A 56,571-nucleotide genomic window follows, 5' to 3' on the forward strand; every position below is an offset into this window, starting at 1 on the left:
CGGATCATTGTGTGGTGGAGCTGGCGGGAGTTGAACCCGCGTCCGAAATTACTACACCGTCGGCACTACATGCTTAGTCAGTTTTTACATTCGCCGGTCAGCTGCGAACAGACACGCCACTGACAGACTAGCCTGATTGGATTTAACGCTTCAACCCCAGGCAGGGCATCCACGCGATCTCTTTTGGGTTTGACCTCTCTTGATCCCCGTCTTAAGAGCGGAAGCTAGGGAGAGAGGGCTCAGAGCAGGTTATTAAGCTGCTAAAGCGTAGTTTTCGTCGTTTGCGACTATTTTTTTGCGGCTTTTTACGAGGCAAACCGCCCCTCGGCATGCTCCTAAGGCTTCACAATCCCGTCGAATCCAGAATCAGCCCCAGAACTTCAAATATTAGCAATTAAACAGCATAAAATCCAGTGCTTAGCGCGCTGAATTCTTCATGATACGGGCTTTGTCTAATTTCCATTCACGATCTTTGATGTCGTCGCGCTTGTCGTGCTCTTTCTTACCGCGTGCCACACCAATCTTCAGTTTGCACCAGGCGTTCTTCCAGTAAAGCGACAGCGCCACGAGGGTGTAACCTTCGCGGTTAACGCGCCCATAGAGGGAGTCGAGTTCGCGTTGCTTCAGCAGGAGCTTACGGTTACGGGTCGGGTCACAGACCACATGGCTGGACGCAACCGCTAAGGGTTGAAAGGTTGAACCGAACAGGAACGCTTCGCCATCGCGCAGCAGAATATAGCTGTCGCTGATGTTGGCTTTACCGGCACGAAGTGATTTAACTTCCCATCCCTGTAACGATAATCCCGCTTCATACTCCTCTTCGATGAAGTATTCGTGGCGGGCGCGTTTGTTCATGGCAACAGTGGCCGAACCGGGTTTGTGTGCTTTTTTCTTTGTCATAATGAGGCGTATTTTACATCACTTAGTCGGTTATCGCATCCCCAGTCCAGCGGGGCAGCAGGAAACGGGATATTCTAGCACACCCTTTACCAGGGACATTTTTGTTTGATCGCTGAAAATGCTATTATTCAGCGGTTTCTTGATGAACAGGAACCATTATGGCTCAGATTAGTCGTTCGGCACTGGTCCCGTTTAGTGCCGGGCAGATGTACAAACTTGTAAATGATGTGGATGCCTATCCGCAATTCCTGCCGGGTTGCACCGGAAGCCGCGTGCTGGATGCGTCAGAGAATCAGATGACGGCGTCTGTGGATGTCTCGAAAGCGGGTATCAGCAAAACCTTTACCACCCGTAACACCCTGACGGATAACCAGAGCATCCATATGCAGCTGGTTGACGGCCCGTTCCGTAAGCTGACCGGCGGATGGAAGTTCGTCTCGCTGGGCGATGATGCCTGCAAAGTCGAATTAAGCCTGGAGTTTGAATTCACCAATATGCTGGTAGAGATGGCCTTTGGACGCATCTTCAAAGAGCTTGCCAACAGCATGGTGCAGGCTTTCACCCAGCGCGCCAAAGAGGTCTACAGTGCCTGATATCGCCGTTGAGGTGGTCTATGCGTTGCCTGAAAAGCAGTATCAGCTCTACGTCAAAGTGGAGCAGGGCAGCACGGTAGAACAGGCCATCGTAAAATCAGGATTACTGGAGCTGCGTCGCGAAATTGACCTCGCCAGCAACAAGGTCGGCGTCTACAGTCGGCCGGTGAAGCTGGATGATGAGGTGAATGAGGGCGATCGTATCGAAGTTTATCGCCCGCTGATTGCCGATCCTAAAGAGCTTCGTCGCCAGCGTGCAGAGCGGGCTGCGGTGAGCAAAAAATAAGTTCTGTCTGGCTTTGCAGATAACGGACATAAAAAAAGGCGCTCGGTGCGCCTTTTTGCTGCCTGTTTTTCAGACTCTCTGCCGCGTGATTAATCGCTGTTCTGAGAGAGATTTGGCTTATTGTCGATGTTGGTCAGCACACCGTTGCCATCAAAGGTCAGCGTCAGCGTCTGCTGTTTGACGCGCTCATGACCGGGTTCCTGACGGAAGATGTAATACCAGACGTTGCTGCCAAACGGGTCTTTCATCATCGGCGTGCCGAGGGTGTAAGCCACCTGCTGCTGTGTCATACCGGTATGGATCTTGGCCACATCGTTGGCAACCAGATAGTTGCCCTGGTTGATATCAGGACGGTAGACCACGCGCTCTAAAGTGGAACATCCGGCGGTCATCATCAACATTACCACTGCCGCGGCAGTCAGCGTTTTACAGCGCATCTATACATTCCTTTTCCGGGGCCAAACGCCTCAACAGGCGATTTTATTGCCATCAAAATCTGAACTCTGCCTGCGGCAGGCTTTATTACTCTGGCGACATAAGTGCCGATGATAATAAACCTTTTCGCTGTTGGAAACCTCTGCAGAGCAAGCATATGACCCCGTCAGGTTAAAAAAGTGCGCTGCTAGGCGGCTAAAAGTTCTTTTGCATTCGCCAGGGTGTTGCGGGTGACCTCGCTGCCGCCCAGCAGTCGTGCCAGTTCCTGCAGGCGCGCCCGCTTGTCCAGCGGCTGCATGTGGGTTTCAGTCATTGCGCCGTCGGTCTCTTTGCTCACAAAGAAGTGCTGATGACCGCAACCGGCCACCTGCGGCAGGTGCGTGACACACATAACCTGCGTCGATTCACCCAGCTGACGCAGCAGTTTACCTACGACGGCGGCGGTCGGGCCGCTGATACCGACATCAACCTCATCAAAAATCATTGCTGGCGTTTCCATTTTCTTCGCGGTGATCACCTGAATCGCCAGCGCGATACGTGACAGCTCACCGCCTGACGCCACTTTACCCAGCGGCTGCAGCGGCTGACCAGGGTTAGTAGTGACCTGGAAGTCGACGCGGCTTGCGCCGTCAGCCGTCAGCTGATCCGGGTTAAAAGTCAGGGCGATTTTAAACTGGCCGTGCGGCATCGAGAGCAGATGCATGCTCTGGGTAATCAGCTGCTGCAGCTCGTCTGCAAAGTGGCTGCGCTGCTGATGAAGCTCTTCGGCGCTCTTAAGAGCCGCCTGATAGTGCTCACCGACCAGCGATTGCAGGCTCTCCTGATCGCTTTCGTGCTGTGACAGCAGCTCCGCTTCATCCAGCAGCTGCCGATGCAGTTCAGGCAGCGCTTCTGGCGTGACGTGATGCTTACGCGCCAGGGCAATCTGGCGTGAAATACGTTTTTCCAGTTCGTACAGGCGATTAGGGTCCAGATCGAGGCTGTCACAGTAGTGACGCAGCTCATCGCTCGCTTCGCTCAGCTGGATAGCTGCCTCTTCCAGCAGGTTATGCACGCCGTTCAGCTTCTCATCCAGCGAGGTCAGCTCAGAAATCAGCTCACGGGCGCTGTAGAGCAGGCTGTTGAGATTGGTGTCATCACTGTCGGAGAGCATCTGCAGCGCCTGCTGGCTGGTTGACAGCAGCTGGCCGCTGTTTGCCAGACGCTTGTATTCTTCGTCGATCTGCTCATATTCACCCGGCTGCGGGGCAAAGTCGTTCAGCTCTTTGAGCTGATACTGCAACAGTTCGCGACGCGCTTCGCGCTCCTGCGCCTGCTGCTGATGCAGCGCCAGGGTACGGCAGCTCTGATGCCAGGTCTGATAGCTGGCACGCATGCGCTGCAGCAGATCATCATGACCGGCATAGGCATCCAGCAGATGTTTCTGGTGATCGGGTTTAAGCAGAAGCTGATGGGCATGCTGACCGTGGATCTGAATCAGCAGCTGACCAAGGTCGCGCAGCTGAGAGAGCGGGACCGCGGTGCCGTTGATAAAGCCGCGCGAACGGCCATCGGCGCTGATCACCCGGCGCAGCAGACACTCGTTGCCATCATCCAGCTGATTATCCAGCAGCCAGCGCTGGGCTGAAGGGGAGGCCTTAAGCTGGAAGCGGGCACACAGGTCAGCCCGGCTGGCTCCCTGACGCACCATGTCGGCGTCAGCACGACCGCCAAGACATAATCCCAGCGCATCAATCGCGATGGACTTACCGGCACCGGTCTCACCCGTGATGGCTGTCATGCCGCGGTGGAAATCAATGTCGAGCTCACGAACGATAGCGAAATTACTGATGGTCAGTTGGGCCAGCATAGGTTCACCTGTACGAATAAACACATATGGTTTTTCATACAGTATAAACTGGTTTTTTATCCAGTAAAGAGGCTGTACCCCTTTTCAGAACAATTTTTTTGACCAGCCCAGCTTAGAGCTCAGCGTGTTGAAATAGCTGTAGTTTTTAGGGTGAATCAGGTTGAGGTGATGATTGCTGCGCCGGATCAGGACATCCTCGCCCTCCTGTATCGGCAGGGCGATCTGACTGTCGCAGCTGATTTCCAGGTCGCTGCGGCGGGACGAAAAGCGCAGGCGGATGGTGCTGCTGCTGTTGATGACCAGCGGCCGCGCCGAGAGCGTATGCGGGAACATCGGCACCAGCACGATCGCTTCCAGCGACGGTGTCAGAATCGGGCCACCCGCAGAGAGCGAGTATGCGGTCGAGCCGGTAGGGGTGGAGATAATCAGTCCGTCAGAGCGCTGCGAAAAGGCGAACACCTCATCGATATAAACCTCAAATTCGATCATGTGTGCGACTTTGCCGGGATGGAGTACCACCTCGTTGATGGCGGTGCCGATGCGCGGCGAACAGGCCGATTTGCACACCTGCGCTTCCAGCAGAAAGCGGCTCTCGACAAAATAGTTGCCCTGCAGCACCTCATCCAGCTGCTGCTGCGCATTGTCGGGGTCGAGGTCGGTAAGGAAGCCGAGGTTACCGCGGTTTATTCCAATCACTTTAATGTCGTAACGGGCCAGCACGCGCGCGGCACCCAGCATGTTGCCATCACCGCCTACTACCACCGCTAAATCGGCCTGCTGACCAATCTCCGCCAGCGTGCCGGTCTGCACATCGTGAAGCGACAGCTCCTGCGCAATCTGTTGCTCGACGATCACTTGATAACCTTTGGCTGTCAGCCAGCGCCAGAGCATCTCATGCGTGGTTAGCGCGGTGGGATGGCGTGGATGACCCACAATACCAATGCAGTTAAAGTGTTTGTTCATCTGGTCGGTGTTCCTTATAAGCCAAAACGGCAAGGCAATGTGACAGGTTCCCTTGAAACCGCTATTTCAATCCCCATAATAAGCCAACCAGCGAAATGAATGTGCAAAACGCGGAGAAATTCATGAGTAGTAAAGAACAGAACACCCCAAACGAGCAAGTCTCAGACGAAATTCAGCAGGATCAGCAGCAACCTCAGGAAGCGGAGACAGCGGCAGAGGTGGATCCGCGTGATGAGCGTATCGCTCAGCTCGAAGCTGAATTAGCGCAGTCGCAGACCGGCGTGCGTGATGCTCAGCTGCGTGCGCAGGCTGAAGTCGAAAACATTCGTCGTCGTGCGGAAATGGACGTTGAGAAGGCGCACAAATTTGCGCTGGAGAAATTTGCCAACGAACTGCTGCCGGTTATCGACAGCCTTGAGCGCGCGCTGGAAGTGGCGAACAAAGAAGATTCACAGCTGGCGCCTATGATCGAAGGGGTTGAACTGACTCTGAAAGGTCTGCTGGGTGCCGTGCGTAAATTCGGTGTTGAAGTGGTCGGCGAAACCGGCGTGCCGTTTAACCCCGAAGTGCATCAGGCGATGTCGATGATGGAGTCTGAAGAGTTCGAGCCTAACCATGTCATGCTGGTGATGCAGCGTGGTTATACGCTGAATGGTCGCCTGCTGCGTCCGGCGATGGTTGCCGTTGCCAAAGCTAAAGGCTGATTCAGCACCGGAATCCCGCTACACGGCCGCGCACTGACGCGGCCGTGTGCATTCTGGCGTCAGTCCGGTAATACCGGCGTCCAGTCCACCGGTTTTTTACCGGCCGCGCTGAGCAGTTCGTTGGTTTTTGAGAAATGGTGGCTGCCAAAAAAGCCGCGATGCGCAGAGAGCGGCGAAGGGTGCGGCGCCTGCAACACATGATGGCGCTGGCGATCGATGATGCTGCCTTTCTTCTGGGCATGCGATCCCCATAGCAGAAAAATGACCCCTTCACGATGCTGATTGATTGCTGCAATCACATTATCGGTAAACGTCTCCCAGCCGAATCGCGCATGAGAGTGCGCTTTGCCCGCTTCGACCGTTAAAACGGTGTTCAGCAGCATCACACCCTGTTTCGCCCAGCTCTCCAGGAAGCCGTGACTGGGTTTCTCAAAGCCCGGAATATCCTGCTGCAACTCTTTATAGATATTTTGCAGGGATGGCGGCACCTGTACGCCTGGCAGCACAGAGAAGGCCAGGCCATGTGCCTGGTGAGGGCCATGATAGGGGTCCTGGCCGAGGATGACGACATTGACGTCGCCCAGTTCCGTCAGGCGAAAGGCATTAAAGACATCTTTCTGCGGCGGATAGACGGTGACCCCCGCAGCGCGTTCATCGGCGACCAGCTTCATCGTCTCGACAAAATAGGGTTTCTGTTTCTCTTCAGCCAGCACGTCGTGCCAGGTCAGCTTTTCAGCCATGTTCAACTCCCTTTCCGTTAGTGCCGTAAGCTTAGCCGTTCCTGCCGCCCAGCTGAAGGTAAAATAAATTTGAAAAATACAAATAAAGTTAAGAAGCAATGCATTTTCAGATCAACGGGTTAGCCTGAATGGCCACGGAGCGCCGGGTGAAGATTGATGCAGGTCAAGGCCGGTCGAAAGGATGGGTGGTATACCGGAGCCTTAAATTTGATTTATTCACCTATTATTCGGGAGATGCAAAGATGATCACAGGAATCCAGATCACTCAATCCAACCATGCCAACCTGCTGAACTCCTTCTGGCTGCTGGACGAAGAGAAAGCTCAGGCGCGTTGCCTCTGTGCCGCCGGGGGTTATGAAGAAGACCAGGTTGTGGCTATCAGCGAGCTGGGCGAATTTGCTTATCGTGAAGTTCCGGTAGAAATCAAACCGCAGGTGCGTGTTGAAGGCGGTCAGCATCTGAACGTCAACGTGCTGCGTCGTGAAACGCTGGAAGATGCGGTGAAGCACCCGGAAAACTACCCGCAATTGACCATCCGCGTGTCGGGTTATGCCGTGCGCTTCAACTCACTGACTCCTGAACAGCAGCGTGACGTGATTGCCCGTACTTTTACCGAAAGTCTTTAAGTGGCCTGAGTGATCGGACGCTGAAAATAAACGCAAAGCGCACACAGCAGATTTTATCATCCTTATCAGCAAGATAGAGAGTCATGTGCAGCGAGCCGGTCAGTGAGGATCGCCAGCAACGCGATCAGGCAGGTAAAATGGTGTGAAAAGGCTGTTAACAGCTGTCAGCTAAAAAAAATCGCCTCATCAGAGGCGATTTTTTTGTTTAAGCGCTGTTTTATTCCGCATTCTCGTTAGCGGCCGCGCTGCCGCTTGCCTTACGGCGTTTGCCGATATTTTTGGCGTCACGATGGCGTTTTTTCACGCGGGGTTTTTCAGTTTCGCTCGCTTTCTTCTCTGCGCGCTTAGCCAGCACCTTTTTCGACGGTTTGCCGGTGGTTTTCGCACTTGGAGCGCGGGTCACCGGACGCAGCTCGTCAATGACGCGCGCTTTAATCGGCTCATTAACGTAGCGGGTGATTTTACCCAGCAGGACATAATCGTGCGCTTCGACCAGCGAGATGGCGATGCCTTTACGACCGGCGCGGCCGGTACGGCCAATACGGTGCAGATAGGTATCGGCGGTGCGCGTCATGTCATAGTTGAAGACGTGGCTGACATCTTCAACGTCGATGCCACGCGCCGCAACGTCGGTGGCAACCAGCACGTTCACCCGTCCTTCACTCAGACGTTTGATCGCTTCGTTACGCTTCGCCTGCACCATTTCGCCTTCCAGATAGCTGGTGCGAATCCCCGCTTCGTGCAGCCAGCTCACCAGCTCATGCAGACGCTCACGCTTACGCACGAACACGATGCTGCGCGTCACTTCCGGCTGCTTCAGCAGATGAATCAGTAGTTTGGTTTTGTGCTCAAGATCGTCAGCGCGGTAGTACCACTGCTGGATCTTTTTGCGCTCGCGACGGCTCGGATCCGCTTCCAGCTCAACCGGATCGTTCAGCAGACGTTCGGCGAAATCGCGGATGTTGTCGCCTTCCAGCGTGGCGGAGAAGAGCAGGGTCTGTTTGCGCCAGCGCGTTTCAGCCGCGATGGTTTCGATATCCTGGGCGAAGCCCATATCCAGCATACGGTCCGCTTCATCCAGCACCAGCGTTTCCACAGCGCGGCAGTCGAAGTTCTCTTCTTTAATATACTGCAGCAGGCGGCCGGTGGTCGCGACCACGATATCCTGGTTTTCGCTGAACACTTCGGCGTGGTTCATGTAGGCCACGCCGCCCGTGATGGTCGCGATATCCAGATGGGTATGTTTCGCCAGTTCACGCGCGTGTTCGGCGACCTGCATCGCCAGTTCGCGAGTCGGGGTCACAATCAGGATGCGTGGCGGGCCAGATTTCTTGCGCGGAAAATCAAGCAGGTGCTGCAGCGCCGGTAACAGATAGGCGGCGGTTTTCCCGGTCCCGGTAGGTGCCGAACCCAGAACGTCGCGGCCCTCCAGCGCGGGCGGAATTGCAGCAGCCTGAATCACTGTTGGACGCGTGAAGCCTTTTTCCTGCAACGCTTGTAGCAGGCTTTCGTCGAGTTCGAGTTCGGAAAATGTGGTTACTGTCATGGTCTACCTCAGTTTGGGGCGCTGATTATAGACAGATCAGACTGAATCTTCATCTGTTAATCCGTTTCCGCTGCGCCTGGGGTTGTCTGCCGCGTGAATTCCCTCTGTTGCCACGTTACACTCATGCGCTGCCGGACGGCAGGAAAAAACGATGGTAGTGAACAATGATGCAGGATAAGCCGCGTGAACGGCCACAGTTAAACAAGAACGGTTTTACCTTTAAACAATTTTTTGTCGCACACGATCGCTGTGCGATGAAAGTAGGAACCGATGCCATTCTGCTCGGGGCCTGGGCACCGGTGGCCGGGGTCAGGCGCATTCTGGATATCGGCAGCGGCAGCGGGCTGATTGCCCTGATGCTGGCGCAGCGTACACCGTCGCAGGTGCTGGTCGATGCGGTTGAATTAGAGCCAGAGGCCGCGCAGCAGGCGCAGGAGAATGTGCAGCAGTCGCCGTGGCCTGAACGAATCCGGGTGCATCAGCACGACATCGCCTCCTGGGCAGAGGAGTCCACAGCACGCTATTCCCTCATCGTCAGCAATCCCCCTTACTTTGCGCCTGGCGTGGCCTGTTCTACGCCAGCGCGGGACAGCGCCCGTGCCACAGCCTCGCTCGACCATCAGACGTTACTGCGCAGCGCGGCGTTACTGATTGAGGAGGAGGGGATGTTCTGCGTGGTGCTGCCTGCCGCCATCGGCCAGGATTTTATCGCGCTGGCAGAGGCGGATGGCTGGCATCTGCGTTCGCGCCTGGATGTGGCGGAGTATGCCCATCGTCCGCCGCACCGGGTTGTGCTGGGCTTTTCGCCGCAGCCTGGCGAAACCCTGCTGGAGCGGCTCGCTATCCGCGCAGCAGACACCCACTATTCGGATGAGTGGTGCAGCCTGACGCGGGCGTTCTATCTCTTTATGTAGCCGGGCGGCGTCAGAATTGTCGGTAGCGCCTCAGGCAGCAGGTTCGGGTAGTCGCGAATGTAGTGCAGGCCGCGACTCTCTTTTCGCTCCAGCGCACAGCGCACCATCAGATCCGCCACCTGAACCAGATTCCGCAGCTCAAGGAGATGATTGGAGAGGCGGAAGTGACGGTAATACTCATCGATCTCCTGCTGAAGCAGGGTGATGCGGCGCAAAGCCCGCTCCAGTCGTCGGGTCGTACGCACAATGCCGACATAATCCCACATGAAGAGCCGCAGCTCATGCCAGTTGTGCTGGATGACGACGCGCTCATCGGCATCATCGACCTGGCTCTCATCCCAGGCGGGCAGGGTGGTCACAGCCTCTATGCCAGGCAGGCTCTGGATCAGCGCTTCGGCGGCTGACCAGCCATAGACCAGGCACTCCAGCAGTGAGTTGGAGGCCATGCGGTTCGCACCGTGCAGGCCGGTGTAGCTCACCTCACCGATGGCATACAGGCCGCTGACGTCACTCTGCCCATGCTGATCCACCATCACGCCGCCACAGGTATAGTGGGCGGCAGGCACGATCGGGATCGGTTCCCGGGTCAGGTCGAAGCCAAAGGTCAGCAGCTTTTCATAGATCATCGGGAAGTGGGCGCGCACAAACTCTTCCGGCTGATGGCTGATATCCAGATACATGCAGTCCACGCCCAGCCGCTTCATCTCATGATCGATGGCACGTGCGACGATATCGCGCGGAGCCAGCTCGGCGCGCTCATCAAAATCGGGCATGAAACGGCTGCCATCGGGACGCACCAGCCAGGCGCCCTCTCCGCGCAGGGCTTCAGTCAGCAGGAAGTTCTGCGCCTGGGGATGAAACAGGCAGGTGGGATGAAACTGATTAAATTCAAGGTTGGCGACCCGGCAGCCCGCACGCCAGGCCATCGCGATCCCGTCACCGGAGGCGACGTCAGGATTCGTGGTGTACTGATACACTTTGGCTGCGCCGCCGGTCGCCAGCACCACCGCCCGCGCCTGACAGGTTTCCACCTGCTCGCGGTTACGGTTCCAGATCCAGGCACCCACCACCCGGCGCGGGCCAGGCAGGCCGATTTTATCGGAGAGAATCAGATCGACCGCGTTGGTGCGTTCCAGAATGCGGATATTGGGGTGGCTGAGCGCCTGGCTTACCAGCGTGGTTTCAACCGCATGACCGGTGGCATCGGCACTGTGCAGAATACGGCGATGGCTGTGTCCGCCTTCGCGCGTCAGGTGATAGCGCATCTCGCCTGAGGCCTGCGGATCGAGATCAAAGGCAACGCCATTGTCGATCAGCCACTGCACGCAGTGCCGGGCATTGCTGGCGATAAACGAGACCGCCTCCCGGTCGCACAGTCCGGCGCCGGCAATCAGCGTATCTTCTATATGCGCTTCAATACTGTCGGTCTCATCGAACACCGCTGCAATGCCGCCCTGAGCATAAAGCGTAGAGCCCTCATTGACCTGCGCTTTGCTGAGCACCGTGACCTGATACTGTTTCGCCAGGCGCAGCGCTAAAGAGAGGCCCGCCGCACCGCTGCCCACAATCAATACATCACACTGATAATCCGGATTCGCATTTGTCATGGTGTTTAATTTACTAAACAAAGATTGCCCTGAGCATAAGCCCTGAGCCGGTCGCTGTGAAGTATTTTAAACAAAAGTTCGCAGATTCACGGTGTGAATTCAGAAAAATCACCGATAATCATTAAGTTATAAACAGTACAATTTGAGCTCTGTTTTCTATACCAAACTTATTGTCGGCGGAGGATTTAATGATGAAAAAGCTGTTGTCATAGGTTACTCTGCCTGCGATTTGCGCTCCTTACACTGAACGAAAACGAACAACCTGTGTAATCAATTCCGGAGCGGCAAATATCAGGTCGGGAAGTGAACTTCGCACCACATCACAACTCTAAGCGCATGCTTGCTCAGAACCAATGAGATGTGCTGGCAGTTACTTTATGCGTAAGAAAAGTTTGGGGAGACATTACCTCGGATGAGCGAGCAGTTAACGGATCAGGTTCTTGTCGAGCGGGTTCAGAAGGGAGATCAAAAAGCTTTCAACTTACTGGTGATTCGTTACCAGCACAAAGTGGCGAGCCTGGTTTCACGCTATGTACCTTCAGGTGATGTGCCTGATGTCGTACAGGAATCATTTATCAAAGCGTATCGCGCACTGGATTCATTCCGTGGCGATAGCGCCTTTTATACCTGGCTGTACCGCATTGCGGTCAATACAGCGAAAAATTACCTGGTTGCTCAGGGGCGTCGTCCGCCATCCAGCGATGTGGATGCGATTGACGCAGAAAATTTCGAAAGTGCGGGTGCATTAAAAGAAATTTCGAACCCTGAGAACTTAATGTTGTCTGACGAATTGAAACAAATTGTCTTTCGTACCATCGAGGCGCTACCCGAGGACTTGCGTATGGCAATCACCCTCAGGGAACTGGACGGCCTGAGCTATGAAGAGATCGCCGTCATTATGGATTGCCCGGTAGGCACTGTTCGATCACGTATCTTTCGTGCGCGAGAGGCTATTGATAACAAAGTTCAACCGCTTATCCAACGTCAGTGATAACGGCTACTGGAAGGGTACATAGGCATGCAGAAAGAAAAACTTTCCGCTTTAATGGATGGTGAGACCTTAGATAACGAGCTGTTTTCAGCCTTATCGAAGGACGCAGAACTGCAGAAAAGCTGGGCAAGCTATCACCTCATCCGCGATACCATGCGCGGTGACGTGAGTGAGCACCTGCATTTCGATATCTCTGCGCGCGTCGCTGCTGCTATCGAAAAAGAACCGCTGCGTTCTGTCACAACGCTGATCCCTGAAGCTCAGCCAGAACCTTCCCGCTGGGAAAAAATGCCGTTCTGGAAAAAAGCGCGTCCGTGGGCAGCACAGCTGACGCAGGTGGGTGTGGCGGCCTGTGTGTCACTGGCCGTCATCGTGGGTGTTCAGCATTACAATCAGCCTGAGGGTAGCGCGACTCAGACCTCTGACTCGCCGGTGTTCAATACGCTGCCGATGATGGGTAAAGCGTCGCCGGTCAGCCTGGGCGTGCCGTCTGATGCGTTTGACACCAACAGCGCTAATCAGCAGGTTCAGGATCAGCGCCGTCGCGTCAATGCGATGCTGCAGGATTATGAACTGCAGCGTCGTCTGCACGCTGATCAGCTGCAATTCGAAACCGATGCCCCTAAACAGGCACAGGTGGATGTTCCCGGAAACCAATCTTTAGGACAGCAGCAGCAGTAATGAAGCCGCATTGGTATGCTGTTAGCCTGCTGGCAGGCAGCCTGTTGTGGTCATCTGTCGCCCCGGCGCAAACTTCGGCGTCCGGGGCGCTATTGCAGCAGATGGAACAGGCAAGCCAGAACCTCAACTACGAATTCGCCTATATCAACGTCTCCCGCATCGGCATCGAATCGCTGCGCTATCGACATGCTGTGATCGATAACCGGATATTCGCTCAGCTGCTGCAGATGGACGGGCCGCGTCGGGAAGTAATCCAGCGCGGTAACGATATCAGTTACTTCGAACCTGGCCTCGATCCCTTTTCGCTTCCCGGCAATCATATCATTGACGCCCTGCCGTCTGTGATTTTTGCTGACTTCAGCAAGCTGGCCAGCGCCTACGATTTTATTACCGTGGGACGCTCGCGCATTGCCGATCAGATGTGTGATGTACTGCGTATCGTTTCACGGGATGGCACCCGCTACAGCTATGTGGTCTGGCTGGATGTCGACACCAAACTGCCGCTGCGCATTGACCTGCTTGACCGTGATGGTGAAACGCTGGAGCAGTTCCGCGTGATCAGTTTTGCGGTGGATGAGGGGGTGCGTAACCTGATGCAGGGGCTGGAGAAAGCCAATCTGCCGCCGTCGCTGTCGGTGCCGAAAGGGGATGCGGTCACGCTCACCTGGCAGCCAGGCTGGATCCCTGCCGGGATGTCACTGGTGTCGCAGAATCGCCGTTCGCTGCCGGCGCTGAACAAAAATATGGAATCGAAGCTCTACAGCGACGGCCTGTTCAGTTTTGCGATCAACGTGACGCCGGCGGATAAAACCAGCCTTACCCAGACATTGCGCACTGGGCGTCGTACGGTTCAGACTGTTGTGCGCAATAATTACGAGATTGCGGTGATTGGCGAGATACCGCCTTCAACCGCTAAACGTATTGCGGACAGCATCGACCTGGGATCACAGAAATGATGAGAGAATGGGCCACCGTGGTGGCATGGCAGGATGGCATCGCCACGCTGCACACTGAAGCAAAAACTTCCTGCAACAGCTGCCAGGCGCGCAAAGGCTGTGGCAGTCATATGCTGAATAAACTCGGCCCGAAAAATGCTCACGTGATGCAGATCGCCAGCAGGGAGCCACTGCAGCCGGGGCAGCGGATCGAATTGGGCATCAGAGAGAGCAGCCTGCTGGGTTCGGCGCTGCTGGTCTACATGACGCCGCTGCTGGGCCTCTTTCTGGTGGCGGGTCTGTTTCAGTCGCTGTTCAGCAGCGATCTGGCGGCAGCCTGCGGTGCGCTGCTGGGCGGCGTTGGCGGCTTTATTATCGCCAAAGGCGTTTCACTGAAATTTGGCGATCGCGAAGCCTTTCAGCCGGTGATCCTCAACATCGCGTTACCTCCCGATGCGCTGCGTGTCGAAAGCGAAGCGTAACGCACGTCCAGGCCGCGCACTCCGCGGCCTTTGTCCGTTCTGCCCTGCGCAGATATCTGTTTCGCTTCCACCTCGTTCCATTCTTTTATGCGCGGCGTTAACAGTGTAATATGCGTCGTCATTAATGAGGCTGACAGGATTGTGGGTAAAGAGCGATCTTCCTGAATGTGTCTGTGCTCAGGTTTTCAACTGAATTTTAAGCGAAGATATCCCTATAAATGAAGCACATAAGAAATTTCTCCATCATCGCTCATATCGACCATGGTAAATCCACGCTCTCTGACCGCCTTATTCAGATCTGCGGTGGCCTCACAGACCGTGAAATGGCTGCGCAGGTTCTTGACTCTATGGATCTGGAGCGTGAGCGTGGCATTACCATCAAAGCACAGAGCGTCACACTCGACTACCATGCGAAAGACGGCGAAACTTACCAGCTCAATTTCATCGACACCCCGGGCCACGTAGACTTCTCCTATGAAGTGTCCCGCTCACTGGCTGCCTGTGAAGGGGCACTGCTGGTGGTGGATGCCGGTCAGGGTGTTGAAGCGCAGACACTGGCGAACTGCTACACCGCGATTGAGATGGATCTGGAAGTAGTGCCGGTTCTGAATAAAATCGACCTGCCGGCTGCCGACCCTGAGCGCGCGGCGCAGGAGATTGAAGATATCGTCGGCATTGATGCCGCCGATGCGGTGCGCTGTTCTGCCAAAACCGGCGTTGGCGTGCCTGACGTGCTGGAACGTTTAGTGCGCGATATTCCGCCGCCGGAAGGCGATCCGGAAGCGCCACTGCAGGCACTGATTATCGACTCCTGGTTTGATAACTACCTGGGCGTGGTTTCACTGGTGCGTGTGAAAAACGGCACCATGCGCAAAGGCGACAAGATTAAAGTCCTGAGCACCGGCCAGACCTACAACGCGGACCGTCTGGGTATCTTTACCCCGAAACAGGTCGACCGTACCGAACTGAACTGCGGTGAAGTGGGCTGGCTGGTCTGCGCCATCAAAGATATCCTCGGCGCGCCGGTGGGCGATACCCTGACCACCGCCCGCAACCCGGCTGACAAAGCGCTGCCTGGCTTCAAAAAAGTGAAGCCGCAGGTTTACGCCGGTCTGTTCCCAATCAGCTCCGATGACTATGAAGCCTTCCGTGATGCGCTCGGCAAGCTCAGCCTGAACGACGCCTCGCTGTTCTATGAGCCAGAAAGCTCAACGGCGCTGGGCTTTGGTTTCCGCTGTGGCTTCCTGGGTCTGCTGCACATGGAGATCATTCAGGAGCGTCTGGAGCGTGAATACGATCTCGACCTGATCACCACCGCGCCGACGGTTGTGTATGAAGTCGTGACCACAAGCGGTGATACGGTCTATGTCGACAGCCCCTCTAAGCTGCCGCCACTGAACAACATTGAAGAGCTGCGTGAACCGATTGCGGAATGTCACATGCTGCTGCCGCAGGAGTATCTGGGCAACGTCATTACGCTCTGTATTGAGAAGCGTGGCGTGCAGACCAACATGGTTTACCACGGCAACCAGGTCGCGCTGACCTACGAAATTCCGATGGCAGAAGTGGTGCTCGACTTCTTCGACCGTCTGAAGTCGACCTCGCGCGGTTATGCCTCGCTGGATTACAACTTTAAGCGTTTCCAGACCTCTGACATGGTGCGCGTTGACGTTCTGATTAACTCTGAGCGTGTGGATGCGCTGGCGCTAATCACGCACCGCGATAACGCCCCTTATCGCGGCCGTGAACTGGTTGAGAAGATGAAAGATCTCATTCCGCGTCAGCAGTTTGATATTGCGATTCAGGCCGCCATTGGTAACCACATCATCGCACGTTCAACGGTTAAACAGCTGCGTAAAAACGTTCTCGCCAAATGTTATGGCGGTGACGTCAGCCGTAAGAAGAAACTGTTGCAGAAGCAGAAAGATGGTAAGAAGCGAATGAAGCAGGTTGGCAACGTTGAGCTGCCACAGGAAGCGTTCCTCGCCATTCTGCATGTCGGTAAGGACAGCAAATAAGGATTTCCAATGGCTAATATGTTCGCCCTGGTTCTGGCGATAGCGACGCTGATTACTGGCATCGTCTGGGTAATTGATCGTTTCAAATGGGCGCCGGAGCGCCGTGCAAAGCAGGCCGCGGCGCAGGCGCAGACCGGCAATGCACTCGACAGCAAAACGCTGGCGAAGGTCTCTTCACAGCCTGGCTGGGTGGAGACCACCGCCTCTGTTTTCCCGGTGCTGGCCGTGGTGTTCATCGTGCGTTCGTTTATCTACGAACCGTTCCAGATCCCGTCTGGCTCGATGATGCCAACCCTGCTGATCGGTGACTTTATCCTGGTGGAGAAGTTTGCCTACGGGATTAAAGACCCGATCACCCAGACCACGCTGATCCCAACCGGTCAGCCGAAGCGCGGCGATATCGCGGTCTTTAAATACCCGAAAGATCCGAGCCTGGATTACATTAAGCGCGTGATCGGCCTGCCGGGCGATAAAGTCATCTATGATCCTTACAGTAAGACGCTGACGGTGAAACCGGCCTGCGATGAGGGCAAAGCCTGTGACTCTGCGCTGCCGGTGACCTACACCAGCGTTGAGCCAAGCAAGTTTATCCAGACCTTCAGCGGCTTTGATGGCAACGAAACCGGTAACGGTTTTTATCAGGTGCCGCAGGGCGATACCCTGCGCGGCGGACTGCGCCTGGGCACCCGCAAAGAGACCATCGGAAACGTAACGCATGACATTCTGCTGGTAAACGAAGCGCAGAGTCAGGCAGGCATGTATTATCAGCAGCCGGGCCAGCCGCAGGCGACCTGGGTGGTGCCGAAAGGGCAATACTTCATGATGGGCGACAACCGTGATAACAGCGCCGACAGCCGCTACTGGGGCTTTGTCCCGGAGCGTAACCTGGTCGGTAAAGCGGTCGCTATCTGGATGAGCTTTGAGAAACAGGAAGGCCAGTGGCCAACCGGCGTACGATTCAGTCGTATCGGCGGTATTCACTGATAAAATTGTCTGATTAACAGGCAAAACGGGTGGCCTCCTTTGGGAGGCCACTGCACACCAAACGGAACGTGCTGGAAAGCCAGCCCCGTTTGGTATGCAGAGTCACAGACGCAACAAAGAACTGGAATCGCATGAACCCCATCCTGATTAATAAGCTTCAGCGCAAACTGGGCTACACTTTTACTCATTCGGAACTGTTACAGCAGGCCCTGACACACCGCAGCGCCAGCAGTAAGCACAACGAACGCCTGGAATTTCTTGGCGATTCTATTCTTAGCTATGTGATTGCGAATGCCCTTTATCATCGCTTCCCGCGGGTTGATGAAGGTGACATGAGCCGCATGCGCGCCACGCTGGTGCGCGGCAATACGCTGGCTGAAATGGCGCGCGAATTTGACCTCGGTGAATGCCTGCGCTTAGGGCCGGGCGAGCTGAAAAGCGGCGGCTTCCGCCGCGAATCGATTCTGGCCGATACGGTCGAAGCGCTGATTGGCGGCATCTTCCTCGACAGCAGTATCGAACGGGTAGAGCAGCTGATCCTCGACTGGTACCGGACGCGCCTTGACGAGATCAGTCCGGGCGATAAACAGAAAGATCCCAAAACCCGCCTGCAGGAGTATCTGCAGGGACGACACCTGCCGCTGCCCAGCTATCTGGTGGTGCAGGTGCGTGGCGAAGCCCACGACCAGGAATTCACCATTCACTGTCAGGTGAGTGGCATGGCCGAGCCGGTTGTCGGCGTCGGCTCCAGCCGTCGTAAAGCTGAGCAGGCTGCCGCTGAGCAGGCGCTGATCAAGCTGGGCCTCGAATAGCACTCCGGCATACCGGCGTCTGTGGACGCCGGATGCGCCAAGACACATTGCACTCTTTCGGCGCCGCAACAGGCGCTGAATAACTCAGGATTCGAATGAGCGAAAACGTTACCTATTGCGGCTTTGTCGCGATTGTTGGCCGACCTAACGTCGGTAAATCCACCTTACTGAACCAGCTGCTGGGGCAGAAGGTGTCGATCACCTCGCGTAAGCCGCAAACCACGCGCCACCGCATCATGGGCATTCACACCGAGGGCGAATATCAGGCGATCTACGTCGATACCCCCGGTCTGCACATGGAAGAGAAGCGCGCGATTAACCGTCTGATGAACCGCGCCGCCAGCAGCTCTATTGGCGACGTGGAGCTGGTGATCTTCGTGGTGGAAGGCACCCGCTGGACGCCAGACGATGAGATGGTATTAGGCAAACTGCGTGACGGCAAAGTGCCGGTCGTCCTGGCGATCAACAAGGTCGATAATATCCAGGACAAGAGCGTGCTGCTGCCGCATCTGCAGTTCCTGAGCCAGCAGATGAACTTCCTCGACATCGTGCCGATCTCTGCGGAAAGCGGCAAAAACGTCGATACCATTGCGGCGATCACCCGCAAGCATCTGCCGCAGGCCGATCATCACTTCCCGGAAGATTACATCACTGACCGCTCACAGCGCTTTATGGCGTCTGAAATCATCCGTGAAAAACTGATGCGCTTCCTGGGGGCTGAACTGCCTTATTCCGTCACGGTGGAGATTGAACGCTTCGTGAGCAACGAGCGGGGCGGTTACGACATTAACGGTCTGATTCTGGTCGAGCGCGAAGGGCAGAAGAAGATGGTGATTGGCAACAAAGGGGCCAAAATCAAAACCATCGGCACCGAAGCGCGCAGGGATATGGAAGAGATGTTCGAAGCGAAAGTGCATCTCGAACTGTGGGTGAAAGTGAAATCCGGCTGGGCAGATGACGAACGTGCTCTGCGCAGCCTGGGTTATACAGACGATCTCTGATCTGATGGAAGGCTGGCAACGCGCTTTTGTGCTGCATAGTCGCCCCTTCAGCGAAACCAGCCTGCTGCTCGACCTGTTCAGTGAAAATGAAGGGCGGGTGCGGGTTCTGGCCAAGGGCGCACGTTCCCGGCGCTCACAGCTGAAGGGCGCGTTACAGCCTTTTACCCCCCTGCTGGTTCGCTGGAGCGGGCGGGGTGAAGTCAAAACCCTGCGCAACGCCGAAGCGGTGTCGCTGGCACTGCCGCTCAGCGGCATCACCCTCTACTGCGGTCTCTATGTGAATGAGCTGGTCTCTCGCGTGCTGCAGCAGGAATCGCCTTTCCAGGAACTCTTCTTCGACTACCTTCACTGTCTGCAGGCGCTAGCCTCAACGCACGGCAAGCCCGAACCGGCCCTGCGCCGTTTTGAGCTGGCGCTGCTTGGTCACCTGGGCTATGGCGTCGATTTCCTGCACTGCGCAGGCAGCGGCGAGCCGATCACGGATAACATGACCTACAGCTACCGCGAAGAGCGTGGCTTTATCGCCAGCCTGGTGCTCAATCAGCGCAGCTTTACCGGCCGGGAACTGCGTGCCCTCTATGAACGCGACTTTCCCGATGCGGAGAGCCTGCGCGCCGCGAAGCGTTTTACCCGCATTGCCCTGAAGCCCTATCTGGGCGGTAAACCGCTGAAGAGTCAGGAGCTGTTCCGTCAGTTTATCCCGAAGAAGAAGCCCGAACAGACAGATGAATAGCGCTGGTCGTACCGCCTGCTGAGATGGGCGCGGTACACTCAACACCCCGATGGAAAAGAAGTGAGGATAGTCATGGCTGAGTTGCTGTTAGGCGTCAATATCGATCACATTGCCACGGTGCGAAACGCCCGTGGGACAAATTATCCCGATCCGGTGCAGGCGGCGTTTATTGCTGAGCAGGCGGGCGCAGATGGCATCACGGTGCATCTGCGGGAAGATCGCCGCCACATCACTGACCGCGACGTGCGTATTCTGCGCGACACCATCCAGACCCGTATGAATCTGGAGATGGCGGTGACCGATGAGATGATCGGTATCGCCTGCGATATTCAGCCCCATTTCTGCTGCCTGGTGCCGGAAAAGCGTCAGGAAGTCACCACTGAAGGCGGCCTGGATGTGGCAGGGCAGCAGGAGAAGATCACTGCGGCGGTACGACTGCTGAGTGATGCGGGCATTCTGGTGTCGCTGTTTATTGATGCCGACCACCGCCAGATCGAAGCTGCCGTTGCCAGCGGTGCGCCCTATATCGAAATTCACACCGGTGCCTACGCCGAAGCACCGGAAGGGCTGGCGCGCGAGGCGGAACTGGCCCGCATCCGCCACGCCGTGACCTTTGCTGCCAGCTTGGGGCTGAAGGTGAATGCCGGTCACGGCCTGACCTACCACAACGTCCTGCCCATTGCGGCACTGCCGGAGATGCATGAGCTGAATATTGGCCATGCGATTATCGGTCGTGCGGTGATGAGTGGCCTGCCGGAAGCGGTCAGAGAGATGAAACAGCTGCTGCGTGAAGTCCGTCGCTGATGGCTATTCTGGGACTGGGCACGGACATCGTTGAGATTGAACGCATTGCCGGGGTGATTGAGCGCTCCGGCGATCGTCTGGCGCGTCGGGTGCTGAGTGAAGCCGAATGGCAGCAGTATCAGGCCCATCAGCAGCCGGTGCGTTTTCTCGCCAAGCGATTTGCGGTGAAAGAGGCGGCGGCCAAGGCCTTTGGCACCGGCATTCGCGGCGGCCTGGCGTTTAATCAGTTTGAAGTTTACAACGATGCGCTGGGAAAACCAGGATTACGCTTCTTCCAGCACGCGGCGGAAGTGGCACAGCAGCTGGGCGTCAGCCGGGTACACGTGACGCTGGCAGATGAACGTCACTACGCCTGCGCCACGGTGATTATCGAAAACTAGCCGTGCAGCAGCACAAACTTCTCCCACAGCGCATCGCGTGATTCGGTGTGCTGTGGGTTAACGATGATGGTGTTATCGATAGGGCAGACCTGCTGACAGGTTGGCGCCTCGTAGTGGCCGACACATTCGGTGCAGCGGCTGACATCTATCTCATAGATCGCCTCGCCCAGTGAGATCGCCTGATTCGGGCACTCCGGTTCGCACATATCGCAGTTAATGCATCTGGACGTAATCAATAACGCCATGTTTCCCACCTGATAACAACAGAAAAAGCGCGGGTATTATACGCGCTCCTGCTGATCAGACCAGCTTTTTCACCAGCGCCTCGCTGTGGCGAATGTGGCTGGAGGCGCGCTCCGGATCGTTCTGCACCAGCGCCATAAACAGCAGATCGGTCAGGGCCAGCTGGGCCGTCGTCGAGGAGATCGCCGCGCTGCGGGTACTCTGCTCTTCCGCCACCGTATAGAGGCAGTAACTGGCGCTCTGCTGCAGCGTATTCGGGGTAAAGCCGGTAAAGGCGACCACATCCGCACCCACCTCAGCGGCCTCCTGCGCGGCCAGATTGATCTCGCGCCGTTCACCGGTATAGGAGATGGCGAGCAGCACATCGCCCGGCCCCATTGCCTGGACGCTGGCCAGCAGGGCGTGCATATCCTGCTCCGCCACGGCATTGATCCCGATCTTCATCAGCTTCCAGGAGAAGTCTTTTGCCACCAGACCTGACGCCCCAATCCCCACCAGCAGAATACGCCGGGCATTCTTCAGCAGCTGCAGCACATCATTGAGCTTCTCTTCGCTGTTGATATCCAGCGTGGCCCGGATCGCCGACAGCTTTTCGGTCAGCAGTTTTTCACCCACCATTTTGAGCGGGTCGTCGCTGAGAATATGGTTATGCACCGTGATGGCATCCTTGTCCGCCAGTGACTCGCTCAGCGCCAGCTTCAGCGCCGGAAATCCTTTGTATCCCAGCTTCTGCGCAAACTTCACCACGCTCGACTGGCTGACGCCGGACTCCTCCGCCAGCTTCTGCGAGCTGAGATGACGCGCCCTGTCAGGTTGCGACAGTAAAAAATCGGCCAGCCGACGCTCGTTCAGTGCCAGACGTGGATAAAGCTGGCGAATGCGCAGCAGTGAACTCATGCCCAATCCTCATCATTCAGGGGATAATCGGAGAAGAATAAACTATTCATCAGGCATTGTAGTCATCGGAATTAAAAATGACACTCATCGCCGTTACGCCTGATGATGGCTACACTACTCTTTATGATTCCGGAACCAGACCCGAAGGAGAGTTGTTTGACCAGGGGAACACAACGTCGCATCGTATTTTTCGACCTGGATGGCACTTTGCACCAGCAGGACATGTTCGGCACCTTTATGCGCTATCTGCTGCGCCGGCGACCGCTTAATCTGTTGCTGGTGGTGCCCCTCCTGCCGGTGGTGGGGATCGGCCTGCTGTTTAAAGGCCGGGCGGCCCGCTGGCCCATGAGCCTGCTGCTCTGGTCGATTACCTTCGGCCGTTCAGAGCAGACATTGCTGCGTCTTGAGGCGGAGTTTGCCCGGTGGTTTCGCCAGCGGGTTACCGCCTTTCCGGTGGTGCAGCAGCGCCTGACCGACTACCTCGGCAGTGATGACGCCGATGTCTGGCTTATCACCGGATCGCCTCAGTCGCTGGTGGAGCAGGTCTACTATGACTCCGCCTTTCTGCCGCGCGTGAAGCTGATTGCCAGTCAGATGCGGCGCGGCTGGGGGGGACGGGTGCTGGCCATGCGCTGCCTCGGCCATGAGAAAGTCGCCCAGCTCGAAGAGAAAATCGGCACGCCGTTGCAGCTCTACAGCGGCTACAGCGACAGCAAACAGGATAACCCGCTGCTGTTTTTCTGCCAGCATCGCTGGCGCGTGACACCGGCAGGTGAGCTGCAACAGCTGGAATAAGTTTCGGCACCCGTTATAATGCGCCGCTTTTCTGTCGCCCGGAGTGGTCTGCATGAAACAACAAGATGAATACTGGATGCGCCATGCGCTCAGCCTGGCACGCCGGGCCTGGGAGCAGGGCGAAGTGCCGGTGGGGGCGGTGCTGGTGCAGAATGACCGGGTGATCGGCGAAGGCTGGAACCGGCCCATCGGCCAGCACGATCCCACCGCCCATGCGGAGATCATGGCTCTGCGTCAGGGCGGCAAGGTGCTGGAAAATTACCGTCTGCTGGAAACCACCCTCTATGTGACGCTGGAACCCTGCGTGATGTGCGCCGGGGCGATGGTGCACAGCCGGATTACCCGGCTGGTCTATGGCGCGCACGATCTGAAAAGCGGGGCGGCGGGTTCGCTGCTGGATGTGCTGGGTCACCCTGGTATGAACCATCAGGTTGAGTTAGCGAGCGGCGTGCTGGCGGAAGAGTGTGCTGCGATGCTGAGCGACTTCTTTCGTATGCGTCGCGAAGAGAAAAAAGCGTTGCGTCAGGCGCAACGCCAGAGTTAGTTCATGGCGATCTTCGGCTCCACCGCCGGATAGCCTTTGGCCAGTTCGGCCTCGGCGGCTGCCTCCGCCGCCTGGCGTGCCAGGCGCTTCTCCTGCTCCTGCAGATAGCCCACCAGACTGATCTGATACTTGCGGATGTTCTCCACATAGTTATAGGCCTCATGCCCGCGCGCATAGCCGTAGGTCGTCTGGGCGTAGTAGCGTTTCTGGCTCAGCATCGGTAACCGCAGCTTCACATCTGCCCAGCTGTCCGGATTGCCACCCTGACGGGCCGTGAGTTTCCGCACATCCAGCATATGGGCGTAGCCCATGTTGTAGGCGGCCAGCGCAAACCAGATGCGCTCATCTTCCGGGATGGTCTGTGGCACTTTCGACATCATATCCTGCAGATACTGACTGCCACCGCGAATGCTCTGTTCAGGGTCGGTGCGGTCGCCCACATCCAGGCTCTCTGCGGTATTGCGCGTCAGCATCATCATGCCGCGCACGCCGGTAGGAGAGGTGGCCTGAGGATTCCAGTGTGACTCCTGATAGGAGATCGCCGCCAGCAGCCGCCAGTCAATGCTGGTGGCGTACTTCTCAAACAGCGGCTTGATGTCGGGCAGCGTGTTGTCGATTGCGCGCAGGAAGGTGCGGGTATCGACATAATCGAAGGTGCCGACGTGGCCGAGATACTTCTCCTCCAGTCGCGCCATCGCGCCTTCTTCACCCATGCCATTAAAGAAGTCGAGCATCGCGGCATTCAGGCTGTCATCGTCGCTGTGCCGCACATACCAGGTGACCGGCTCCTCATCAGTCACGTCGAACGCCACCGCCAGCTGCGGGTAGATACGCTGCAGCAGGGCGATGGTGACGGAGTCACCAATGGTGTAGTCGAGCTTGCCGTCTGCCACCGCTTCCAGCAGGGCTTTCGGGCTCTGGTCGGTGGAGATGGCCCAGTCCAGGTCGGGGAACTGATTGGAACGGGCACTCTTCAGCGTGGAGAGGTAAGCCGATCCGGACGCGACCGTTAACCGCCCCTTTAAGTCACCGAGGTTTTTGGGGCGAGGCTTATCCACGCGGTAGACCAGCTGCTGCGATACGTTGTAGTAACCCGGCCCGGTCTGATAACGGGTCAGGCGTTCGCTGTTGTAATTCAGGCCAGCAGCCAGCAAATCGGCTTTGCCATCATCCAGGTCATCGAACAGATCGCTCAGGTTAGGGCGCACCGTGACCTTGAGCTTGACGCCCAGATAATCAGCAAAACGTTTTGCCAGCTCATAATCCATACCGGCCGGAGATTGATTGACGGTGTAGTAAGTCAGGGGGGAATTGATGGTGCTGACGCGCAGCACTCCCCGTGATTTAATCTGTGAAATCGCATCCTGCCCACCCCCATACCAGGGAATGGATGGCCACAGCGCTAACGCTAACAGCACGGCAACCAGACCGATAAACAGATAATTAAATTTTAGGCGTTTCAAATAGTTATCTCTCGCTGGCTCTAAGGCCTCTGTCTTTTAAAGGCAGTATTTGTCTTCTTTGAACTCCCAGAGCGAGGGGCATTTTGCGCAACAAAATGACGCTGAGCAACTTTTATAGCAGCTTTTGCGCAAATTTCAGGCAAATCCGTGTCGCCAAAAATTGTGCGCAAACGGTTTCGTCGCGAAGGCGCTTTCTCTATAATACGCCCCGTTTTCCCTGTTGCGCCCAATCAAGCGTCGCCCGGCGCCCTGACGAGAGACTTATGTAATGGAAATTCTGCGTGGTTCGCCCGCCCTGTCGGCATTTCGTGTAAACAAACTGCTGACCCGCTTTCAGGACGCTCATCTGCCGGTGAGTGATATTTACGCCGAGTACATCCATTTTGCTGATGTCAGCACGCCGTTAAGCGCAGACGAACAGAGCCGTCTGCAGCGCCTGCTGAAATATGGTCCCTCTCTTGCTGAACATGCCCCGCAGGGCCGTCTGCTGCTGGTGACCCCGCGTCCCGGTACGATTTCGCCCTGGTCATCCAAAGCCACCGACATCGCTCACAACTGCGGCCTGCCGCAGGTTCGCCGCCTCGAACGCGGCCTGGCCTTTTATGTGCAGGCCCCGCAGCTGACCGAAACGCAGTGGCAGGCGCTGAGCACACTGCTGCACGACCGGATGATGGAAACGGTCTTCAGCGATCTGGCGCAGGCTGAGCAATTATTCGCGCACCATACGCCGCAGCCGGTGAAGAGTGTCGATCTGCTGGGTGAGGGCCGTCAGGCGCTGGTTCAGGCGAACACCACGCTGGGTCTGGCGCTGGCGGATGATGAAATCGACTACCTGGTGACGGCCTTTACCGCGCTGGGGCGCAACCCCAACGATATCGAACTCTATATGTTTGCTCAGGCGAACTCTGAGCACTGCCGTCACAAGATCTTTAACGCCGACTGGATTATCGACGGCGAAAAACAGCCAAAGTCGCTGTTTAAGATGATCAAAAACACGATGGAGCAGACGCCGGACTACGTGCTCTCTGCGTATAAAGATAACGCCGCCGTAATGGAAGGTTCCGAAGTGGGCCGCTTCTTCGCTGACGCCGGAGAGAGCGAATACCGCTGGCATCAGGAAGCGGCGCACATCCTGATGAAGGTTGAAACACACAACCACCCGACGGCCATCTCACCGTGGCCAGGCGCAGCCACCGGTTCCGGTGGCGAAATCCGTGATGAAGGCGCAACCGGACGCGGCTCCAAGCCGAAAGCGGGCCTGGTCGGCTTCTCGGTTTCTAACCTGCGCATCCCGGGCTTTGAGCAGCCGTGGGAAGAGGACTTCGGTAAACCGGCTCGCATCGTCAGCGCGCTGGAGATCATGACCGACGGTCCTCTGGGCGGGGCGGCGTTTAACAACGAATTTGGTCGTCCGGCTCTGAATGGCTACTTCCGTACCTACGAAGAGCAGGTCACCAGCCACAACGGCACCGAACTGCGCGGCTATCACAAGCCGATTATGCTGGCAGGCGGCATCGGTAATATCCGTGCCGACCATGTGCAGAAAGGCGAAATCAGCGTCGGTGCCAAACTGGTGGTGCTGGGGGGCCCGGCCATGAATATCGGTCTGGGCGGCGGTGCCGCGTCATCAATGGCCTCGGGCCAGTCTGATGCTGACCTCGACTTCGCCTCCGTTCAGCGCGATAACCCGGAGATGGAGCGCCGTTGCCAGGAAGTGATCGACCGCTGCTGGCAGCTGGGCGATGAGAACCCGATTCTGTTTATCCACGACGTGGGCGCGGGTGGCCTCTCCAATGCGATGCCAGAGCTGGTCAGCGACGGCGGCCGCGGCGGCCGCTTTAATCTGCGTGACATCCTGAGCGATGAGCCGGGCATGAGCCCGCTGGAAGTGTGGTGCAACGAATCACAGGAACGTTATGTGATGGCCGTGGCCCCGGATCAGCTGGCGCAGTTTGAAGCGATCTGCCAGCGCGAACGTGCCCCGTTTGCGGTGATTGGTGAAGCGACCGAAGAGCTGCACCTGAGCCTGGAAGATTCGCATTTCAATAATAAGCCGATCGACATGCCGCTTGACGTTCTGCTCGGTAAAACGCCGAAGATGACGCGGGATGTGGTAACGCAGCAGGCGCAGGGCAACGCGCTGCAGCGTGACGGCATTACCCTGGTTGATGCGGTCAATCGTGTCCTGCATCTGCCGGCCGTGGCGGAAAAAACCTTCCTGATCACCATCGGTGACCGCAGCGTGACCGGCATGGTGGCGCGCGATCAGATGGTCGGCCCGTGGCAGATCCCGGTCGCCAACTGTGCCGTGACCACCGCCAGCCTCGACAGCTATCACGGTGAAGCCTTTGCCCTCGGCGAACGTTCGCCGGTTGCACTGCTTGACTTCGCCGCCTCGGGCCGCCTGGCCGTGGGTGAAGCGCTGACCAACCTGGCGGCAACCCAGATTGGCTCGCTGAAGCGCGTGAAGCTTTCGGCAAACTGGATGTCTGCAGCCGGTCATCCGGGTGAAGATGCCGGTTTATATGCGGCAGTGAAAGCGGTCGGCGAAGAGCTCTGTCCGGCGCTGGGGATCACTATCCCGGTCGGTAAAGATTCGATGTCGATGAAAACCCGCTGGCAGGAAGGCACCGAACAGCGTGAGATGACCTCTCCGCTGTCGCTGGTCATTACCGCGTTTGCCCGGGTCGAAGATGTGCGCCGCACCGTCACGCCGCAGTTGCAGGCCGACCGGGATAACCTGCTGCTGCTGATCGATCTTGGCAATGGGGCAAATACCCTCGGCGCAACCGCGCTGTCTCAGGTCTATCGTCAGCTTGGCGACAAGCCTGCAGACGTGCGCGATGCCACACAGCTGGCGGGCTTCTTTAACGCCATTCAGGCGCTGGTGGCTGAGCAGAAACTGCTGGCCTACCACGATCGTTCAGACGGGGGCCTGCTGGTGACCCTGGCCGAGATGGCCTTTGCCGGTCACTGCGGCATCGACGTTGACATCGCCGCGTTGGGTAACGATGCGCTGGCCGCACTGTTTACCGAAGAGCTGGGCGCCGTGATCCAGATTAACGCCGCCGATCGTGCTGCGGTTGAGCAGATCCTTGCCGATCACGGCCTTGCCGCCTCAACGCATCTGCTGGGCAGCGCGCAACCGGGCGATCGCTTCGTGATCCGTGCCGGTGAGAGTGCCGTCTACAGCGAAAGCCGGACCACGCTGCGGACCTGGTGGGCAGAGACCACCTGGCAGATGCAGCGCCTGCGTGACAACCCGGCGTGTGCCGATCAGGAGCATGAGGCGAAGAAAAACGACAGCGACCCAGGCCTGAACGTTAATCTGACCTTCGATCCGCAGGAAGATGTGGCGGCACCGATGATCGCCACGGGTGCGCGTCCACGGGTCGCCGTGCTGCGTGAGCAGGGGGTCAACTCCCATGTGGAAATGGCTGCGGCTTTCGACCGTGCCGGATTCACCGCCATTGATGTGCACATGAGCGACCTGCTGGCCGGTCGTCGCGGTCTGGAAGAGTTCCAGGCGCTGGTTGCCTGTGGTGGCTTCTCCTACGGTGACGTGCTGGGCGCTGGCGAGGGCTGGGCGAAATCGATTCTGTTCAACCCGCGCGTGCGTGATGAGTTCGAAACCTTCTTCCACCGTCCGCAGACCCTGGCGCTGGGTGTCTGTAACGGATGCCAGATGATGTCGAATCTGCGTGAGCTGATCCCGGGCAGCGATCTCTGGCCGCGCTTTGTGCGTAACCAGTCTGAGCGCTTCGAAGCCCGTTTTAGCCTGGTCGAAGTGGCCGCCAGTCCGTCACTGCTGCTGGACGGCATGGCCGGCTCGCACATGCCTATCGCGGTTTCCCACGGTGAAGGCTTCGTTGAGGTGCGTGATGCGGCGCATCTGGCCGCGCTGGAATCGAAAGGTCTGGTGGCGCTGCGCTTCGTGGATAACTTCGGCAAGGTGACCGAAACCTATCCGGCTAACCCGAACGGCTCGCCAAACGGTATCACGGCCGTGACGAACGAAAGTGGTCGCGTCACCATCATGATGCCGCATCCGGAGCGCGTATTCCGTACCGTCAGCAACTCCTGGCATCCGGCAGAGTGGGGCGAAGACAGCCCGTGGATGCGTATTTTCCGCAACGCACGCAGACAGCTGGGTTAATTTCATCCGCTGCAATAAAGAGGAGGCCTCCGGGCCTCCTCTTTTTTTGCCCCCTGTTGGCAAAAGGCGACAGAGCGGTAAGGACAATGTCGCTTTCTGGAGACATCTATCCTGCTGATTTTATTAGATTGCTGAACAGAGGTGATTTTGTGTCGCTTTCGGACGACACTCCGCCCCTGTCATCATCAGACTTTTCGCACGGGGAGGCGGGCTAAGGCAGGCAATATGCTGAAAAATATAATCATTTATTTTCTGGCACGGAACTTGCTATAATCCTGCAGCTGCTCATTCACCTGTTTATGATTGCCCCGCCTGGCGGAAAAGAGCTCATAAAGCCCGAATGACGCACCAAACGGAGCCTGCCGTCCAACTGACCGATAATCGCTTGCGTTATCAAACACCGGACGTAACGTTGAGTAAGGCTCCACCCATTCTTACACGAGGCATTGCGCGTCGTGTCCACGGCAGGCCACAGAGCCTGCCGTTTTCTTTTCTTCCTCTTTCTTCCGTCAGCAGAGTCCGCTAGCATCCTGTCAGCACTCTTTTAAGGAAGCGGCCGCGTGAAAAAATGGCGTTTATTTCCCCGTTCTCTGCGTCAGCTGGTGCTGATGGCTTTCGTGCTGGTGTTGCTGCCTTTACTGGTGCTGGCCTGGCAGGCGTGGGAAAGTCTCTCTGCGCTAAGCGAGCAGGCCGCTGACACCAACCGTAATACGTTTACCGATGTTCGCCGCAGTGAGGCGATGGCGCGCACGGCGGTGGAGCTGGAGCGAAGTTATCGTCAGTATTGCGTGCTGGACGATGCCTCACTGGCCCGCCTCTATCAGACCCAGCACACCCGCTACAGTCAGATGCTGAGTTCGCACAGCGCCAGCCTGCCGGAACTGCCCGTCTTTCAGACGCTGCAGGCCACCCTGCCGCTGCTGACGCCACTGAAATGTGATAATGGCAATCCGGTGCCGGTTGCCGCAGAGGCGCTGGATCGCTTTTCTGCTACCAACGCGCAGATGGTGCAGGACACGCGTGAAGTGGTGTTTGCGCGCGGCTTACAGCTGCAGCGCGAAATTGCCGATCGTGGCCAGTTTTTCGGCTGGCAGGCGCTGATTCTGTTTATCATCAGCCTCGCGCTGATGACGCTGTTCACCGGCATGATTATCGGACCGGTCAAGCGTATCGAGCGGATGATCAACCGGCTGGGGGAAGGGCGGGAGCTGGGGAACAGCGTGAAGTTTCGTGGCCCGCGCGAGCTGCGGTCGCTGGGACAGCGCATCGTCTGGCTGAGCGAACGGCTGGCCTGGCTGGAAACGCAGCGCCATGAATTTCTGCGCCATATCTCTCACGAACTGAAAACGCCGCTGGCCAGCCTGCGCGAAGGCACGGAACTGCTGGCGGATGAGGTGGCTGGCTCGCTGAATGCCGATCAGAAAGAGGTGGTCGCTATCCTCGATGGCAGCAGTCGCCATCTGCAGCGCCTGATTGAACAGCTGCTTGATTACAACCGCAAACTGGCCGATGGCCCGATTCGGCTGGAGCCGGTCAGCGTGGTGGATGCGGTCGGGTCGGTGGTGAACGCGCATGCACTCTCGGCCCATGCCAGAATGATGCAGACGGTAGTCGATCTCAAAGTCAGCCACTGTCTTGCTGAACCCACGCTTCTGGTGCGGGTCATCGATAACCTTTACTCGAACGCCGTGAACTACGGCAGCGAATCCGGTACCATCTGGCTGCGCAGTCAGCAGCAGGGGGATCGGATCTGGATTGATGTCGCCAACAGCGGCACGCCGATCCCGCCGGAGGAGCAGGCCATGATTTTTGAGCCGTTCTATCAGGGCAGCCAGCAGCGTAAAGGGCCGGTCAAGGGCAGCGGGCTGGGTCTGAGCATTGCCAAAGATTGCCTGCGCCGGATGCAGGGCGACCTGACGCTGGTTGCCTGCGAACAGGCGGATGTCTGTTTTCGAATTGAACTGAACACCACAGCCGGGAACGTCTGACTGATGAAATATTTACCCGCTTTGCTGCTGAGCACGCTGGCGACGCTGCTGCTCAGCGGATGCACCACCGCACCGGCCACCTCCTCTCTGCCGTCTGGTCATCAGGTGGCGGAGCCGGAGGTGACGGTCGCTGACTACCTGGCGACCCGCTGTAACGATCTGTGGCCGATAGAGAAGAGCGCGGCGCTGAGCAATCCCCTCTACTGGATGCGGGCGATTGACTGCGCGGAACGCCTCTCTCCCGCCGAAGCGAGAGCCGAAGCCCACCGCTGGCCGGCAGAGAGCTGGTCGCGCGCGTTCAAGCAGGGCGTGCTGATGGCCAATGGCAACGTGACCCCCGTAGAGCGCCGTGACTATGTGGCAACCCTGGATCGCTACAACAGTGATTTTCCGCCATCCGTGCGCCCGCTGATTCAGCTGTGGCGCAGTAACCAGACCGCGCAGCTTGACCTGAGCGAAGCGCGCACCCGCTATGCGCATCTGCAACAGAGCAGCGACCTTCAGCAGGAGACGCTCCGCCAGCAGATGGTTAAACAGCAGCAGCAGCTCAGCGATACCCAGCATAAGCTGGAGCGGCTGACGGACATTGAGCGTCAGCTCTCCTCGCGCAAAGCCCCGGATGTCTCTGAAAACGGCCACGGCACCGCGCTGCCGCAGGATGAGGAGCAATAATGGTCAGACAAGCGGCAAAACTGCTGCTGGTGGATGACGATCCCAGCCTGCTGAAGCTGCTGGGCATGCGTCTGAGCAGCGAAGGCTATCAGGTCACCACCGCAGCCAGTGGACCAGAGGCGCTGCGCCTGCTGCAGAAAGAGAAGATTGAGCTGGTGATCAGCGATCTGCGCATGGATGAAATGGATGGCCTGGCGCTGTTCGGCGAGATTCAGAAACGCCATACCGGTCTGCCGGTGATTATGCTGACCGCACATGGGTCGATCCCGGATGCGGTTTCCGCTACGCAGCAGGGGGTGTTCAGCTTCCTGACCAAGCCGGTCGATCGCGATGCGCTCTATAAAGCGATTGATGAGGCGCTGGCCCAGCAGGCACCGGTCAGTGATGATCGCTGGCGGGAGGCGATTGTGACCCGCAGCCCGCTGATGTTAAGGCTGCTGGAGCAGGCCCATATGGTGGCGCAGTCGGACGTCAGCGTGCTGATCAACGGACAGAGCGGCACCGGTAAAGAGATGCTGGCGCAGGCGATCCACGCCGCCAGCCCGCGCAACGGCAAGCCGTTTGTCGCCATTAACTGCGGCGCGCTGCCGGAGCAGCTGCTGGAGTCGGAGCTGTTCGGTCACGCCAAAGGTGCCTTTACCGGCGCGGTCAGCGCCCGCGAAGGGCTGTTCAAAACCGCGGGCGGCGGCACGCTTTTCCTGGATGAGATTGGAGACATGCCGCAACCCTTGCAGGTCAAGCTGCTGCGGGTGTTGCAGGAGCGTAAGGTCAGGCCGCTGGGCAGCGATCACGACAGCGAGATCGACGTGCGTATTATCTCCGCCACCCACCGCGATCTGCCGAAGGCGATGGAGAAAAAGGAGTTTCGCGAGGATCTCTTCTATCGTCTCAATGTGGTGAACCTGAAAATTCCGGCGCTGCATGAGCGCACCGAAGATATTCCGCTGCTGGCTAATCATCTGCTGCGTCAGGCTGCGGAACGCCATAAACCGCAGGTGCGCAGTTTTTCAGTCGATGCGATGAAGCGTCTGATGGCCGCCAGCTGGCCTGGCAACGTGCGTCAGCTGGTTAACGTGATTGAGCAGTGCGTGGCGCTGAGTTCATCGCCGGTCATCAGCGATGCGCTGGTGGAGCAGGCGTTAAGCGGTGAAAACAGTGCGCTGCCCACCTTTGCCGAGGCGCGCAATCAGTTTGAGCTGAACTATCTGCGTAAGCTGCTGCAGATGACGAAGGGCAACGTGACCAACGCCGCGCGACTGGCTGGACGCAACCGCACGGAGTTCTATAAGCTGCTCTCCCGTCATGAGCTGGATGCCAGTGATTTCAAAGAGTAGGGCAGGCTGAGACGGGCGAGCGGCAGGTTGCCTGCTGAGGCGCGGATCGTGGCCGGGCACGCTCCCGGCGCTGACAGCGCTTGCGGCAACCTGAAGAATCCCGGATATTAGCGCCCGACAGCGCCAGCAACATTTATACTTGATAAACCCTCTGACCATGGAGGGAGTGAAAAAGGGTCTGACATGAAAAAGATTGATGCGATTATCAAACCATTCAAGCTCGATGATGTTCGTGAAGCCTTAGCGGAAGTGGGCATCACCGGGATGACCGTGAGTGAGGTTAAAGGCTTTGGTCGCCAGAAAGGGCACACCGAGCTGTATCGCGGCGCAGAGTATATGGTCGACTTTTTGCCGAAAGTGAAGATCGAGATGGTGGTGGGCGACGATATCGTTGATACCTGCGTCGAGACCATTATGCGCACGGCGCAGACCGGCAAAATCGGTGACGGTAAAATCTTTGTCTTTGACGTTGCGCGCGTGGTGCGAATCCGTACCGGCGAAGAGGATGAAGAGGCAATCTGATGCCCTGCTGCGCCTTGCGTGTATCCGTTGCTGCCAGCATTACCCTGCATCGTTCAACAGATTAAGCCCGCGCTGCGGGCTTTTTTACGCTTATTACATGCCTTTATGCGGGCCAAAGAGCTCGTAATGAATGCGAGTGTCTGCCACGCCGGCATCCCGCAGCTGCGCCACCACGTGCTCCATAAAAGCCAGCGGACCGCAGAGATAGAAGTGGGTAGCGGGTGAGGCCAGCCGTGCAGAGAGGGCGGTGAGATCCATCACGCCCTGAGCATCATAATGCCCGGCATCCTCAGCTGCAGGCTCGCGATACCAGACCCGGTGGGTGAAAGCGGCCAGCTGTGCGCCTGTCGCGGCCACTTCATTGCGAAACGCATGCTGTCTGCCGTTCTCTGCCGCGTGCAGCCAGCTGACCGGCGCGCGATGATAACCGGCGGCCAGCGCATGCAGCATCGCCAGCATCGGCGTCTGACCCACGCCCGCGGAGATCAGCGCCACCGGCGTAGCAGGGGTGACTTCAAGGAAGAAATCCCCGTGCGGCGCGGTCAGCTGCAGCACATCACCTTCGCAGGCATGCTGATGCAGCCAGCCGGAGACGCTGCCCGCGGCTTCACGTTTCACCGCGATACGGTAATCTCTGCCGTTGCTGAGGTGAGTAAGCGAATACTGACGGATCTGACGATGGTCGAAACAGGCGGGCTGCAGATGAACGGTCAGATACTGACCCGGTTTAAAGGCGGCTACCGGTCCCCCGCCAACCGGCGTCAGGGTAAAGCTTTTGATCACCTCGCTCTGCTGTTCAATCGCGCTGATGCGAAACGCACGGGTGCCGCGCCAGCCACCGCGCTGGTTCTCTGTCGCCTGATAAATCTTCTCCTCACGCTGGATGAACAGATCCGCCAGCACGCCATAGGCCTGTCCCCACGCGGCCAGCGCCTCTTCACCCGGATTCAGCAGCTCGCGCAGCGTTGCCAGCAGATTCTCCCCGACGATAGCGTACTGCGCAGGCTGAATATTCAGGCTGGTGTGCTTCTGCGCAATCTTCTCTACGGCGGGCAGCAGCACGGCCAGATTCTCCAGATTCGCGCCATAGGCGCAGATAGCGTTAAACAGGGCTTCGCGCTGAGCACCGTTGCGCTGATTGTTCATGTTGAAAACGTTTTTCAGCTCAGGGTGGCGGGTCAGCATGCGTTCGTAAAAGTGCGCGGTCAGCTTCGGACCGCAGGCGGCGACGGCAGGGAGGGTCGATTTAACAGCGGCGATTGTCTGTGCATCAATCATATCAGTGACCTCATCTATAAAGTTGCATTTTAAATGCATCTTAATACCGTCTCGCTTCTGCTGTAAACCCGCCGGTCAGTTTTCACCGGCTGCCGGTGGCAACTTTTCCGTGCATCCGGAAAAAAGCGCCTGTTATCAGACGCGGAATCGGCGGGCCGGAGAGGGGAGAAAAGGTGTAAAAAAGCAGTGCCACCCGCCAGCCAATCGTTTGCGTAAAAAGAGGCGGTTCACCCTACCTTCACCTGTTAAAACGGTTTACACTGTTGGCCTTCGCTCCCAGAGGGGGCAAATACCGTCAGAAAGTTAGCTGAGTCAGGAGATCCGGATGTTAAAGCGTGATATGAACATTGCCGATTATGATGCCGAGTTGTGGCAGGCGATGGAGCAGGAGAAAGTGCGTCAGGAAGAGCACATTGAACTGATTGCTTCTGAAAACTACACCAGCCCGCGTGTTATGCAGGCGCAGGGTTCTCAGCTCACCAACAAATACGCTGAAGGCTATCCGGGTAAACGCTACTACGGCGGTTGTGAATACGTTGATATCGTTGAGCAGCTGGCGATCGATCGCGCAAAAGCGCTGTTTGGTGCCGACTACGCTAACGTGCAGCCTCACTCCGGTTCACAGGCAAACTTCGCCGTCTACACCGCGCTGCTGCAGCCGGGCGACACCATCCTTGGGATGAACCTGGCGCACGGTGGACACCTGACTCACGGCTCACCGGTTAACCTCTCCGGCAAACTCTATAACGTGGTTGCTTACGGCATCGATGAAACCGGTAAAATCGACTATGACGAGCTGGCTGAACTGGCGCAGACCCACAAGCCAAAAATGATCGTGGGCGGCTTCTCTGCCTACTCCGGCGTGTGCGACTGGGCAAAAATGCGTGAAATCGCCGACAGCGTCGGTGCCTGGCTGTTCGTCGACATGGCGCACGTTGCCGGTCTGGTCGCGGCTGAGGTCTATCCGAGCCCGGTTCCGCATGCGCACATCGTCACCTCCACCACCCATAAAACCCTGGCGGGTCCGCGTGGCGGCATCATTCTGGCGAAGAACGGCGACGAAGATTTCTACAAAAAGCTGAACTCTGCGGTCTTCCCGGGCGGTCAGGGTGGTCCTCTGATGCACGTTATCGCTGGTAAAGCGGTAGCCTTCAAAGAGGCGATGGAGCCGGAGTTCAAAACCTACCAGCAGCAGGTGGCAAAAAACGCCAAAGCGATGGTAGAGGTGCTGATTGAGCGCGGTTACGACATCGTCTCTGGCGGAACCCATAACCATCTGTTCCTGATCGATCTGGTGAGCAAAAACATGACCGGTAAAGAAGCGGATGCCGCACTGGGCCGTGCCAACATCACCGTGAACAAAAACAGCGTGCCAAACGATCCGAAGAGCCCGTTTGTCACCTCGGGTATCCGTATCGGTACCCCGGCCGTCACGCGTCGTGGCTTTAAAGAAGCAGATGTGCGTGAACTGGCAGGCTGGATCGCGGACGTGCTGGACAACGTCAACGACGAAGCGACCATTGAGCGCACTAAGCAGAAAGTGCTGGAAATCTGCGGTCGTCTGCCGGTCTACGCTTAATCGCTAACCTGTTGTAAGACACCACAAAAAGGATGGCATCTGCCATCCTTTTTTATTGCCTGTCCGGTGGCGCTCTGCCAGAGTAGCGCCCACCTGTGCTGCAAGGCAGCAAACCTGCTGGAGGGAATATGGCAATCGGCTCCGCCAGATGGCTCGGACTGGGCTACTTCACTTACTTCTTCTGTTACGGCATCTACCTGCCATTCTGGGGCGTGTGGCTGAAAGGCACCGGTCTGGATGCAGAAAAAATCGGCCTGCTGCTGGGCTGTGGCATGGTGGCGCGCTTTGTCGGCAGCCTGCTTATCGCGTCTCAGGTCAGAAATCCTGCCCGGCTGATTACGGCGCTGCGCCTGCTGGCCCTGATGACCTGCCTGTTCATCATCGGATTCTGGGTGGGTGAGCAGTGGATGTGGCTGATGGCGGTGATGATTGGCTTCAATCTCTTTTTCTCCCCGCTGGTGCCGCTCAGCGATGCGCTGGCCGCCACCTGGACACGGCAGATTGGTCTGGCTTATGGACCGGTGCGACTGTGGGGATCGCTGGCCTTTGTGCTCAGCTCGGCGTTAACCGGTGTGCTGGTCAGCGCCTGGACCTCCCAGGCGATTCTGCTGCTGCTGTCGCTGGGCGCGGTCAGTATGCTGGCCGGCATGATGCTGACCCCCGTCACGCAGCCACAGGGCGATGAGCGTCAGGGCGCCGCAGGTGGGGGCTGGCAGGCGTGGCGGGCGCTGCTGCGTGAGAACGCCGTCTGGCGGTTCATGCTCTGCGTGACGCTGCTGCAGGGGGCGCACGCCGCCTATTACGGCTTCAGTGCTATCTGGTGGCAGGAGAGCGGCTACTCCGCCTCGACGGTGGGCTATCTCTGGTCGCTGGGCGTGGTGGCGGAAGTCGTGGTCTTTGCCCTGAGCAATCGCCTGTTCCGTCGCTGGAGCGCCCGGGATCTGCTGCTGCTTTCAGGTATCTGCGCGCTAATCCGCTGGAGCCTGATGGGAGCCACCACCGCACTGCCGCTGCTGATTGTGGCGCAGATCCTCCACTGTGGCAGCTTCACCGTCTGTCATCTGGCGGCGATGCGCTTTATTGCGGCGCGGCAGGGAGCCGAAGTGATCCGGCTGCAGTCGCTCTACTCCGCCCTGGCAATGGGCGGCGGGATAGCGGTAATGACCATGATCTGTGGCGTGCTGTTTACCCATCTGCAGGGCCACCTTTTCTGGGTCATGGCGCTGGTGGCGCTGCCCGCCCTGTTCCTTCGTCCCGGCTACGACTCCAGTAAGTAACGAATACGCTGCTGATGGTGTAACGTCAGCGGCAGTTCGGCGTGCACCAGCGGCGGCGAGAAGAGAGGCAGCGAAGTAGGGTAGGGCGAGATGATGATATCGACATCACGCGGTGCGCCCTCCTGCTGAAACTGTCTGATATCCTGATAGGTAATATTGATCGGCAGCAGCGTGATCTCGCGGATCTGCTGCTCCACATCCTGCTCCAGCTGCGTATCATCCCCCGTCAGAATCAGCACCTGCTTCTCCTGCAACGCACTCTCCTGCATCAGCCAGGCACCGAAGATAATGGTCATTAAACTCACCTCTTCCGGCGTAAAAGCGACACTGTAGTGCTGTTCAAACGGCTGTAAGGCCTGCTGGGTGGTGCGCAGCAGACGGGGATAGAGGCGGCTGACATCCAGCGCGACGCTGTTGTCGATACCGATATGGAAGTGGGTGCGCTCCAGCGCCTGGGCCAGATGCGGGTAGAGCTGGTTCAGCAATCCGTCGCGGTCAGCAAAGGTAACACCGGCGCACTGTTCGAAGTCATTGATCAACTGCTGCGTCGCCGTCATTAACTGCTGCTCGGCAGGATGATGAATGGCATGGGTCAGCGGCGTATGGATCTGGCTGAAGAGCAGCGTCCAGAAATCCGCTTCGCTGATCGGCGGGGCCAGGTGGCAGCGTTTGCGCCAGTGGTGGATCACATCCTCGGCGGCCTGCCGCTCTGCCTTATGCAGCAGCCAGTGACGCTGTGCCTCACTGAACAGCACCGGCTGGCGCTCGCATAAGCCATATTTCATAAAAATCTGCAGAAAAAGGCGGTCACGCTCGCTGAAATCCCGCTTCAGGCGCAGGCCGCAGTGCTGGATCAGTGCCTGCAGATTGGTCTCATCCCACAGCGCTTTCTCAATCTTCATCACCTTCAGGCGCTGGCGCAGCGGGGCGGCAAAATGCGCGCAGACAAACTCCTGCGACAGACGCAGACTGCGCCGCAGGTTGTGCAGCAGACAGAGTCGCCGATTCAGCTCTGTGCCATGAAGACGAAAACTGCCGTCCACCATCTGGTGCAATTCCAGCTGGTGATATCGCTGTATCTCATGACCGACATCCGCGATATCCTGTCGGGCAACGGCAGGATCGACGCCATTAAGCTGGCAGACTTTCTCAAGTGTGAGCGCGGATGATGGCAGAAACAGCAGCAATAAAAGGTGGCACTGACGCTGTGAACGGGTGAAGAGTGGTGCCAAAGGGGTAGCAGAACTCATCAATCAGATTTCCAGCAGGCTATTTTGAGCTAAGAATAGTCAACCGCGTCAGCGCCTGTGCGCTTTACGCGGTTTATTTGCCGGAGGTTTAAGGCGGGTCACAAAATTTTGTTACTTATAGATTCTTTTCATCGGGAACGTTACTTTATAACATTATGAAACGCGCACTTTTAACCTTACTGATGGCACTAAGTCCGGCTGTCGTGGCTCACCCTCACAGTTTCATCGACATGAAAACCGCGCTGGTGGCACAGGGTGATACCTTTACCGGTTTAAAGATGACCTGGACCATGGATGAAATCACCTCCGCCGATCTGCTTTATGATGCAGGCGACGCCAGACCGGGCAGCGTAGTGTGGAAAAAGCTGGCGGCGGGCGTGATGGCGAACGTTCTTGGCCAGCACTACTTTTCTGAAGTCTGGCATAACAAACAGCGGGTAAAGTTTTTGAATCTGCCAACGGAATACAATCTGTCACGCAATGGCCACAAGGCGGTGCTCGAATTTATTCTGCCGCTGGCGGAGCCGCCGACGCTGACCGGACAGCACTTTGAGATCCTGACCTTCGATCCCACCTACTTCGTCGATATGTTCTATGACAATCCCGGCGCCTTAACACTGCCGCCTGCACTGCAGGGGCGCTGCCGCTTTACCCTGACGACACCGAAACCCAATGATTCGCTGAAGCAGTATGCGCTGTCGCTGGATAAAGCCGATGCCCCCGCAGAGGAGATGGATCTGGGCCGCCAGTTTGCTCAGACGGTGGGGCTGACATGTCAGTAATGTCCACACCGGGGCGGGGATCGCGGCTCTGGCCACTCTGGCTGATGGCGGCGCTGCTGCTGAGCGGCGGACTGCTGGTCTGGGTCTACTGGTCACAGATTCTGCTGCAGAGCGTCTTGTGGCAGAAGGATCTGCACCGGCAGATGACGCAACTGTTGCAGCAGGTGGCTGAGCAACCCCATCAGGCGGGTCTGTCGCTGGTGATTTTCAGCCTGCTGTATGGCGTGCTGCATGCGCTGGGGCCGGGCCACGGAAAAGTGGTGATCGCCACCTTTCTGGCGACCCATCCTGCCAGAGTGAAAACCAGTATCAGGCTGACGCTGCTCGCCTCACTGTTGCAGGGCTCGGTAGCTATCGGGCTGGTGACGGTGATGCTGATAATTCTGCAAACCTCGTCGCGGCAGCTGCACCTCAGCAGTTTCTGGCTGGAGAAGGGCAGCTATCTGCTGGTGATCGGTCTGGGTGTGCTGATGGGCTATCGGGCGCTGCGTGCCCTGTGGCGGGCTTTGCGTCCCCGGCCTGCGCCACTGTTTCGCGCCTTCCAGCCCCATCATCAGCATGATGCGCAGTGTGGATGCGGACATGCGCACCTGCCGACACCGCAGCAGATGCAGGGAAGTGTCAGCCTGAAAACTCAGCTGCTGGTCGTGGTGTCGATGGGATTACGCCCCTGTTCCGGTGCGATCATGATGCTGCTGTTTGCCAAAGTGATCGGCGTTTATGGCTGGGGCGTGCTCTCGGCTGCGGTGATGGCGCTCGGCACGGCCCTTACCATTTCGGCCATAGGCGTGCTGGTTCAGCAGGCGCGCTCGGTGGCGCAACGGCTGGCGCAGCCCCGCGAAACGGCGGGCAGGGCGCGGCTGCTTATCCCGCTGCTGACCCTGACCGGCAGTCTGATTTTAATCGTCGCGGGTCTCGCCCTGTGGCAATCAGCCCAGCTGACGCTGGGCGGTGGCATCCGGCCTTTCTGAATTAAAAACGCAGCGGGAATAAAATAGCCGCTGCGTTCTTCTCTTCGCTAATCCGCTTTAAATTCACATCTTTATTATTTTCTCACGCCGCTTTAGTGGAGAAGTGACTATTTCCTGTCTACGCTGTTAATACCAAATCGGCACGTCGCCGTCGGGATGATAAAAGATCAAAGCAGCTTTCTTTTTTGCGAGGAGTATATTTCATGGCTGATACCCGTATTAATAATGGTTATACCGAAACGCTGGCGACCGGGCCCGCAGGATTACCCTTAAAGCGTATTTCCTGGAGCGCCGTATTTGCCGGTGTTATCTGCGCGCTTATCGTTCATATCATTCTGACGCTGCTGGGAACGGCGATCGGTGCCACCACCATTGATCCGATGAAAGAACAGAATCCTCTGGATGGCCTTGGTACGGGCGCACTGGTCTGGACGGCGATTGAGATGCTGGTTGCCATTGCGGCAGGTAGCTATGTGGCAGGACGCCTGGCGCAGCGCGAAGGCGCCATGCACGGCTTACTGATGTTTGGCCTTAGCACAATTTTCACTATTTACCTGGCGGTTACGCTGGCTTCCAGTGTATTAGGCGGCGCGATGAATATTGTAGGCTCCGGCTTCCAGGCGCTGGGTAATGGTATTTCCGCAGCGGCACCTTCGGTAACGCAAATGGCAAAAGAGAAGCTGCAGGAAAATAATATTAATCTGGATAACCTGCAGAGCGAACTGGAAACCACGCTGCGTCAGACCGGTAAGCCGGAATTACAGCCAGAGAATTTAAAACAGGATGCGAATAACGAAGCGCAGAATGCAGAGAATCAGGCGAACAATACCGCAAACCATCCGCAGACGGCCGATACCGATCTGGCTAACTGGTTAAAAGGGGTGATGGATCGTCACTCTGATACGCTGCAGGCCGCTGACCGTGATGCGCTGAAAAATATTATCAAGGCGCGTACCGGTAAAAGCGATGAGGAAGTGGATCAGATCGTTGCCAAAACCGAGCAGAGCTATCAGCAGGCCGTTCAGAAGTATCAGGAACTGAAACAGCAGGCTGAGCAGAAAGCGCGTGAAGCCGGCGAAAAAGCGGCCGCTGCTACTGCGAAAGCGAGCTGGTATGCCCTGATTCTGCTGATCATCGAAGCCGTGCTGGCGGGTGTGATGGGCATGGTGGGTCGTCGCACTCAGCCTCGTCAGGTGCTGGCGCACGAACGTCGCTAATCCCCTGTAACAGGCAATAAAAAAGGCGGCTGAGAAGCCGCCTTTTTTCTGTCTGAGACTTAGCGTTTTAACGCTTCGCTCAGCTCATCACGCATGGAGGAGAGCATCGCTTTCACTACGCGCGGGTTACCGGCAACGATATTACCGGAGTGCATATAGCCATGGTTACCAGTGAAGTCTGTCACCAGACCGCCCGCTTCACGAACCAGCAGTTCTCCCGCCGCAAAGTCCCACGGCTTCAGGCCGATTTCAAAGTAACCGTCCACGCGACCGGCGGCCACGTAGGCCAGATCCAGCGCAGCTGAACCGGTGCGGCGGAAATCGGCGCACTGCGTAAAGAGTTTAGTCAGGATGTTCATGTAAGCCGGTGCATGCTGCTTCATCTTGAACGGGAAGCCGGTTGCCAGCACGGTGCCATCCAGATCGCGGGCAATGCTGCCGCGCAGACGATAGCCGTTCAGCTGGGCGCCCTGACCGCGTGAAGAGGTGAAGAGCTCATTGCGCATCGGATCGTAAACGACCGCGACTTCAGTGCGGCCTTTGATGCGCACAGCGATAGAGACAGCGAAGTGGGGCAGACGTTTGATGAAGTTTGAGGTGCCATCCAGCGGATCGATAACCCATTGAACGTCCTGATCTTCGCCCGCCAGCTCACCGCTTTCTTCGGTGATGATGGTGTGTTTCGGGTAAGATTTACGAATGATTTCGATAATCAGGCGTTCTGCTTCACGGTCAACATTGGTTACGAAGTCGTTGCTGCCTTTCTGGCTGGCTTCGACGGCGTCCGGGGTTTCATAATATTTGGCAATTAAATTTCCGGCCTTGCGCGCTGCGCGCACGGCAATGTTGAGCATTGGATGCATCGGTATCTCTCGCTGGATGTTAAAGAACGGGGAAAACGGCGCGGAGTATAGCAGTGTGTTCGGTAAATGTCCTGCTTTATGTTAGGATTCTCCCCACTGATTTTACTGACCCGTTTCTGAGTATCCCTAATCATGCTGCAAAATATTCGTATCGTTCTGGTTGAGACCTCTCACACCGGTAACATGGGCTCCGTTGCGCGCGCCATGAAAACCATGGGCTTAACCAACCTCTATCTGGTGAATCCGCTGGTCAAGCCCGACTCACAGGCCATCTCACTCGCGGCGGGTGCCAGCGACGTTATCGGCGATGCGAAAATCGTCGACTCGCTGGATGAGGCGATCGCCGGCTGCAGCCTGGTCGTGGGCACCAGCGCCCGTTCCCGTTCACTGCCATGGCCAATGCTGGATGCGCGTGAGTGCGGCGTGAAAAGTGTGGAAGAGGGCCAGCAGGCACCGGTCGCGCTGGTCTTTGGGCGTGAGCGCGTCGGACTGACCAACGAAGAGTTGCAGAAGTGTCATTATCACGTCGCGATTCAGGCGAATCCGGAGTATAGCTCGCTGAATCTGGCGATGGCGGTGCAGATTATCGCCTATGAAGTGCGCATGGCATGGTTACAGTCGCAGGAGCAGGCCAGCCCGCCACCGAAGTATGAAGAATCGCCTTATCCGCTGGTCGACGACCTGGAGCGCTTCTATCAGCATATGGAACAGATGATGCTGAACAGCGGCTTTATCCGTGAAGCCAATCCTGGTCAGGTGATGAGCAAACTGCGCCGTCTTTATACCCGCGCGCGTCCGGAACGCGATGAACTCAACATTCTGCGCGGCATGCTTTCCTCCTTTGAAAAGCCAAAAAGCGATAAAAAATAAGCGGTTAATAGTTGACTGAATTACCAGGTTAAATAGTTGAGTGTTTTACCAGGTTAAATAGTTGACCAATTTACTCGGGAATGTCAGACTTCAGAGCATCTGTTGCTAATCCTCCGATAACCGGACGCTATTGAGGTCGTATGCTATGAGACTGACATCCAAAGGACGTTATGCCGTTACCGCAATGCTGGACGTTGCCCTTCACTCCCATGAAGGCCCGGTCCCGCTGGCTGATATTTCAGAGCGTCAGGGCATTTCGCTCTCCTATCTGGAGCAGTTATTCTCGCGGCTGCGCAAAAACGACCTGGTCTCCAGCGTCCGGGGACCGGGCGGCGGTTATCTGCTGGGCAAAGCGTCCAATACCATCTCTGTCGGTGAAGTGATCACCGCCGTGGATGAGTCTGTAGATGCGACGAAGTGCCAGGGGAAAGAGGGCTGCCAGGGCGGCGAACGTTGCCTGACCCACGTACTGTGGCGCGACCTGAGCGTGCGCATCAGTGACTTCCTGAATAACATCACGCTGGCTGAGCTGGTGAACAATCAGGAGATCCTGGATGTCGCCGACCGGCAGAATGCGATTGATAATCGCCGCTTCCAGAGCCCGCGTACTCAGGAAATCAACATCAATCAGCGCGCCTCGTAATCCCCCCTGTTGCGGCCCTTACTGCTAACGCGGTCAGGGCCGAATCTGCTATAAAGACGTATGATTTTTTATACGGAGCTGTAGCGCAATGAAATTACCGATTTACCTGGATTACGCCGCCACCACGCCGGCCGATCCGCGTGTGGCCAGCAAAATGATGCAGTTTCTGACGCTGGATGGCACGTTCGGTAACCCGGCCTCGCGATCGCACCGTTTTGGCTGGCAGTCTGAAGAAGCGGTCGATGTTGCGCGTAATCAGATCGCCGAACTGGTCAATGCCGATCCGCGTGAAATCGTCTTTACCTCAGGCGCCACCGAATCTGACAACCTCGCGATCAAAGGTGCGGCCCACGCCCATCAGGCGCGCGGCAAACATATCATCACCAGCCGGACCGAACACAAAGCGGTACTCGACAGCTGTCAGCAGCTGGAACGTGAAGGCTTTGAGGTCACCTGGCTTACGCCAGGCACTGACGGCATTATCTCCCCTGACCAGCTGCGGGCGGCGCTGCGCGACGACACCATTCTGGTCACCCTGATGCACGTCAATAATGAAACCGGCGTGGTTCAGGATATTGCCGCCTTTGGTGAACTCTGTCGCGAACGTGAGATTCTGTTTCATGTGGATGCGACCCAGAGCGTCGGCAAGCTGCCTGTCGATCTCGGCGTGCTGCCGGTGGATCTGATGTCCTTTTCTGCTCACAAACTCTATGGCCCGAAAGGCATCGGCGCGCTCTATGTGCGGCGGAAACCGCGCGTGCAAATCGCCGCCCAGATCCACGGTGGCGGGCACGAGCGCGGTATGCGATCCGGCACCCTGCCGGTTCATCAGATTGTCGGGATGGGGGAAGCCTTTCGCATCGCAGCTGAAGAGCGCGAAACCGAGATGGCGCGTCTGCAGGCGCTGCGTGAGCGTCTGTGGCAGGGCATCAGCGCACTGCCGGGCGTGACCCTTAACGGCCATCCTCAGCAGAGCGCGCCGAATATTCTCAACGTCAGTTTCGCTGACGTTGAGGGTGAATCATTGATCATGGCGCTGAAAGATCTGGCGCTCTCTTCCGGCTCGGCCTGTACCTCCGCCAGCCTGGAGCCTTCCTATGTCCTGCGGGCGCTGGGGCTGAGTGAAGAGCTGGCGCACAGTTCGCTGCGCTTTTCGCTGGGACGCTTCACCACCGATGAAGAGATCGACTACGCCATCGCGCTGGTGCAGAAATCCGTGACGCGTCTGCGGGCATTAATGAAATCCTGACACCCGGTCAGAATCCGGAAACGGCACCTGTCATTGCACTTCGCTGGCATCACCCGACGGAATCTGTTATCAGGTCTGTCTGCGGATTGCATTTAACATCTTATTAAAGCCGTTATAACAATCAGGCTGGATGAAACAGATAACGATTATGGAGCTTTTCGATGACCACACAACCGATGAACATCACGCTTAGCAGCCAGCCCGCCGATGCGCGCTGGGGCGAAAAAGCGATTCTCAGCAGCAACGACAGCGGCATGACGCTGCATCTGACCGGCGCGGATGCGCTGAACACCATTCAGCGCGCGGCGCACAAAATCGACAGCCAGGGGATCCGCCACGTGGCGCTCACCGGCGAAGGCTGGCACCTTGAGCAGTGCTGGGCATTCTGGCAGGGCTTCCGTGGCCCGAAAGGGCAGCGTCAGGTGGAGTGGCCGGCGCTGGGCGAACATGAGCAGGCGGAGTTTGACCGTCGTCTGAAAGCGATCGACTGGGTCCGCAACGTCATCAACCTGCCTGCAGAAGATCTGGGGCCGGAACAGCTGGCACACATGGCGATCGATCTGATCAGTGAAGTGGGCGGCAGCGCCGTCAGCTATCGCATCACCAAAGGTGACGATCTGCGCGAGCAGGGCTACATGGGCCTGCACACGGTAGGACGTGGCTCGAATCGCCCGCCGGTTTTCCTGGCGCTGGATTACAACCCGACCGGCGATGAGAGTGCGCCGGTCTACGCCTGTCTGGTCGGTAAAGGCATCACCTTTGATACCGGCGGCTACAGCCTGAAGCAGAGCAGCTTCATGGATTCGATGAAGTCAGATATGGGCGGAGCGGCGACCGTCACCGGCGCGCTGGCGCTGGCGATTTCCCGTGGCCTCAACAAGCGCGTCAAACTCTACCTCTGCTGTGCCGACAACATGGTCAGCAGCAACGCCTTTAAACTGGGCGATATCATTCGCTATCGCAACGGTAAATCGGTGGAAGTGATGAACACCGATGCGGAAGGACGTCTGGTTCTGGCCGACGGCCTGATCGATGCCAGCGAACAGAATCCGACGCTGCTGATCGACGCTGCCACCCTGACCGGCGCAGCCAAAACGGCGCTGGGTAACGATTACCATGCGCTGTTTACCTTTGATGACGTGATGGCGCAGTCGCTGATGGGCAGCGCGGTGAGCGAGAATGAACCTTTCTGGCGTCTGCCGCTGGCAGAATTCCATCGCAGTCACCTGCCGTCTAACTTCGCTGACCTTAACAATATCGCCAGTCCTTCCCATGCGGCGGGGGCCAGCAGTGCGGCAGCGTTCCTGTCCCACTTCGTCAGCCACTATCAGCAGGGCTGGCTGCACATCGACTGCTCTGCGACCTATCGCAAAGGCGCGGTCGATCAGTGGGCCGCAGGCGCAACCGGCCTGGGCGTGCGCACTATCGCTAACCTGTTACTGAAATAAGCTGACCCCAGCGGTGGCCGATGCCACCGCTATGCAGAGAGCAACTATGAACCGTCTTGAAGAGGTGCTGAAGCTGGCCGCAACTGAGCCAGCCCATCGGCCCGAATTTTTTCAACTGCTGCTGGAGTCCGATGTCTGGGTTCCGGGTGAAAGCACCCAGCCACAGCTCGATGCCAGTACACCGGTTGATCTGCAGCACTGGGAAAAAGAGGATGGCAGCAGCATCATTCCTTTTTTCACGTCGGAACAGGCGATGAGCGAAGCCGTCACCGGTGAACAGGCCTGGCTGCGTCTGCCGGTGCGGACGCTGTTTGAGATTACGCGCGGCGAAACGCTGTTTCTCAATCCAAAGCTCCCTTCCGGCAAAGAGTTTACCCCGGCAGAGATTACGCATCTGCTGGCGGAGCAGGGCAGTGCGCTGAGTCAGCAGACCGTGCTGGAAGGCGGGCAGGCCCTGCTGCTCTCTGAGGTGGCCGAGCCGCCTGCGCAGATGATCGACTCACTGACGCAGCTGTTCAGCAAGCACAAGGAGGTGCGGCGCGCCTTTGTTGCCAGCATTCGTGAGCAGGCCGACGAAGCGCCTAATCTGCTGATTGGAATTGAAGCGGACAGCAACATTGAGGCGATTATTCAGGCTGCGGGCAGCGTGGCAACGGATACGCTGCCGGACGATGCGCCGATTGATATCTGCGAAGTTACCCTGCAGGACCGTGGTATCAGCCACTTCTTTACTGCGCACATCACGCCCTTTTATGAACGTCGCTGGGGCAGTTTCCTGCGTGACTTCAAGGGCAGCGAGCGGATTATCTGACGCAGTTAAAAACAGGCGGCTCATGGGCCGCCTGTTTTTTATTTCGCAATCGGTAAGTCGTCGCGACTGCCCCATTCACCCCAGGAGCCGTCATACAGCGTGACATCCCGCGCCCCCAGCGCCGTCAGCGCCAGGATCACCACCACCGCCGTGACGCCAGAGCCGCAGCTGGCTACTACCGGTTTGCTGATATCGACGCCGGCGTCAGCAAACAGCTGGCGCAGCGCCGCCTCCGGCTTCAGTTCTCCCTGTTCTACCAGGCTGTTCCACGGCACGTTCAGACTGTTGGGAATATGCCCGCGATGTAATCCGGGACGCGGCTCGTCCACTTCCGCGTTGAAGCGATTGGCCGCACGTGCATCCACGATCTGTGCGCCACCTTCATGGCTGATCAGCAGCACGTCCGTCAGACGTTTCACCCGGCTTTCATCCGCCTGAGCCTCAAACTCGCCTTCCGGCAGGCTGACCTCGCCGGTTTCCAGCGCAAAGCCCGCTGCTTTCCAGCCCTGCAGTCCGCCCGCCAGGATCGACACCTGCGCGACACCAAAGGTCTTCAGCATCCACCAGGCGCGTGGCGCGGAGAAGAGATTGCCTTCGTCATAGACCACCAGGTGTTTATCGCTGCTGACGCCCAGCTCGCGCATCGCCACGGCAAAGCGTTCGGCGCGCGGCAGCATATGGGGATAGGGGCTGGTGTGGTCGGACAGCGCTTCGATATCGAAGTAAGGGGCGTCGGGTAAGTGTCCCGCCAGATATTCAGCCTGAATATCACGCACGGCCTCCATGCCGGGTGGCAACATGCGCGCATCCAGTACCTGAAGCCGCTCATCATCATAGTGCTCTTGTAACCAGTCGGCGGACACAAACAGTGGCGTCGTCATAACAACCTCATCTCTGCAATCTGTGATAGCAGTGTCGGGGAATGTGGAGACCATCTCAAGCGATGCGTTAATAAAATGGGGCAGGGGAGGAGAAAAAGCCTGGCGTGCTGCTCAGGAATCGTCCGTCAGGGCTGCATCACCGGCGCTTTTTCAGGCAAAATCATAACGAAGACGCCTCTGCGTCGACTCAGATCAAGAATTTTCAACAAATTAGGGATCTCTGATAGGCAATGCCGCACTCAGCCCCTATAATCGGCGCCGTTTATTGGCCGGGGGCTGCGCCGCCGGTTTCTTCAGGACGTCAAGACAGAGGTCATCATGGCAATCGAACGTACTTTTTCTATCATCAAGCCAAACGCCGTCGCTAAAAATGTGATTGGTGCTATCTACAACCGTTTTGAAAGCGCTGGCTTCAAAATCGTTGGTGCAAAAATGCTGCAGCTGAGCAAAGAGCAGGCTGAAGGTTTTTACGCTGAGCACCAGGGCAAGCCATTCTTTGATGGTCTGGTTGAATTCATGACCTCTGGCCCGGTTGTCGTTTCTGTACTGGAAGGTGAAAATGCCGTTCAGCGTCACCGTGACCTGATGGGTGCGACTAACCCGGCAAACGCACTGGCTGGCACCCTGCGTGCTGACTACGCAGACAGCTTCACCGAAAACGCCACGCACGGTTCTGATTCTGCTGAATCCGCGGCCCGCGAAATCGCCTATTTCTTCGGCGAAAACGAAATCTGCCCACGTACCCGTTAATCGCCTGGCGATAAACAGCAGGTCGGCTTTACAAAAATCTGCCTGAGGGAGCCACTCCCGCCTGTTATCAGGCCGCAGATGTTGTACAATATTGCGCCTTCATTGACTTCGCTTAATGAAGGCGCAATTTTTTTCACCTATCCCTGAACAGCGCCATAACGTGTAACAACGAGGCCAGAGAATATTATGTCCGAACAGATTGTGACGTCCGCGTCCGCATCCCCCATTGTCGTTTCCCCTAAAAGCCAGAAAATCAACCTGCTGGATCTCAACCGTCAGCAGATGCGCGAGTTTTTCCAGTCGCTGGGCGAAAAGCCGTTCCGTGCCGATCAGGTCATGAAGTGGATTTACCACTACTGCTGCGACGATTTCGAGCAGATGACCGACATCAACAAAAAGCTGCGTAACCGGCTGATGGAGCTGACGGAGATCCGCGCACCGGAAGTGGCTGAAGAGATGCGCTCCACTGACGGCACCATTAAATGGGCCATCCGCGTGGGCGATCAGCTGGTGGAAACGGTCTATATCCCGGAAGGCGACCGCGCCACGCTGTGTGTTTCTTCGCAGGTGGGGTGTGCGCTGGAGTGTAAATTCTGTTCGACCGCACAGCAGGGCTTTAACCGTAACCTGCGGGTGTCAGAAATTATTGGTCAGGTGTGGCGTGCGGCGAAAATCGTCGGCGCAGCAAAAATCACCGGCCAGCGTCCTATCACCAACGTGGTGATGATGGGCATGGGTGAGCCACTGCTCAACCTCAATAATGTGGTTCCGGCAATGGAGATCATGCTGGATGACTTCGGCTTTGGTCTCTCCAAGCGTCGTGTGACCCTCTCTACTTCAGGCGTGGTGCCTGCACTGGACAAACTGGGCGATATGATTGATGTGGCGCTGGCCATTTCACTGCACGCGCCTAACGACAAGCTGCGTGATGATATTGTTCCGATCAACAAAAAGTACAATATCGAAACCTTCCTGGCAGCGGTGAAACGCTACATTGGCAAATCTAACGCCAACCAGGGACGCGTGACCATTGAGTACGTCCTGCTGGATCATGTCAATGACAGCACCGACGATGCGCATGAGCTTGCCGCATTACTGAAAGAAACACCGTGTAAAATCAACCTGATTCCGTGGAACCCCTTCCCGGGTGCACCTTATGGCCGCAGCTCAAACAGCCGCATCGATCGCTTCTCCAAGGTGCTGATGGACTACGGTTTTACCACCATTGTGCGTAAAACCCGTGGCGACGATATTGATGCCGCCTGTGGTCAGTTAGCGGGTGAGGTGATCGACCGCACCAAGCGTACGCTGCGTAAAAAAATGGCGGGTGAAGCCATCTCTGTGAAGGCGCTCTAGAAGCGTGACAGAGAACGTTTCCTGATGTGAAGACGCGTGGCAGGCTGCAGCCTGTCAATGTCAGGCAGAGGGAAACGATCGTGCGTAACGGATTACCCGCCAGTGTACTGGCGCTGTTTGTTGTAAGCGGGTGTGTCAGCCAGCCGCACTCACCCGGTGCTGAAGAGGTGCGTCTGCAGTTAGGGATGCACTATCTGGCGGCGGGTGATTATGCCGCCGCTGAGCGAAACTTTCTGCGCGCGCAGGCCGCCGCGCCAGAGGATTACCGGGTCTCGCTTGCGCTGGCACGACTGGCGCAACAGCAGGGCAATCAGACAGCAGCCCAGGCAGGGTTTATACTGGCACAGCAGCAGGCCCCGGATAATGGTTTTGTTGCTAACAATTACGGTGCGTTTCTCTGCGCTTTAGGGCAGTATGACGAAGCGCATCAACAGTTTAGTCGGGCAGAAACCGCTCCGTCGTCTGATGCACGCAACGACGCGCTTGAACTGGCAGGTTTTTGTTACCTGCAGGCGGGGGATGTTGTTGCCGCCCGCAGGACGCTACGCCGGGCCATTGAAGCCGACAGGCGAAAAGCTGATTCGCTGCTGGCGGAGGCTGAAAAGCAGATGGCTGAAAACCATCTGGCGAGGGTGCAGATTTTGCTCGACGTTTACCAGCTACAGTTGCCCGAAACGGCACGCAGTCTGGCGTTACACTTACGTTTCGCCGCGCTACAGGGAAATGCCGCAGACGTTTCACGTTATGGCGACCAGTTAGCGCGACGTTTTCCGCAATCGATACAGTACCAGCGTTATTTAGCTAATGAATACTGAAGCCACTCAAGAAAACTCTGCATTACATTCAACAGGTGATCGCCTGCGTCTGGCCCGTGAGCAGATGGGGCTGTCACAGCAGAACGTCGCTGAACGTCTGTGTCTGAAACTCTCTACCGTGCGTGACATCGAAGAGGACAAATCGCCTGCCGATTTAGCCTCGACGTTCCTGCGCGGTTACATCCGCTCTTATGCGCGTCTGGTGCACATTCCTGAAGAGGAACTGCTGCCGATGATGGCGAAACAGACGCCGGTCCGGGCGGCAAAAATCGAGCCGATGCAAAGTTTCTCCCTGGGCAAGCGCCGCAAGAAACGCGACGGCTGGTTAATGATTTTTACCTGGCTGGTGGTGTTCGTGGTGATTGGCCTGACCGGCGCCTGGTGGTGGCAGAATCACAAAGCGTCGCAGGACGATCTGGTGCCGATGACCGACCAGAACGGCAGCAGCGGCGATAGCGGCCAGTCGATTCCGCTGGGTGAGACCAGCGGTGACAGCGCGGCGCCAGCCGCGCCTGACGAAAGTAATACGGCCGCCAGCGACAACAGCGCGACCAGCACGCCAGCCACCTCTGCGCCGGCTGCCAGCACCACCACTACCCCAGCCACAACGCAGACCGACAGCAGCAATGCTGTCGTGTCACCGAGCCAGGCGCCACAGGACACCACATCGGCAGCACCGGCCACGACTAACCCTGCAACCAGCACGACACCACAGATGCCGGTTGGCGCTGCCGCAGTCAGTGAACCGGCGGCCGACCCGAATGCGGTGGTTATGAACTTCACCGCCGACTGCTGGCTGGAAGTGAGCGATGCCACCGGCAAAAAACTGTTCAGCGGCATTCAGCGTAGTGGTGGTAAACTGAGCCTCGCGGGCACACCTCCGTATCGTCTGAAAATTGGCGCGCCGTCCGCGGTTCAGGTGCAATATCAGAATCAGCCCGTTGATTTAAGTCGTTTTATCCGTAATAACCAGGTTGCTCGCCTGACGTTGGGTGCGCAATAACAGCGTATCGCGTACCGGGCAATTGTGGAGAAGAAATATGCATAACGAAGCACCCATTATCCGTCGTAAATCCAGACGCATTTACGTCGGCAAGGTGCCGGTCGGTGACGGCGCACCTATTGCCGTCCAGTCGATGACCAACACCCGCACCACTGACGTGGAAGCGACGGTAAATCAGATCAAAGCCCTTGAGCGCGTCGGTGTCGACATCGTTCGTGTCTCGGTGCCGACCATGGATGCCGCAGAAGCGTTCAGGCTGATCAAACAGCAGGTGAACGTGCCGCTGGTTGCAGACATCCATTTTGACTACCGCATCGCCCTGAAAGTCGCCGAATATGGCGTTGACTGCCTGCGCATCAATCCCGGTAATATCGGGAACAATGAGCGTATTCGTATGGTGGTTGACTGCGCGCGCGACAACAATATTCCGATCCGGATTGGCGTTAACGCCGGTTCGCTGGAAAAAGATCTGCAGGAAAAGTATGGCGAGCCGACGCCGCAGGCGTTGCTGGAATCGGCCATGCGTCACGTCGATCACCTCGACCGTCTCAACTTCGACCAGTTTAAAGTCAGTGTAAAAGCCTCTGACGTCTTCCTGGCGGTGGAATCTTATCGCCTGCTGGCAAAACAGATCGATCAGCCTCTGCATCTCGGGATCACCGAAGCGGGCGGGGCGCGCGCTGGCGCAGTCAAATCGGCGATTGGGCTGGGTCTGCTGCTGTCAGAAGGGATCGGCGACACGCTGCGTATCTCGCTGGCGGCCGATCCGGTTGAAGAGGTCAAAGTCGGCTTCGATATTCTGAAATCACTGCGCATCCGTTCGCGCGGCATTAACTTCATCGCCTGCCCGACCTGTTCACGTCAGGAGTTTGACGTGATCGGTACGGTCAACGCGCTGGAGCAGCGTCTGGAAGATCTCATCACGCCGATGGATGTCTCTATTATCGGCTGTGTGGTCAACGGACCGGGCGAAGCGACGCTCTCGACCCTGGGCGTGACCGGTGGCAGCAAGAAGAGTGGTTTCTACGAGGATGGCGTGCGTCAGCGCGATCGTCTCGATAACCATGACATGATCGATCAGCTGGAAGCGCGCATTCGTGCCAAAGCGTCGATGCTGGATGCCAGCCGCCGGATTGACGTGCAGCAGCTGGAAAAATAATGGCGTGCGCAGCCTGCGTGCGTGACTTTTTTGACTGAACCTGTGCGGTTTCATCCTCATAAGGTATGATGCCGGACAGGTTTTTTTGCATTAAGAGATTTTAACGTGGCGAAGAATATTCAGGCGATTCGCGGGATGAACGACTACCTGCCTGCGGATACCGCTCTCTGGCAACGGATTGAAGGCGTACTCAAGCAGACACTGGCGAGCTACGGCTACAGCGAAATTCGCTTGCCGCTGGTGGAGCAGACCCCACTGTTTAAACGCGCCATCGGTGAAGTCACCGATGTGGTTGAAAAAGAGATGTACACCTTCGAGGACCGTAATGGCGAAAGCCTGACGCTGCGTCCGGAAGGAACCGCAGGCTGCGTGCGAGCCGGTATTGAGCACGGTTTACTCTACAATCAGGAGCAGCGCCTGTGGTACATGGGGCCGATGTTCCGCTATGAGCGTCCGCAGAAGGGCCGTTATCGCCAGTTCTACCAGATCGGCGTCGAAGTGTTTGGTCTGCAGGGACCGGACATCGATGCGGAGCTGATTATGCTCAACGCCCGCTGGTGGAAAGCCTTAGGCATTGCCGACCACGTTCGCCTGGAACTCAACTCCATCGGCTCACTGGAAGCGCGTGCGCACTACCGCGATGCACTGGTCGCTTTCCTCGAACAGCACAAAGAGGTGCTGGATGAGGATTGCAAACGCCGCATGTACAGCAACCCGATGCGCGTTCTCGACAGTAAAAATCCCGATATTCAGCAGCTGCTGAATGATGCGCCGCAGCTCGGCGACTATCTTGATGACGAATCACGCGACCATTTCAGCGGCCTGTGTGCCCTGCTGGATGACGCGGGCATCCGCTACACCGTTAATCAGCGTCTGGTGCGCGGCCTGGATTACTACAATCGCACCGTGATTGAGTGGGTCACCGACAGCCTGGGTTCACAGGGTACCGTGTGCGGCGGCGGTCGCTATGACGGTCTGGTAGAGCAGCTTGGTGGACGTGCCACCCCTGCGGTGGGCTTCGCGATGGGCATGGAGCGTCTGGTGCTGCTGGTTCAGGCGGTGAATCCGGAATTTGAACCGACGAGCAATGTGGATGTCTATGTTATCGCTTCCGGTCAGGGCGTGCAGTCCGCTGCGATGCAGCTGGCTGAGAAATTGCGCGATGAAGCGCCAGAGCTGAGGCTGATGACTAACTTTGGCGGCGGCAACTTCAGGAAGCAGTTTGCCCGCGCTGACAAGTGGGGCGCTCGCGTCGCGCTGGTGCTGGGCGAGGATGAAGTCAAAGCCGGTCAGGTCGTGGTGAAAGATCTGCGCCGTGGCGAGCAGCAAACGCTGGATCAGGCAGAGGCTGCTGCTGTATTGCGCACGCTGTTACAGGCGTAACACAGCACCAACCATAGAAAGGAGAAGGATTGCGTGGAAGTGTATAGCAATGAGAACGAGCAGACCGAAGCGCTGCGCAACTTTTTTACCAGCAATGTTAAGGCGTTAGCCATTGGCGTAGTCATCGGCATTGCTGCGCTGGGTGGCTGGCGTTACTGGAGCAGTCATCAGGACGATACTGCGAAAACGGTATCGGCCCAATATCAGCAGCTGACCACCGCCATGCAGGCGGGCAAACCTGAGACGCTGGAAGCGGTCAACCGGTTTGCCAGCGAAAACAGCAACACTTATGGTGCGCTGGCGGCGATGGATCTGGCGAAGCAGTATGTGGATGCCGGTCAGCTTGATAAAGCCGCAGCACTGCTGCAAAACGGACTGAAAGATACCAAAGATGCCAATCTGCAGGCGGTGATTAACCTGCGTCTGGCTCGCATTCAACTGCAACAGAATCAAGCGGATGCGGCGCTTAAAACCCTTGACGGTGTGAAGGGTGATGGCTGGACAGCCATTGTGGCCGATATTCGCGGCGAAGCGCTGCTGGCCAAAGGCGACAAGCAGGGCGCGCGCGATGCCTGGAGTAAAGGGGTGGAATCTGACGCCTCTCCGGCATTGAAGCAAATGATGCAGATGAAGATGAATAACTTAAGCTAAGCCAGTCAAGAGAGAGCGCATGGAATTACGTAAATACCTGCTGCCGGGACTGATTTCAGTCACTTTGCTCAGCGGTTGTTCGCTGTTTAGCGGCGAAGAAGATGTAGTGAAAATGGCCCCGCTGCCGAAGGTGGAAAATCAGTTTACGCCAGAGAAAGTGTGGAGCACCTCAGTCGGCGATGGCGTGGGTGATTTCTACTCCAATCTGCATCCTGCCTGGCAGGACAGTACGGTCTTCGCAGCCGACCGCTTTGGTATCGTGAAAGCGCTGGATGCCGCAGACGGTAAAGAAAAATGGAAAGTCGATCTCTCTGAGAAAACCGGCTTCTTCTCGAAAAATCGCTCAGCCCTGTTATCGGGCGGCCTGACGGCGGATGGCGATCGGATCTATGTCGGCAGCGAGCGCGGTCAGGTTTATGCCCTGAACAGCAGCGATGGCAGCCTGGCCTGGCAGACGAAAGTCGCCGGTGAAGCGCTGTCACGTCCGGTGGTCAGCGATGGCCTGGTGCTGATCCACACCAGCAACGGCATGTTGCAGGGGCTGGACCAGAGCAGCGGGGCGGTGAAGTGGAGCGTTAACCTGGATATGCCTGCGCTATCACTGCGCGGTGAATCGGCTCCGGCTGTTGCGTTTGGCGGGGCCATTATCGGTGGTGACAACGGCCGCGTCAGTGCCGTCGTGCTGAACCAGGGGCAACTGATCTGGCAGCAGCGTATTTCTCAGGTCAGCGGCGCAA

General features: G+C 57.3%; 55 protein-coding genes and 1 other RNA gene (1 of these 56 only partly in view). 41 read left to right on the forward strand and 15 right to left on the reverse strand.

The features are described 5' to 3' along the window. Positions 1-12 precede the first annotated feature (12 nt). Positions 13-374: a transfer-messenger RNA gene (ssrA, locus tag F3I47_RS07145) on the reverse strand. A 43-nt stretch (positions 375-417) separates the two neighbouring features. After that, positions 418-900: an SsrA-binding protein SmpB gene (gene smpB, locus F3I47_RS07150; RefSeq protein ID WP_009088626.1), complete on the reverse strand. Its 483-nt coding sequence runs from the start codon at positions 898-900 to the stop codon at positions 418-420. 158 nt (positions 901-1,058) lie between these two features. On the opposite strand from smpB, the gene F3I47_RS07155 reads away from it, so the two are divergent. Both F3I47_RS07155 and F3I47_RS07160 read left to right on the forward strand, forming a co-directional pair. After that, positions 1,059-1,493 (forward strand): type II toxin-antitoxin system RatA family toxin, encoded by a 435-nt coding sequence (locus tag F3I47_RS07155; protein WP_009088627.1) that lies wholly within the window; start codon positions 1,059-1,061, stop codon positions 1,491-1,493. Continuing rightward, the gene (locus F3I47_RS07160) at positions 1,486-1,779 is read left to right on the forward strand and encodes an RnfH family protein (protein ID WP_140029722.1); all 294 of its coding nucleotides are present in this window, start codon (positions 1,486-1,488) and stop codon (positions 1,777-1,779) included. The genes F3I47_RS07155 and F3I47_RS07160 overlap by 8 nt, the downstream gene beginning before the upstream one ends. A gap of 89 nt (positions 1,780-1,868) precedes the next feature. On the opposite strand, the gene bamE is transcribed toward F3I47_RS07160, so the two are convergent. The 3 genes from bamE to nadK form a co-directional block, all read right to left on the reverse strand. Then, on the reverse strand, positions 1,869-2,216 hold the full coding sequence (bamE, locus tag F3I47_RS07165; protein ID WP_009088629.1) for an outer membrane protein assembly factor BamE: 348 nt from the start codon (positions 2,214-2,216) through the stop codon (positions 1,869-1,871). A gap of 185 nt (positions 2,217-2,401) precedes the next feature. Further along, positions 2,402-4,063, reverse strand: a complete 1,662-nt coding sequence (gene recN, locus F3I47_RS07170) for a DNA repair protein RecN (RefSeq protein ID WP_009088630.1) — start codon at positions 4,061-4,063, stop codon at positions 2,402-2,404. Between the two features lie 84 nt (positions 4,064-4,147). Continuing rightward, positions 4,148-5,026, reverse strand: a complete 879-nt coding sequence (nadK, locus tag F3I47_RS07175; protein ID WP_009088631.1) for an NAD(+) kinase — start codon at positions 5,024-5,026, stop codon at positions 4,148-4,150. Positions 5,027-5,148: 122 nt separating this feature from the next. On the opposite strand from nadK, the gene grpE reads away from it, so the two are divergent. Continuing rightward, entirely contained in the window at positions 5,149-5,730 is a 582-nt protein-coding gene (gene grpE / locus F3I47_RS07180; RefSeq protein WP_009088632.1) for a nucleotide exchange factor GrpE, read from the forward strand. Between the two features lie 59 nt (positions 5,731-5,789). On the opposite strand, the gene ung is transcribed toward grpE, so the two are convergent. Next, on the reverse strand, positions 5,790-6,470 hold the full coding sequence (ung, locus tag F3I47_RS07185) for a uracil-DNA glycosylase (protein WP_150028960.1): 681 nt from the start codon (positions 6,468-6,470) through the stop codon (positions 5,790-5,792). Positions 6,471-6,712: 242 nt separating this feature from the next. Between ung and grcA the strand changes: the two genes are divergently transcribed. Then, positions 6,713-7,096, forward strand: coding sequence for an autonomous glycyl radical cofactor GrcA (grcA, locus tag F3I47_RS07190; RefSeq protein WP_009088643.1), 384 nt, complete (start codon positions 6,713-6,715; stop codon positions 7,094-7,096). Between the two features lie 217 nt (positions 7,097-7,313). On the opposite strand, the gene srmB is transcribed toward grcA, so the two are convergent. Beyond that, positions 7,314-8,642: an ATP-dependent RNA helicase SrmB gene (srmB, locus tag F3I47_RS07195; protein WP_150028959.1), complete on the reverse strand. Its 1,329-nt coding sequence runs from the start codon at positions 8,640-8,642 to the stop codon at positions 7,314-7,316. Positions 8,643-8,806: 164 nt separating this feature from the next. On the opposite strand from srmB, the gene F3I47_RS07200 reads away from it, so the two are divergent. Next, positions 8,807-9,556, forward strand: coding sequence for a tRNA1(Val) (adenine(37)-N6)-methyltransferase (locus F3I47_RS07200; RefSeq protein ID WP_150028958.1), 750 nt, complete (start codon positions 8,807-8,809; stop codon positions 9,554-9,556). Here F3I47_RS07200 and nadB read toward each other — a convergent pair. After that, positions 9,541-11,163, reverse strand: a complete 1,623-nt coding sequence (nadB, locus tag F3I47_RS07205) for an L-aspartate oxidase (protein ID WP_150028988.1) — start codon at positions 11,161-11,163, stop codon at positions 9,541-9,543. The genes F3I47_RS07200 and nadB overlap by 16 nt on opposite strands. Before the next feature lie 412 nt (positions 11,164-11,575). Between nadB and rpoE the strand changes: the two genes are divergently transcribed. The 11 genes from rpoE (at position 11,576) to acpS (ending at position 20,984) form a co-directional block, all read left to right on the forward strand. Next, the gene (gene rpoE, locus F3I47_RS07210) at positions 11,576-12,154 is read left to right on the forward strand and encodes an RNA polymerase sigma factor RpoE (RefSeq protein ID WP_009088652.1); all 579 of its coding nucleotides are present in this window, start codon (positions 11,576-11,578) and stop codon (positions 12,152-12,154) included. A 27-nt stretch (positions 12,155-12,181) separates the two neighbouring features. Continuing rightward, positions 12,182-12,835, forward strand: coding sequence for an anti-sigma-E factor RseA (gene rseA / locus F3I47_RS07215; protein WP_140923089.1), 654 nt, complete (start codon positions 12,182-12,184; stop codon positions 12,833-12,835). Then, on the forward strand, positions 12,835-13,791 hold the full coding sequence (gene rseB, locus F3I47_RS07220; protein WP_046102383.1) for a sigma-E factor regulatory protein RseB: 957 nt from the start codon (positions 12,835-12,837) through the stop codon (positions 13,789-13,791). The genes rseA and rseB overlap by 1 nt, the downstream gene beginning before the upstream one ends. Next, positions 13,788-14,252: a SoxR-reducing system protein RseC gene (gene rseC, locus F3I47_RS07225; protein ID WP_150028957.1), complete on the forward strand. Its 465-nt coding sequence runs from the start codon at positions 13,788-13,790 to the stop codon at positions 14,250-14,252. Before rseB ends, rseC begins: the two co-directional genes overlap by 4 nt. Positions 14,253-14,470: 218 nt before the next feature. Beyond that, positions 14,471-16,270 carry a translation elongation factor 4 gene (gene lepA / locus F3I47_RS07230; protein WP_009088658.1) on the forward strand — a complete coding sequence of 600 codons (1,800 nt, stop codon included), beginning with the start codon at positions 14,471-14,473 and terminating at the stop codon, positions 16,268-16,270. Positions 16,271-16,279: 9 nt separating this feature from the next. After that, positions 16,280-17,254, forward strand: coding sequence for a signal peptidase I (lepB, locus tag F3I47_RS07235; protein WP_140029717.1), 975 nt, complete (start codon positions 16,280-16,282; stop codon positions 17,252-17,254). 131 nt (positions 17,255-17,385) lie between these two features. Further along, positions 17,386-18,066 carry a ribonuclease III gene (rnc, locus tag F3I47_RS07240; protein WP_009088661.1) on the forward strand — a complete coding sequence of 227 codons (681 nt, stop codon included), beginning with the start codon at positions 17,386-17,388 and terminating at the stop codon, positions 18,064-18,066. Positions 18,067-18,161: 95 nt separating this feature from the next. Next, the gene (gene era, locus F3I47_RS07245; RefSeq protein WP_009088664.1) at positions 18,162-19,067 is read left to right on the forward strand and encodes a GTPase Era; all 906 of its coding nucleotides are present in this window, start codon (positions 18,162-18,164) and stop codon (positions 19,065-19,067) included. A 4-nt stretch (positions 19,068-19,071) separates the two neighbouring features. Beyond that, the gene (recO, locus tag F3I47_RS07250) at positions 19,072-19,800 is read left to right on the forward strand and encodes a DNA repair protein RecO (RefSeq protein ID WP_058958401.1); all 729 of its coding nucleotides are present in this window, start codon (positions 19,072-19,074) and stop codon (positions 19,798-19,800) included. A 72-nt stretch (positions 19,801-19,872) separates the two neighbouring features. Next, the gene (gene pdxJ / locus F3I47_RS07255; protein ID WP_150028956.1) at positions 19,873-20,604 is read left to right on the forward strand and encodes a pyridoxine 5'-phosphate synthase; all 732 of its coding nucleotides are present in this window, start codon (positions 19,873-19,875) and stop codon (positions 20,602-20,604) included. Beyond that, positions 20,604-20,984 (forward strand): holo-ACP synthase, encoded by a 381-nt coding sequence (gene acpS, locus F3I47_RS07260; RefSeq protein WP_009088670.1) that lies wholly within the window; start codon positions 20,604-20,606, stop codon positions 20,982-20,984. Before pdxJ ends, acpS begins: the two co-directional genes overlap by 1 nt. Here the strand turns inward: acpS and F3I47_RS07265 are convergent. Beyond that, positions 20,981-21,229 carry a YfhL family 4Fe-4S dicluster ferredoxin gene (locus F3I47_RS07265; RefSeq protein WP_009088672.1) on the reverse strand — a complete coding sequence of 83 codons (249 nt, stop codon included), beginning with the start codon at positions 21,227-21,229 and terminating at the stop codon, positions 20,981-20,983. The two genes, acpS and F3I47_RS07265, sit on opposite strands and share 4 nt — an antisense overlap. A 55-nt stretch (positions 21,230-21,284) precedes the next feature. After that, a complete protein-coding gene (locus F3I47_RS07270; RefSeq protein ID WP_009088675.1) occupies positions 21,285-22,124 on the reverse strand; it encodes a MurR/RpiR family transcriptional regulator in 840 nt (279 codons plus the stop codon). Positions 22,125-22,280: 156 nt separating this feature from the next. Here F3I47_RS07270 and yfhb point away from each other — a divergent pair, with 156 nt between their 5' ends. Both yfhb and tadA read left to right on the forward strand, forming a co-directional pair. Then, positions 22,281-22,919, forward strand: a complete 639-nt coding sequence (gene yfhb, locus F3I47_RS07275; protein ID WP_009088677.1) for a phosphatidylglycerophosphatase C — start codon at positions 22,281-22,283, stop codon at positions 22,917-22,919. 52 nt (positions 22,920-22,971) lie between these two features. Then, a complete protein-coding gene (gene tadA, locus F3I47_RS07280) occupies positions 22,972-23,463 on the forward strand; it encodes a tRNA adenosine(34) deaminase TadA (protein WP_009088680.1) in 492 nt (163 codons plus the stop codon). Here the strand turns inward: tadA and mltF are convergent. Next, entirely contained in the window at positions 23,460-24,926 is a 1,467-nt protein-coding gene (gene mltF, locus F3I47_RS07285; RefSeq protein ID WP_150028955.1) for a membrane-bound lytic murein transglycosylase MltF, read from the reverse strand. The two genes, tadA and mltF, sit on opposite strands and share 4 nt — an antisense overlap. Before the next feature lie 268 nt (positions 24,927-25,194). Here mltF and purL point away from each other — a divergent pair, with 268 nt between their 5' ends. The 5 genes from purL to glnB all read left to right on the forward strand — a co-directional run bounded on the left by purL (position 25,195) and on the right by glnB (position 33,598). Further along, positions 25,195-29,082, forward strand: coding sequence for a phosphoribosylformylglycinamidine synthase (gene purL, locus F3I47_RS07290; RefSeq protein WP_058958394.1), 3,888 nt, complete (start codon positions 25,195-25,197; stop codon positions 29,080-29,082). Positions 29,083-29,642: 560 nt separating this feature from the next. After that, positions 29,643-31,070: a HAMP domain-containing sensor histidine kinase gene (locus F3I47_RS07295; protein ID WP_009088686.1), complete on the forward strand. Its 1,428-nt coding sequence runs from the start codon at positions 29,643-29,645 to the stop codon at positions 31,068-31,070. A gap of 3 nt (positions 31,071-31,073) precedes the next feature. Further along, positions 31,074-31,742 (forward strand): two-component system QseEF-associated lipoprotein QseG, encoded by a 669-nt coding sequence (qseG, locus tag F3I47_RS07300; protein ID WP_009088688.1) that lies wholly within the window; start codon positions 31,074-31,076, stop codon positions 31,740-31,742. Beyond that, positions 31,742-33,076, forward strand: coding sequence for a two-component system response regulator GlrR (glrR, locus tag F3I47_RS07305; RefSeq protein WP_150028954.1), 1,335 nt, complete (start codon positions 31,742-31,744; stop codon positions 33,074-33,076). The genes qseG and glrR overlap by 1 nt, the downstream gene beginning before the upstream one ends. Before the next feature lie 183 nt (positions 33,077-33,259). Further along, positions 33,260-33,598 (forward strand): nitrogen regulatory protein P-II, encoded by a 339-nt coding sequence (glnB, locus tag F3I47_RS07310; RefSeq protein WP_003848647.1) that lies wholly within the window; start codon positions 33,260-33,262, stop codon positions 33,596-33,598. A gap of 93 nt (positions 33,599-33,691) precedes the next feature. Here the strand turns inward: glnB and hmpA are convergent, their stop codons facing one another. After that, complete coding sequence (hmpA, locus tag F3I47_RS07315; protein ID WP_150028953.1) at positions 33,692-34,876, reverse strand: NO-inducible flavohemoprotein; 1,185 nt, start codon at positions 34,874-34,876, stop codon at positions 33,692-33,694. A gap of 325 nt (positions 34,877-35,201) precedes the next feature. On the opposite strand from hmpA, the gene glyA reads away from it, so the two are divergent. Together glyA and F3I47_RS07325 are read left to right on the forward strand one after the other, a co-directional pair. Then, complete coding sequence (gene glyA / locus F3I47_RS07320; protein ID WP_009088694.1) at positions 35,202-36,455, forward strand: serine hydroxymethyltransferase; 1,254 nt, start codon at positions 35,202-35,204, stop codon at positions 36,453-36,455. A gap of 128 nt (positions 36,456-36,583) precedes the next feature. Continuing rightward, positions 36,584-37,732 (forward strand): 3-phenylpropionate MFS transporter, encoded by a 1,149-nt coding sequence (locus tag F3I47_RS07325; protein WP_058957396.1) that lies wholly within the window; start codon positions 36,584-36,586, stop codon positions 37,730-37,732. Here F3I47_RS07325 and csiE read toward each other — a convergent pair. Then, positions 37,714-38,982, reverse strand: a complete 1,269-nt coding sequence (gene csiE, locus F3I47_RS07330; protein WP_009088698.1) for a stationary phase inducible protein CsiE — start codon at positions 38,980-38,982, stop codon at positions 37,714-37,716. The two genes, F3I47_RS07325 and csiE, sit on opposite strands and share 19 nt — an antisense overlap. 155 nt (positions 38,983-39,137) lie before the next feature. On the opposite strand from csiE, the gene F3I47_RS07335 reads away from it, so the two are divergent. The 3 genes from F3I47_RS07335 (at position 39,138) to F3I47_RS07345 (ending at position 41,952) form a co-directional block, all read left to right on the forward strand. Next, complete coding sequence (locus F3I47_RS07335; protein WP_009088701.1) at positions 39,138-39,764, forward strand: DUF1007 family protein; 627 nt, start codon at positions 39,138-39,140, stop codon at positions 39,762-39,764. Then, the gene (locus tag F3I47_RS07340; RefSeq protein ID WP_150028952.1) at positions 39,755-40,735 is read left to right on the forward strand and encodes a nickel/cobalt transporter; all 981 of its coding nucleotides are present in this window, start codon (positions 39,755-39,757) and stop codon (positions 40,733-40,735) included. Before F3I47_RS07335 ends, F3I47_RS07340 begins: the two co-directional genes overlap by 10 nt. A 203-nt stretch (positions 40,736-40,938) precedes the next feature. Beyond that, positions 40,939-41,952, forward strand: a complete 1,014-nt coding sequence (locus F3I47_RS07345; RefSeq protein WP_046102373.1) for a TIGR04086 family membrane protein — start codon at positions 40,939-40,941, stop codon at positions 41,950-41,952. 59 nt (positions 41,953-42,011) lie between these two features. On the opposite strand, the gene suhB is transcribed toward F3I47_RS07345, so the two are convergent. After that, entirely contained in the window at positions 42,012-42,815 is an 804-nt protein-coding gene (suhB, locus tag F3I47_RS07350; protein WP_009088706.1) for an inositol-1-monophosphatase, read from the reverse strand. A gap of 132 nt (positions 42,816-42,947) precedes the next feature. Between suhB and trmJ the strand changes: the two genes are divergently transcribed. The 5 genes from trmJ (at position 42,948) to sseB (ending at position 47,836) form a co-directional block, all read left to right on the forward strand. Further along, positions 42,948-43,685 carry a tRNA (cytosine(32)/uridine(32)-2'-O)-methyltransferase TrmJ gene (gene trmJ, locus F3I47_RS07355; RefSeq protein WP_046102371.1) on the forward strand — a complete coding sequence of 246 codons (738 nt, stop codon included), beginning with the start codon at positions 42,948-42,950 and terminating at the stop codon, positions 43,683-43,685. Positions 43,686-43,830: 145 nt separating this feature from the next. Next, positions 43,831-44,328, forward strand: a complete 498-nt coding sequence (gene iscR / locus F3I47_RS07360; protein WP_009088710.1) for a Fe-S cluster assembly transcriptional regulator IscR — start codon at positions 43,831-43,833, stop codon at positions 44,326-44,328. An 88-nt stretch (positions 44,329-44,416) separates the two neighbouring features. Further along, a complete protein-coding gene (locus tag F3I47_RS07365) occupies positions 44,417-45,577 on the forward strand; it encodes an IscS subfamily cysteine desulfurase (protein WP_150028951.1) in 1,161 nt (386 codons plus the stop codon). A 161-nt stretch (positions 45,578-45,738) separates the two neighbouring features. After that, the gene (gene pepB / locus F3I47_RS07370; protein ID WP_009088714.1) at positions 45,739-47,025 is read left to right on the forward strand and encodes an aminopeptidase PepB; all 1,287 of its coding nucleotides are present in this window, start codon (positions 45,739-45,741) and stop codon (positions 47,023-47,025) included. 46 nt (positions 47,026-47,071) lie between these two features. After that, positions 47,072-47,836, forward strand: a complete 765-nt coding sequence (sseB, locus tag F3I47_RS07375) for an enhanced serine sensitivity protein SseB (RefSeq protein ID WP_150028987.1) — start codon at positions 47,072-47,074, stop codon at positions 47,834-47,836. A gap of 38 nt (positions 47,837-47,874) precedes the next feature. Here sseB and sseA read toward each other — a convergent pair whose 3' ends face one another. Continuing rightward, the gene (sseA, locus tag F3I47_RS07380) at positions 47,875-48,717 is read right to left on the reverse strand and encodes a 3-mercaptopyruvate sulfurtransferase (protein ID WP_009088719.1); all 843 of its coding nucleotides are present in this window, start codon (positions 48,715-48,717) and stop codon (positions 47,875-47,877) included. Between the two features lie 318 nt (positions 48,718-49,035). On the opposite strand from sseA, the gene ndk reads away from it, so the two are divergent. The 8 genes from ndk to bamB form a co-directional block, all read left to right on the forward strand. Next, positions 49,036-49,467: a nucleoside-diphosphate kinase gene (ndk, locus tag F3I47_RS07385; protein WP_003848684.1), complete on the forward strand. Its 432-nt coding sequence runs from the start codon at positions 49,036-49,038 to the stop codon at positions 49,465-49,467. Positions 49,468-49,653: 186 nt separating this feature from the next. Beyond that, entirely contained in the window at positions 49,654-50,823 is a 1,170-nt protein-coding gene (locus tag F3I47_RS07390; protein ID WP_009088720.1) for a bifunctional tRNA (adenosine(37)-C2)-methyltransferase TrmG/ribosomal RNA large subunit methyltransferase RlmN, read from the forward strand. 80 nt (positions 50,824-50,903) lie between these two features. Further along, positions 50,904-51,638, forward strand: a complete 735-nt coding sequence (gene pilW / locus F3I47_RS07395) for a type IV pilus biogenesis/stability protein PilW (protein ID WP_150028950.1) — start codon at positions 50,904-50,906, stop codon at positions 51,636-51,638. Beyond that, the gene (rodZ, locus tag F3I47_RS07400) at positions 51,628-52,641 is read left to right on the forward strand and encodes a cytoskeleton protein RodZ (RefSeq protein ID WP_009088726.1); all 1,014 of its coding nucleotides are present in this window, start codon (positions 51,628-51,630) and stop codon (positions 52,639-52,641) included. The genes pilW and rodZ overlap by 11 nt, the downstream gene beginning before the upstream one ends. 37 nt (positions 52,642-52,678) lie before the next feature. Further along, positions 52,679-53,800 carry a flavodoxin-dependent (E)-4-hydroxy-3-methylbut-2-enyl-diphosphate synthase gene (ispG, locus tag F3I47_RS07405; protein ID WP_009088728.1) on the forward strand — a complete coding sequence of 374 codons (1,122 nt, stop codon included), beginning with the start codon at positions 52,679-52,681 and terminating at the stop codon, positions 53,798-53,800. Between the two features lie 105 nt (positions 53,801-53,905). Beyond that, positions 53,906-55,183: a histidine--tRNA ligase gene (hisS, locus tag F3I47_RS07410; RefSeq protein WP_046102368.1), complete on the forward strand. Its 1,278-nt coding sequence runs from the start codon at positions 53,906-53,908 to the stop codon at positions 55,181-55,183. Between the two features lie 33 nt (positions 55,184-55,216). Continuing rightward, the gene (locus F3I47_RS07415) at positions 55,217-55,834 is read left to right on the forward strand and encodes a YfgM family protein (protein WP_150028949.1); all 618 of its coding nucleotides are present in this window, start codon (positions 55,217-55,219) and stop codon (positions 55,832-55,834) included. 19 nt (positions 55,835-55,853) lie between these two features. Then, a protein-coding gene (bamB, locus tag F3I47_RS07420) for an outer membrane protein assembly factor BamB (protein WP_150028948.1) crosses the window boundary here: on the forward strand, positions 55,854-56,571 show its 5' portion. The gene runs 464 nt beyond the window's last position; the window shows 718 of its 1,182 coding nt (coding positions 1-718); its start codon is at positions 55,854-55,856; its stop codon lies off the right edge, out of view.

Source organism: Pantoea sp. M_10, assembly GCF_008631515.1.
GTDB lineage: Bacteria > Pseudomonadota > Gammaproteobacteria > Enterobacterales > Enterobacteriaceae > Pantoea > Pantoea anthophila.

What these genes read in the sequence shown, in the direction of transcription:
- qseG (WP_009088688.1), top strand. Translation starts at nt 31,074, where the DNA reads ATGAAATATTTACCCGCTTTGCTGCTGAGCACGCTGGCGACGCTGCTG.
- rseC (WP_150028957.1), top strand. Translation starts at nt 13,788, where the DNA reads ATGATGAGAGAATGGGCCACCGTGGTGGCATGGCAGGATGGCATCGCC.
- F3I47_RS07335 (WP_009088701.1), top strand. Translation starts at nt 39,138, where the DNA reads ATGAAACGCGCACTTTTAACCTTACTGATGGCACTAAGTCCGGCTGTC.
- F3I47_RS07265 (WP_009088672.1), bottom strand. Translation starts at nt 21,229, where the DNA reads ATGGCGTTATTGATTACGTCCAGATGCATTAACTGCGATATGTGCGAA.
- pepB (WP_009088714.1), top strand. Translation starts at nt 45,739, where the DNA reads ATGACCACACAACCGATGAACATCACGCTTAGCAGCCAGCCCGCCGAT.
- rseB (WP_046102383.1), top strand. Translation starts at nt 12,835, where the DNA reads ATGAAGCCGCATTGGTATGCTGTTAGCCTGCTGGCAGGCAGCCTGTTG.
- lepB (WP_140029717.1), top strand. Translation starts at nt 16,280, where the DNA reads ATGGCTAATATGTTCGCCCTGGTTCTGGCGATAGCGACGCTGATTACT.
- suhB (WP_009088706.1), bottom strand. Translation starts at nt 42,815, where the DNA reads ATGCATCCAATGCTCAACATTGCCGTGCGCGCAGCGCGCAAGGCCGGA.
- F3I47_RS07325 (WP_058957396.1), top strand. Translation starts at nt 36,584, where the DNA reads ATGGCAATCGGCTCCGCCAGATGGCTCGGACTGGGCTACTTCACTTAC.
- rseA (WP_140923089.1), top strand. Translation starts at nt 12,182, where the DNA reads ATGCAGAAAGAAAAACTTTCCGCTTTAATGGATGGTGAGACCTTAGAT.
- ung (WP_150028960.1), bottom strand. Translation starts at nt 6,470, where the DNA reads ATGGCTGAAAAGCTGACCTGGCACGACGTGCTGGCTGAAGAGAAACAG.
- srmB (WP_150028959.1), bottom strand. Translation starts at nt 8,642, where the DNA reads ATGACAGTAACCACATTTTCCGAACTCGAACTCGACGAAAGCCTGCTA.
- iscR (WP_009088710.1), top strand. Translation starts at nt 43,831, where the DNA reads ATGAGACTGACATCCAAAGGACGTTATGCCGTTACCGCAATGCTGGAC.
- F3I47_RS07345 (WP_046102373.1), top strand. Translation starts at nt 40,939, where the DNA reads ATGGCTGATACCCGTATTAATAATGGTTATACCGAAACGCTGGCGACC.
- pdxJ (WP_150028956.1), top strand. Translation starts at nt 19,873, where the DNA reads ATGGCTGAGTTGCTGTTAGGCGTCAATATCGATCACATTGCCACGGTG.
- recO (WP_058958401.1), top strand. Translation starts at nt 19,072, where the DNA reads ATGGAAGGCTGGCAACGCGCTTTTGTGCTGCATAGTCGCCCCTTCAGC.
- glrR (WP_150028954.1), top strand. Translation starts at nt 31,742, where the DNA reads ATGGTCAGACAAGCGGCAAAACTGCTGCTGGTGGATGACGATCCCAGC.
- F3I47_RS07200 (WP_150028958.1), top strand. Translation starts at nt 8,807, where the DNA reads ATGATGCAGGATAAGCCGCGTGAACGGCCACAGTTAAACAAGAACGGT.
- rnc (WP_009088661.1), top strand. Translation starts at nt 17,386, where the DNA reads ATGAACCCCATCCTGATTAATAAGCTTCAGCGCAAACTGGGCTACACT.
- hmpA (WP_150028953.1), bottom strand. Translation starts at nt 34,876, where the DNA reads ATGATTGATGCACAGACAATCGCCGCTGTTAAATCGACCCTCCCTGCC.
- trmJ (WP_046102371.1), top strand. Translation starts at nt 42,948, where the DNA reads ATGCTGCAAAATATTCGTATCGTTCTGGTTGAGACCTCTCACACCGGT.
- acpS (WP_009088670.1), top strand. Translation starts at nt 20,604, where the DNA reads ATGGCTATTCTGGGACTGGGCACGGACATCGTTGAGATTGAACGCATT.
- nadB (WP_150028988.1), bottom strand. Translation starts at nt 11,163, where the DNA reads ATGACAAATGCGAATCCGGATTATCAGTGTGATGTATTGATTGTGGGC.
- rpoE (WP_009088652.1), top strand. Translation starts at nt 11,576, where the DNA reads ATGAGCGAGCAGTTAACGGATCAGGTTCTTGTCGAGCGGGTTCAGAAG.
- F3I47_RS07365 (WP_150028951.1), top strand. Translation starts at nt 44,417, where the DNA reads ATGAAATTACCGATTTACCTGGATTACGCCGCCACCACGCCGGCCGAT.
- csiE (WP_009088698.1), bottom strand. Translation starts at nt 38,982, where the DNA reads ATGAGTTCTGCTACCCCTTTGGCACCACTCTTCACCCGTTCACAGCGT.
- sseA (WP_009088719.1), bottom strand. Translation starts at nt 48,717, where the DNA reads ATGACGACGCCACTGTTTGTGTCCGCCGACTGGTTACAAGAGCACTAT.
- rodZ (WP_009088726.1), top strand. Translation starts at nt 51,628, where the DNA reads ATGAATACTGAAGCCACTCAAGAAAACTCTGCATTACATTCAACAGGT.
- ispG (WP_009088728.1), top strand. Translation starts at nt 52,679, where the DNA reads ATGCATAACGAAGCACCCATTATCCGTCGTAAATCCAGACGCATTTAC.
- sseB (WP_150028987.1), top strand. Translation starts at nt 47,072, where the DNA reads ATGAACCGTCTTGAAGAGGTGCTGAAGCTGGCCGCAACTGAGCCAGCC.
- grpE (WP_009088632.1), top strand. Translation starts at nt 5,149, where the DNA reads ATGAGTAGTAAAGAACAGAACACCCCAAACGAGCAAGTCTCAGACGAA.
- tadA (WP_009088680.1), top strand. Translation starts at nt 22,972, where the DNA reads ATGAAACAACAAGATGAATACTGGATGCGCCATGCGCTCAGCCTGGCA.
- recN (WP_009088630.1), bottom strand. Translation starts at nt 4,063, where the DNA reads ATGCTGGCCCAACTGACCATCAGTAATTTCGCTATCGTTCGTGAGCTC.
- F3I47_RS07340 (WP_150028952.1), top strand. Translation starts at nt 39,755, where the DNA reads ATGTCAGTAATGTCCACACCGGGGCGGGGATCGCGGCTCTGGCCACTC.
- F3I47_RS07155 (WP_009088627.1), top strand. Translation starts at nt 1,059, where the DNA reads ATGGCTCAGATTAGTCGTTCGGCACTGGTCCCGTTTAGTGCCGGGCAG.
- lepA (WP_009088658.1), top strand. Translation starts at nt 14,471, where the DNA reads ATGAAGCACATAAGAAATTTCTCCATCATCGCTCATATCGACCATGGT.
- glnB (WP_003848647.1), top strand. Translation starts at nt 33,260, where the DNA reads ATGAAAAAGATTGATGCGATTATCAAACCATTCAAGCTCGATGATGTT.
- smpB (WP_009088626.1), bottom strand. Translation starts at nt 900, where the DNA reads ATGACAAAGAAAAAAGCACACAAACCCGGTTCGGCCACTGTTGCCATG.
- era (WP_009088664.1), top strand. Translation starts at nt 18,162, where the DNA reads ATGAGCGAAAACGTTACCTATTGCGGCTTTGTCGCGATTGTTGGCCGA.
- grcA (WP_009088643.1), top strand. Translation starts at nt 6,713, where the DNA reads ATGATCACAGGAATCCAGATCACTCAATCCAACCATGCCAACCTGCTG.
- F3I47_RS07390 (WP_009088720.1), top strand. Translation starts at nt 49,654, where the DNA reads ATGTCCGAACAGATTGTGACGTCCGCGTCCGCATCCCCCATTGTCGTT.
- F3I47_RS07270 (WP_009088675.1), bottom strand. Translation starts at nt 22,124, where the DNA reads ATGAGTTCACTGCTGCGCATTCGCCAGCTTTATCCACGTCTGGCACTG.
- ndk (WP_003848684.1), top strand. Translation starts at nt 49,036, where the DNA reads ATGGCAATCGAACGTACTTTTTCTATCATCAAGCCAAACGCCGTCGCT.
- purL (WP_058958394.1), top strand. Translation starts at nt 25,195, where the DNA reads ATGGAAATTCTGCGTGGTTCGCCCGCCCTGTCGGCATTTCGTGTAAAC.
- bamE (WP_009088629.1), bottom strand. Translation starts at nt 2,216, where the DNA reads ATGCGCTGTAAAACGCTGACTGCCGCGGCAGTGGTAATGTTGATGATG.
- nadK (WP_009088631.1), bottom strand. Translation starts at nt 5,026, where the DNA reads ATGAACAAACACTTTAACTGCATTGGTATTGTGGGTCATCCACGCCAT.
- glyA (WP_009088694.1), top strand. Translation starts at nt 35,202, where the DNA reads ATGTTAAAGCGTGATATGAACATTGCCGATTATGATGCCGAGTTGTGG.